We start from the raw sequence: 55,816 nt of genomic DNA, 5'->3' as shown, positions 1-55,816 counted from the left end.
TCCGAGTAGCACATGTGGGTGTGGATCTGCGTGGCGTCCGCAACGCCCGAGGAGGCGATGCGGAAGCACTCCACCGCCCAATCCAGGTAGCTCTTCCAGTCGCCGCGCCGCAGGGGCAGGCCCTCGCGCAGGGCGGCCTCGTCGATCTGGATGATCCTCGCGCCCGCCCTCTCCAGGTCCACCACCTCGTCGCGGATCGCCAGCGCGATCTGGCGGCAGGCCAGTTCCCGCGTCACGTCGTCCCGCACGAAGGACCAGTTGAGGATCGTCACCGGCCCCGTCAGCATCCCCTTCATCGGCCGGTCCGTCAGGCCTTGGGCATACCCCCACCAGGCCACCGTCATCGGCCTCGGGCGCGACACGTCGCCGAAGAGGATCGGCGGGCGCACGCAGCGGGAGCCATAGGATTGCACCCAGCCATGCTTCGTGAAGGCGAAGCCGGAGAGCTGCTCGCCGAAGTACTGCACCATGTCGTTGCGCTCGAACTCACCGTGCACCAGCACGTCGAGGCCGATCTCCTCCTGCCAGCGCACTGTGCGGGCCGTCTCCTCGCGCAGGAACCCCTCGTACTCGGCATCCGTCATCGCGCCCTTGCCGTGCGCGGCACGGGCCTTCCGCACCTCCTCGGTCTGCGGAAAGGAACCGATGGTGGTGGTCGGGAAGGCCGGGAGCCCCAGCTTCTCCGCCTGCAATGTCCTGCGCGCAGTAAAAGCCTTACTCCGGCGCGCCATGGCCGCGTCCGCGAAGGCCAGCCGCGCGGCGACGGCCTCGTCGTGGATCCTGGGCGAGGTCTTGCGGGAAGCGGCCGCGGCGGCGGAGGCGGCGAGCGCCTCGGCCACGCTTCCACGCCCCTCGTTCAACGCGCCTGCGAGGACGGACAGTTCCTCGAGCTTTTGCACGGCGAAGGCGAGCCAGCCTCGCACCTCCCCGTCCAGCTCCGTCTCCTGCGCCAGGTCGATCGGCGTGTGCAGCAGGGAGCAGGAAGGGGCGAGCACGATGTCGCGCTCCCTCGCCACCGGCTCCACCACGGCCAGGATCTTCTCCAGATCGGCGCGCCAGACGTTGCGACCGTCGATCACGCCGAGGGAGAGCACCAGTGTCCCTGGTGCCTTCGCCAGCACCTCCTCCAGTTGCTCCGGGGCGCGGACCAGGTCGATGTGCAGCCCGGCCACGGGCAGGGCCACTGCTTCGTCCAGATTGTCGCCGAGGCCGCCGAAATAGGTGGTCAGCATCAGCTTCACGGCCGGCACGGCCTTCGCCAGCGCCTCGTAGGCCATGGCGAGCAGGGCGCGGTCCTCGTGCGTGAGGTCCAGCACCAGGCAGGGCTCGTCGATCTGCACCCAGTCGGCGCCGGCGGCGGAGAGGCGCTTCAGCACCTCCTCGTAGACGGGCAGCAGGGCACGCAGCAGCTCCTCGCGGTTCACCTCGCCCGTGTGGCTCTTGCCCAGGCGGATGAAGGTCACGGGCCCGAGCAGCACGGGGCGCGTGTGGATGCCCTGCGCCTTCGCTTCCAGAAACTCGTCCACGATCTTGGTGGAGGACAGGGCGAAGGCTTGCCCCGTGGAGAACTCAGGCACGAGGTAATGGTAGTTCGTGTCGAACCACTTCGTCATCTCGGCGGCGGGCACGTCCACCGCCCCGTGCGTGCAGCCATGGCCGCAATCCGCATGCGCCTCGCCGCCATCCGTCCCCTGGGCGCCGCGCGCTATGGCGAAGTAGGTGTCCAGGTCCACCGGTCCGCCCTTCCAGCCGTAGATGCCCGGGACCGCGCCGACCATGGCGCTGGTGTCGAGCACGTGGTCGTAGAAGGAGAAGTCGTTGCTCGGCACGTGATCCACGCCCAGCGCCTTCTGCCGCGCCCAGGCCTTCGCGCGCAGATCGGCCGCGGCCGCGAGCAATACCCCCCCGTCCGACTTGCCGGACCAGTAGCGTTCCAGGGCAGTCTTAAGCTCCCGGCGCGGGCCGATGCGGGGGAAGCCGAGCGACGCAACAGTGACGGACATAGATCTCGCCTTTTCTGTTCGGACGAGGCGGACAGGCGCGAGCCGTCACCCGCCCGTGCGCCACCGCTAAGCGGAGCCCGGCCGTGCAGGACCTGCGACCTGACCGGGCACCCCGCCGGAGGACTTCAAATGCCGAGGCAGGTCTCCTGGCTCACGGGTCAACGCTTCGGCCCGGCCTTCCCGGCGCCTGGGCGTGAACCCCGGGCGCCAGTGACGCGTGATGGACCTCGGCTCGCCGCTCACAGTTGCGGGGGCAGCTCCGGCCTTGGCGCCTGGGCGCCTGCACCGGATTCCCTCTTAGCCCCGGCACATGTCGCGCGCCGGGGAACCTCGACGTCACCATGTGGCCGAAGCCCGGCGCAGGTGTCAAGCGATATAAAGATATCCTTATGAAGCGCATGAGTTGTGGCGCAAGCGGTGCAGGCCCCGTCGATCCGGCATCCCCGTTCCGCCTGTTCGGGGCTGCTTCGTTCGAAGGCATCTCGTCTCATCCTGCCGGAACCGGCTGCCTGATAGCTGTGGATGGTTGGTCCGACTTCGCCGCGGTCAGTTCAGATTCCGGGCGGTCCGACCTTTCAGCAGAAGGGCCGGTTTGTTGAGGTCAGGGATGGGTGGGGCTGTGCGGGCACCAACGGCTTGTGTTGGGCCTCGGAGCGGGGCGTCTCAGGCATCCTGATCGGTCGATGAAGATCACCCCCGCGCTGGGTAGCGTAGGGTTTGGCCGGCGGACCCTCGTCGAAGGCGTGGCCGACGCGGCTGCCGCAATAGGCGCAATGCACCTCTGCCCGCACCAAGCCATAGGAGCGGTCCTCCGGGTCTCGACGGCGGAGCCGACCGGCGTGTCGAAGCTTAGCCGGCCCGTGGCGCTATCAGACTTGCCGCAGGTCGCGGGAATGACTGCTCCGGTCCATTCACCTAGCGTCAGATCCCCCTGCCCCGGGCTACTCGGCGGCGAGCGCTACGACCTCCTCGGCCCGCATCCACACCGCCGTGTCGTGGAACACGGCACCCCCGGCCGGGAGCGCGGGCTCGTCGCTGGTCAGCACGTTGATGCCGTGCCCGGCGCCGCCGAAGGAAGCGGCGGGCCAGATGCTCTCCACCACCACCGTGCCCGGCGTCTGGCCGGGCACGTGGCGGGCGTGCAGCACCACCTCGCCCCGGGCATTGCCCATGCGCATCAAGGCGCCGTCCGCGATGCCGTACCGCACCGCGTCCTCCGGCGCGATCAGTGCCTGCGGGCGCCCTTCCCGCTTCCGGGCATTCGGCGTCTCGGTGAAGGTGGAGTTGAGGAACTGGCGCGCGGGCGCCGCCACCAGCCGCATGGGCCGCTCCGCCGTCGCCATATCCACCAGCGGCACCCAGTCCGGCAGAGACGGCAGCCGCCCTTCCGTGTCGCCCAGGGCGCGCCAGTCCGCGCGAAAGCGGAACCGCCCGTCCGGGTGCCCGAAGCCGCCGAGGAAGTGAGCCCGCTCGAAGGGCGGCTGCACGTCCAGCCACCGGCGCTCCGTCATCTCCTCCGCGCCCGGGTAACCGGAAGCGCGCAGCGTCGCATCGGCTAGTTCCAGGCCTGACATCCGGAAGGTGGGATCGTTCAAGCCGAGCCGCTGCGCGAGGGCGCAGACGAGGTCGTGGTTGGAGCGCGCCTCGCCCGGCGGCTCGATCACCCGCCGCCCGATCTGGATGTGGCTGTGGCCGCCCGCCTGATAGATGTCGTCGTGCTCCAGGAACATCGTGGCGGGCAGCAGGATGTCGGCGTAGCGCGCCGTCTCCGTCATGAACTGCTCGTGGACCACGGTGAACAGGTCCTCGCGCAGCAGCCCCTCGCGGACGCGATTGCTGTCCGGGCAGACGGAAGCCGGGTTGCCGCTCTGCACCAGCAGGGCGTGCACGGGCGGGCCGCCCAGGAGAGCGACGGGATCGTTCGTCAGGATGCTGGCGATCCGGCTCATGTCCAGTTCGCGCACGGACGGGTCGCGCCAGGCCGTGCCCTCGATCAGCGACTTGTCCCAGGCGTAGATGCCGCGGTTGTTCCACAGCGCCCCGCCGCCCTCGTGCTGCCACTTGCCCGTGACGGTGGGCAGGCAGGTGACGGCGTGCATGGAGGCGGCGCCGTTGCGCCCGCGCGTGAAGCCGAAGCCCGCGCGGATGTAGGCGCGCGGCGTGGTGTTGTAGAGCCGGGCGAAAGCCTCGATCTCCTCCACCGTCAGCCCCGTGATGGGGGCGGCCCACTCCGGCCCGCGCGTGGCCAGGTGTGCCTCCAGCGCCGCCGGGTCGTCGGCGTAGCGCGCCATGTAGTCGCGGTCGGCGAGGCCGTCGCGGAAGGCGAGGTGCATCACGGCGCAGGCCAGCGCCGCGTCCGTCCCTGGGCGCAAGGCAAGGTGCATGTCGGCAGCGGCGGCCGAACCTGTGCGGTAGGGATCGATCACCACCAGCTTCGCCCCCCGCTCCTTCCTGGCGCGGGTGACGTGGCTCATCACGTTGACCTGGGTGGAGACGGGATTGGTGCCCCAGAGCACGTTCAGGTCGGCCCGCGCCATCTCGCGCGGATCCACACCCGAGACTCGCCCGCACCCCGCAGACCAGCCCGCGGCGGCAATTGTGGAGCAAATCGTGCCCTTGCGGCCGGACCACCGCATGGCGTGGCGCAGCCGGAAGATGCCGTCCCGGTTCACCAACCCCATCGTCCCGGCGGAGGAGTAGGGCCAGACCGCCTCGCTGCCATGGCGGGCCGCCACGGCCGTGAGGGCGGCGACCACGCGGTCCAGCGCCTCGTCCCAGGTGATGCGCCGGAACAACCCGCTGCCCTTGGGCCCGTCCCGCAGCATGGGGTGCAGCACGCGGTCGGGATGGTGAACCCGCTCGGCGTAGCGCATCACCTTGTTGCAGATGACACCCGCCGTGTACGGGTTGTCCGCGCCGCGCACCGTGCCGATGGTGCGCTCGTCCAGCACCTCCACATCCAGCGCACAGGTGCTGGGGCAGTCATGCGGGCATACGGAGGAACGGGTCTCGGGCATGGCAGGATTGTTTCGCTCAGTCCGTGGGTCCGGCGCAACAGCTATGAGAGGCGCGTGCCGCTCACCTAGCAGGAAGTGTGCCGTCCAGCGCGATCACCCAAAGGCGGCTGCAGCCCGGCCTGGACCGTGGCGGCCCGGCGTTGCGCTCAGGGCATGAGAACCAGTCACGCCCCTTCCAATCGCTTGTTCGCTGGCGTGCCCGATACCGGTTTCCGAATTGGGCCATTCACCTCCCGCGCCGCTGCCCCGGTGCCGCCACGGTGGTAGAAGCGGCTGTTCGGCGGTGCTGACCCGCGCGCCGGCAGGACAGGACCGGTAGAGCAGGAAGCGCCAGGCGATGGATTTCAACCTGACCGAAGACCAGCGCATCTTCGCGGACAGCGTGCGCCGCTTCGCGGAGGAGAACCTGGCGGCCGGTGCGCTGCGGCGCGCGCACGCGCCCGGCTTTCCCTACGACGTGGCGCAGCTCATGGCGCGGCAGGGCCTGCTGGGCATCACTCTTCCGGAAAGGGATGGTGGCCAGGGCGGCACCCTCATGGACGCCGTCCTGGCGATCGAGCAGGTGGCGCTGGTCTGCCCGCGCAGCGCGGACGTGGTCCAGGCCGGTAACTTCGGCCCCATCCGGACCTTCGCGGAGTACGCGACGCCGGAGCAGAAGGCGAGATGGCTGCCGGACCTCCTGGCGGGCAGGAACTCCATCTCTCTCGGCATGAGTGAGCCGGAAGCGGGATCCGCGGCAACGGAGCTGAAGACCACGGCGCGGCTGGACGGGGACCACTACGTCGTCAACGGCTCCAAGGTCTTCGGCACGCACAGCGCCGAGGCCTCGCTCTACCTCATCTATCTCCGCTTCGGACCGGGGATCGATGGCATCGGCTCCATCCTCATCGAGCGCGGCACCCCGGGCTTCACCGTGGGCCAGCCCTCCCGCTTCATGAACGGGGAGGAGTGGAGCGCCCTCTACTTCGAGGAGTGCCGCGTGCCGAAGGAGAACCTCCTGCTCGGCCCTGGCGGATTCAAGAAGCAGATCGCTGCCTTCAATGCGGAGCGGATCGGGAACACGGCGCGCTCCCTCGCCGTTGGGCGCTTCGCCTTCGAGCGCGCGAAGGAGCACGCCGCGGCGCGCCGGCAGTTCGGGCGCACGCTGAACGAGTTCCAGGGAATCCAGTGGAAGTTCGCGGACATGGCGCTGAAGCTGGAGGCGGCACAGCTCCTGCTCTACCGCGCCGCGGTGAACGCGGATCGCGGCCTTCCCTCCGCATACGAGACGACGCTCGCCAAGCTCGCCTGCAATCAGGCCGGCTTCGACGCGGCGAACGAGGCGATGCAGATCATGGGCGGCACCGGCTTCTCGGAAGAAGCCCTGGTCGAGTACTGCATGCGGCGCTGCCGGGGGTGGATGATCGCGGGCGGCTCCATCGAGATGATGAAGAACCGGCTGGCGGAGGAGGTCTTCGGCCGCCGCTTCTCCCAGCGCTCGCCGAAGCCGGCCGCCCCGGCGCCGGGCCAGAGCGCCGGCTGACGCGACCTTGGGGTTCCTCGCCGGCCAGAGGCGAGCCTCCCCCTTCCCAAACTGCACCGACCCTGCGATTCGGGTGCTCATGACGAAGTCCAATGGTGACGCGCCGTCCGCCCAAGTTGCCGCGACCGAGGCCCGGTCGGGAATGCAGTTGATCACCCGGGCGGCGTCTGTCCTGAGAGCCCTGGAAGGGCAGTCCGGCGGCCTCAGCCTCGGCCAGATCGCGAGGGCCAGCGGCCTGCCGCGCCCCACGGTGCAGCGCATCGTGGACGCGCTCTGCGTCGAGGGCCTGGCGAAGGTGGATCCGAGGGGTGGCGGCGTGTTCCTGGGGCCGATGATCACCCGGCTCGCCACCTCCGTGCGGATCGACCTCGTGGCCCTCGCGCGGCCGCATCTGGAGCGCTTGGCGGCAACCACGCAGGGCTCCACCGCCATGACGGTGCTGCAGGACGGGCAGGTGGTGGTGATCGCGATCGTCACGCCGCCCACGCAGATGATCCGGCTGACCGCCAGCATCGGCTCCACCTGGCCGCTGCACAGCAGTGCGGAGGGCAAGGCGCTCCTCTCCGGCCTACCCGAGGCCGCGATCCGCAAGCTGCTTCCACAATCGCTGGAGGCGCGCACGCCGAACACCGTCACGGAGCTGCCGCGCCTGCTGGAGGAGCTCTCGGCGGGCGCCCAGTCCGGCATCCTGCTCGATCGCGAGGGAACAGGGATCGGCATCTCCGCCCTCGCTGCCCGGATCGTGGACGCGTCCGGCGGGCGCTACGCCATCTCGGTCCTGCTGCCCACCTCGCGCTTCGACGCGGACCTGCCCCGCCTGAAGGCGGAGCTCACCGCCTCCCGCGACCTCATCCTGCGGGAAGCCGGGCTGACCGCCTGAAGGTTGCCAGTCCCGGATCGCAGCGATCAGGCCGCCCGGCTCACGGCGGGGGCACTGCGGCCGAGGATCGCCAGCATGGCCTCTGCCAGCCCCGCGGTCCCCGTGCTGTCCTGGGCCCGCCAGGCAACGTGCATGTCTGGGCGCACCAGCACGCAACCGCCCTCCCCCACCTCGCGCAGCTGCGCCCAGTCACCGAACAGGTCCTCATGGGCCTGGCCGGGGCCGATGATGAAAACCTCGATCGGCACGCCCGTCTCCGCGGAAGCCCGAGCCGCTGCCTCTGCCCAGGCGGCCCCGGTCGGCCCGGTGAAGAGGCTGAAGCGCCCCTTCCCCGCCAGGTCCAGGGTGGACACCTGGTGCCCCCCGCGGCCAAGCCAGGCGTGCGGCAGCCGCGCCCCGGGCCAGGTCGTCGGGTGGTAGAACAGTTCCCGGTCGCGCCGGAACTCCGGCTCCGGCGTGCCGTCCGGCACCACGGCGGAGGAGTGGTAGCGCTGGTTCATCTCCACGCCGTGGGCGTTGAACTCGTAGTCCTTGAAGGCGATGGCCCGGCGCAGCGCCTCCCGCTGCTCCGCCGCCTCGGGGGTGTCCGCTTTTCTCGCCTCCATGTTCGCGCGCATCTGCGCGAAGCCGCGGTCGTCCAGCAGGCCCAGCGCGCCAAAGATGGGGCCGAACTCCTCGATGCTCTGGTTGGCGCGGGTCACGATCTGCCGGCCCACCGGCGCCCGCTCGGCGTCGTAGCTTTCCAGGAGCGACGGGGCGGCCTGCCCCTTCAGCACCAGGGCGAGCTTCCAGGCCAGGTTGTAGGCATCCTGGATCGAGGTGTTGGAACCCAGCCCGTTCGAGGGCGGGTGGCGGTGCACGGCGTCGCCCATGCAGAAGACCCGGCCCTCCGCGTAGCGCGTGGCGAACATGTGGTTGACCGTCCAGACGGAGGTGGAGGTGACCTCGATCGGGATCGTGTCGTCGCCGATCAGCTTGTGCGCCACCTCGGTCGCCACCCGCGCGTCAACCTCGGGCGGCGGCTGGTTGATGTCGTAGCCCCAGACGATCAGCCATTCGTTCCAGGGCCTGACCATCCGCACGAGCCCCATGCCGATGCCGCCGATGTTGGAGCCGGGCTGCAGCACCCAGTAGAGCACGCTGGGGCGATGGGCGACGTAGCGTGACAGGTCCGCCTTGAACACGATGTTCATGCTGCCCGCCACGCCCATGCGGCCCTCCATCGGCAGGCCGATATCCTCCGCCACCTTGGACCGGCCGCCATCGGCGCCGATCAGGTACTTCGCGCGGATCTGGTACTCGCGCCCGTCCAGCCGGTCGCGCACCGTGGCGGTCACGCCCTCCGCGTCCTGCACGAGGGACAGGTACTCGGTGTCCATGCGCGCGCGGGTGCCGCGGGCGCAGGCGTTGCCGAACAGGATCGGCTCCATCAGGTTCTGCGGCATGTCGCACATGGCCGAGGGGCTGGCCTGGTCGTAATCCGCCTTCCGCTGCGGGTGGGTTCCCCAGGTGCGGATGCGGCCCAGTTCCTCGCCGGCGAGGCTGGTGCAGAACACCGTGTTCCCCATCCACTCCTGCGGCGTGGCCTTGGCCAGCACTTCGTCCTCCACGCCCAGGTCGCGCAGGATCTCCATGGTGCGCTGGTTGGTGATGTGGGCGCGGGGCGTGTCCGCCAGCCAACGGTACTTCGTCACCAGCACGTTGCGGATGCCGTAGGTGCTCAGCGCCAGCGCAGCGGCGGAGCCGGCAGGGCCGCTCCCGACGATGAGGACGTCCGTCTCGATCATTCCCGTGATCCCTCCTCCGACCTTAGCCGACGCTTACGAGATGACGCATAGGGTCCAGACCCACGATGGGCATGGCGCGCGGCCTGAAGACAATAGGACCAAGGCTGGTCGCGAGAAGAACCTGCCCTCCCGGCCGGCCGCCTTGCGCCGTGGAAGCGAAAGCTGTCCTGCCGGCCCGTGAGGAGGGGGTGGCGATGCCTTCAGAGTCCCCGGAACCCCGTGGGCCGCCCAAGGTGCGCGCGCGCGACATAGGTCGCGAAGGCCTGGTGCTGGGCCGACATGTGCGTGCGGTACATCTGCACATCGCGGAAGTAGCGCTGCAGCCGGTTGCCCTTCTTCGTGGCGAAGGCGCCGACGTTGTGGAACAGGGATTCCACAACCTCCGCCGCGAGCTTCCCACCCTGTTGCAGCATGGTCCAGAGGCGCAGGTTGTCCTCGACCGTGAACGGGGTGCCGTCCTTCGCCCAGCGCGCGCAGAGGTCCATGTAGCGCTGCGCCGCACCCATCAGCACCGCCTCGGCCGCATCCGCCTTCGCCAGGGCTTCGCCGAGCGGGCGCTGAAAGTCGAAGTGATCGGCCCGCAGCACGTCCGGATCGATATAGGTCTTCATGATGCCGGAGACGCGCTCGTACTCGTCGATCGCGGCCCATGCGGCGCCCGTCACCACGGCGACGAGGGAGGCGTGGTACGGCCCCATGAGCCGGCCGAGATACATGGGGTTGCCGTGCAGGCGCGTACCCGCCGTTCCGTTCTCCATCCCGTCCGGGCGGGCGAACATGACGTCGAAGGGGATCACGAAGTGCGCGGGCACGAAGGTGTCGCGGATCTCCACGCTGTTGGAGCCGCTGGCACGCATCCCCAGGATCTCGTCCCCGCCCCAGTCCGGCAGGATCTCGTACCCACCCCGCGGCACGGCGACGAGCATCGCGCGCGGCGGCGCATCGCCATCCCGGAGCATGGCGGTTCCGATGAAGTGCGTGGCATGGGGAATGCCGGAGCAGTAGTTCCACTTCCCGTTCACGCGGTAGCCGCCCGCCACGGGCGTGACCGTGCCCATCGGCTGGGCCCGGTGCGGGGCGACGAACTCCCCGTCCTCTCCGTAAAGGTCGCGCTGCGCCTCCTCGGACCAGTGGGAAGCCACGATGAAGCCGTGCGAGGCCCCAAGCGTCAGGCACCAGCCGACGCCGGGATCGCCGCGGGAAACCTCCATCATCACCCGGTAGAAGTTTGGCAGCGGCATCTCGTAGCCACCGAACAGCCGAGGCTGGGTGATGCGATAGAAGCCCGCCTTGCGGAACGCCTGATGCAAGTCCTCGCCATAGGTGCCGCGCGCCTCGTTCTCCGCCTGCTGGTCCCGCAGGACAGGGCGCAGGGCCACGGCACGGGCGACAAGTTCTTCGACCGTGAGGCCGGGCTCCGGAACAGGCAGCGAGGCCGGGCGCAGGAGGGAACGGTCCGCGAAGGCGATGGACATGGCAGAACTCCCGGAAGTTTCGTGCGGCGTGGTGCCGGCTATTCCTCGGCCGTGTACCCGGTGGCCTGCACGATCGGCCCCCAGCGGTCGCGCCCCGTCCGGATCCGATCGTGCATGGCCTGGGACCCGAGCGGGACGGGAACCTGCTCCATCTTCGCCAGCGCAGCCTTCAATTCGGGATTCGCGGAGGCCGCGGCGATCGAGCGCTCCAGCCGCTCCACGACCGGGGCGGGCGCGCCGGCGGGGAGGAGGATGGTGTAGAGTTCCTCGGAGGTAAGATCGGGGTAGCCCAGTTCGGCGAAGGTCGGCACGTCCGGCAGGGAAGTGACGCGTGCCGGAGCGGACACGGCGAGGACGCGCACCTGACCGCCGCGGTGCTGTTCCGCCATGTCGCCGATCACGCCCATGATGGCGCCGAGACGGCCGGTCGAGAGATCGGGCAGCGCCGGTCCCGTGCCGCGATAGGCCACGTGCATCAGGCGGAGGTCGAGCTTGCGCGACATCTGCTCCGCCAGGAAATGCGGAACGGACCCCGCGGCGGGGCTGGCATAGGACACGTCGCGCTGGGTGCGTGCCCACTCCACGAAGCCCGCCAGGTCGCGCGCCGGATGGTTCGCCGCCACGACGAAGGCGAAGCCGAAGGAGGACGCCGCCCCGCCCGGCACGAAGTCCTTCAGCCCGTCGTAGCGCAGGGTGCGGGGGTAAATGTGCGGGTAGATCGTCAGCATGCTCTCGGGGGTGAAGACTAGCGTCGTGCCGTCGGGCGCAGCAGACTTCGTGGCATCCAGCGCGATGCGGGCCGCGGCGCCGGGGCGGTTCTCCACGACCACCTGCTGCGCGTAGCTGCCGCGAAGGCGCTCCGCGTAGATCCGTGCCACGATGTCCGCGGCGCCGCCCGGCGGGAAGCCCACCAGCATGCGGACGACCCGGTCCAGCGGCTGCGCCCGCGCAGTGCCCGCGATGGCGGCGGCTGAAAGGCCGAGCGCGGCGCGCCGTCCGATGTTGATCACCAGCTGCTTCCTCCGTGCGGTGGCCCGTTATCGGACCTTCCTATGATGCACTGTATCGTTACATGGACGTTATCGGGGCTGTGCTGTCCCGTCAAGCCGAAACGGCCGGCCCACGCCGCCTTCGGCCCGCGCCGCCGAACATCTTGCCCCCTTCCCTCATTCCCCGACCTCATAGCCGGAGTCTCGGACCACGGGCCCCCAGCGGTCGCGCTCCGCCCGCAGGCGCGCCGCGAACTGCTCCGGCGTCGTGCTGACGGGATACTGCTCGAGCTTCAGCAGAGCGGCCCGCATCTCCGGCGCGGCCGCCACGCCGGCGATCGCGCCGTGCAGCCCGGCCACGAGGTGCTGCGGCGTGCCGGCCGGCAGGAAGATCCCGTACCACTCGTCGGCCGTGAGCTGCGGAAAGCCGAGCTCGGCGAAGGTCGGCACATCCGGCAGCGTGGGCACGCGCTGAGGCATGGTGACAGCCAGCGCCCGCATCCGGCCGGACCGGTGCTGCTCCGCGGCGGTGCCGATCACCGACATATACGCCGCGATGCGGCCGCCGTTCAGGTCCGCGAAGGCCATGGCGATCTCGCGGTAGGGCACGTGGGAGAGGCGCAGCCCCAGCGTCTTCGCCATCATCACGGAGACGAAGTGCGGTGTGGAGCCCGCCGCGGGGGTGGCGTAGTCGATCTCCGGCTGCCGCCGCGCCCACTCCACGAACTCGGGGAAGCTGCGTGCGGGGTGGTTGGCGTCCACCAGCCAGGTGAAGCCGAAGGAGGACAGCCCGGTCACCGGCACGAAGTCCCGCTGCGGGTCGTAGCGGAGCGTGCGCGGGTAGATGAAGGGATAGAGCACCATCATCGTCTCGGGCGTCATCAGGAAGGTGCTGCCGTCCGGCGGGGCGCCCTTCGCGGCCTCGATCCCAATGCGCGCGGCGCCGCCAGGGCGATTATCCACGATCACCTGGGGGGCGTAGACGCCCCGCAGCCGCTCCGCGTAGAGCCGGGCAACCGTGTCCATGACGCCGCCGGCGGAGAAGTTCATGACCAGCCGCGCCGGGCGGTCCATCATCTGCGCCGCGGCCTCCCGCGGTCCCAGGACCCCGGCCAGCCCGGCGGCGCTGCCCGCCGCGAGCAGCGCACGGCGCTTCGTCCCACGCTCCATCACCCTTCCTCCCTGTCCTGCCCGGGGCGGTTGATCCGCCCCTGGGCCAAAATCACACGGCGGCGGTGCTGCGCTCGATCCAATCCGCGACCAGGGCGGCGACGTCGTCGCTGTTCCGCTCGATCATCATCATGTGGCCGTTGCCGTGCACGCCGTGCTCCGCCAGCCGGATGTGCTCGGCAGGCACGCCGGCCTGGCGCAGGAAATCGACGGTGCCGTGGTCCTGCTGCGCCTTCCACGAGGCCTCCGCCGTCACCACCGCCACGGGTACGTGCCGCAGGTTCGGGAGCTGCCGGGCAGGCTCGGATTGCACCCAGCAATCCTGCAGGTCGGGGCTCGGCGCCCTCAGCAGCTTCCGCCCCAGCTCCTCCGGGGCGCTGGCGGGCGGATCGAAGAGGAGCGGCACGGCGGTAAGGCCCCAGGAGAGTGCCCCCCCGGGTGTCTCGGCGAAGGCGGGGCCTTGCGGCTCCACCGCGACGATGCCGCGCACCAACGCAGGCCGCTCATCGGCCGCCAGCCAGCCGAAGGGCCCGCCCGCAGAGTGGGTGATGAGGACGGCGGGGCCGATCCGGTCCAGCAGGGCGGCGGCGCAGCGCCGCATGTCAGCATGGACCCTCGCCAGGTCGGCCATGGAAGGCCCCTGCCCCGCCATGAACTGATCGAGCACGGGATCGCCGATATCCGTCCCGCCCGGCCACTGCGTGTGCAGCCGCGCCTGCGGGTAGGATTCCGGAGAGAGCTCCGGCGCCACGAAGCGGTCGCGCATGAACTCGTAGCCCGGCGGCCGGCCGAGAGGACCGTTGATGTCGGGATGGTAGGGAGAGCGGCCGAGCGCCGTGCGGTCCACGACATAGACGGCGTATCCGCGCCGCAGGAAGAACGTGGCCCATCCCGGCCGCCCATCCGGCGTGCCGAGGTAGTCCAGCCCCTGGCCACCGCCGCCATGGACCATGACGACGGGCAGTGCGTGAGACCGCTTCGCGGGGATCTGGTACCCCACGAACATCTGCCCGCCGGCGAGGAGCCCGTAGGGCTGCTGCTGCCGCTCCACGCCGACCCAGAAGAAGCCCTGGTCCGCGAGGACCAGCGGCTCCGGCACGCGCCCCCCGTCCATCCGCTCGCCCCCTAAAGCCCGCGCATGCCGACGGGCTTGCCGAGATGGGCGCGCCCGACATAGGTCGCGAACTCCTCCCACTGGGCGGAGCTGTGGGTTCGGTACATCATGACGTCCCGGAAGTAGCGCTGCAGGCGGTTGCCCTTCTTCGTCGTGAAGGCGCCGGCGGAGCGCAGCAGCATCTCCACCGTCTGCACGCCCATGGCGCCGGCCTGCTGCAGCGTGGCACGCAGGCGAAGGTTGTCCTCCACGCTGATCGGGGTGCCGTCCGCCGCCCAGCGCTCGCACATCTCCATGTAGCGCTCCAGCGTGCGCACGAGGATCGCCTCCGCCGCGTCGGCACGCGCGAGCGCCAGGCCGAGCATGCGCTGGAAATCATGGTGGTCCGCCCGGAGCAGGCTGGGATCGGCTAGCGTCTTCATGCGACCGATCAGCGCCTCGTACTCGTCGATCGCCGCCCAGGTCGCGCCCACGACCACGGAGACGAGCGAGGCGTGGTACGGCCCCATGATGCGGCCGAGATACATCGGGTTGCCATGCAGCCGCGTGCCCGGCGTGCCCTCCGCCAGCTCCTCGGGCCGGCAGAACTGGGCGTTGAAGGGCACGGCGTGGTGTGCGGGGATCACCGTGTCCTCGATCACCACGGTGTTGGAGCCGGAGGAGCGCATTCCCAGGATCTCGTCCCCGCCCCAGTCCTGCATCACCTCGTACCCGCCGCGCGGCACGACGACGAGCACCGGGGATGGGGGCGCCCCATCCCCGGCCTGCAGCAGGGCCGTGCCGATGAAGTGCGTCGCGTGCGGCACGCCGGAGGAATAGTTCCAGCGGCCCTGGATCCGCAGGCCGCCCGGCACGGGCGTGGCGGTGCCCAGCGGCTGGGCGCGGTGCGGGGCGATGAAGTGCCCGGTCTCCCCGAACAATTCGCGCTGCGCCCTCTCCGGCCAGTGGGAGGCGAGCAGGAAGGCGTGCGAGGCGGCGAGAGTCAGGCACCAGCCCACGCCGGGATCGCCGCGTGAGACCTCCATCATGGTGCGGAAGAAGACCGGCAGGCCGAACTCGTAGCCGCCGAACATGCGGGGCTGCGTGATGCGGTAGAAGCCCATCCGCTCGAACTGCTCGTGCACGTCGGCGGCGTAGGTCCCCAGTGCCTCGTGCTCCTCCTGCCTCGCGCGGAGCATCGGGCGGAGCGAGACGGCGCGGTCTATGAGGTCGCGCGGGGTCAGCCCAGGCTCGGGCACCGGGAGGTGAGGAGCGGATGACGGCGAGACACGCTCGACGACGGCCAGTTGCATGCCTGTTTCCTCCCGTGCTGCACCTTTTCTCCCGGCGGGGTTTGCCGTTTCGGGCCAAACTTGTCCGCACAACGATACAGTGCATTATTAAACGAACGGTAGGATCCTGAAACATCCGCTGTCAAGCATCTCGCGGGTGCCAAGCAACAGGACTGACCCTCTCATGGCCGACGTGGCGGACGTGGCGGACGTGGCGGACCGGCAGGGCCACGAGACAGTCCTCTGGTGGAACCGTGGGTTCGCGCAGAGCGACTTTGCCGCCCAGATGGCAGGAGTTGGGGGCGCTCGCCCAACCGCAACATCAAGCCTTCATCGCGAGGAGGGATGGCGATCTCCCTCCTCGGGGCTACAGCGGCCCCGCCGGATCCCCAGGCATTCTGCATCGGCGGCCAGGGCCGATGCGGCTCCGGTCGCCGCGCGGCAGCGCCCAAGCGGCAACGATCCCTGCACCCCAGGGATCGAGCCTTGTGATCAGCGGCGCAGGTACTCGCGGACAGTGCTGGCCGCGGCATCCTGCAGGATGCGGGCAACCGCGGGATCAAGCCCGGCGGTGTAGCTCGAACCGACGGGGGACTGGTTGAACAGCGCGGCATAGGTGACCGCCGCGGCGAGATAGGTGCCGGCAAGGCTCGGATGCCGCTTGTCCGCGACATAGAGGCCGATGTCGGGCCGCTCCGCGACGACGCGGGCAAAGGCAAGGCCGGCCGGGATCACCATCGCGCCATTCTCGTTTCCGATGCGCGTATAGGCCTCGGCGAGCTGGACGGTCATGTCGGGCTTATCCAAATAGGCCCAGGACATGAAGAACACCGGCTGCGCGCCATGCCGGCGCACCGTCTCCGCGTGGCGCCGCGCATACTCCGCGAAGGCGCCGTTCAGATCCGGATGCACAGGGCATTGGCTGCAGTCCATCATGACCGCGACATCGAACAACCTGGCGTCGTGATTGAGCGAGAGGACGTTGTTCCGGTCGATCGTGTACCGCGCGACCGCGTTCGGCCGGAAATAGGATTCAACGTCGTGCCAATCGAGGCCGGAGCCGCCGATCCCGATGAGCGTCGCGCGCAAGCGCTGCGAGGGCGCGTTGGCGCGCAGGAATTCGGAGACGTGGTTGGTGATGCCGTTGTTGTAGTAGAAGAAGCTGTTGCCGATGAAGACCATCGAGGCCGGCGAGGCGACGCCGGTCTCTGTCACCCGGGCCGCTGGCTGTGCGGCGAGCGGCGCCGCACCTCCGGCCAACATGGCGGCGACGAGCAGCGCACGGCCCATCCGGTTCAGCTTGACCATTGCTTCCTCCATCCCCGGGTCTTGTCCTGCTGATCAGCGCCGGTGATGCGCGGAAGGGCCGGGTTCCCCGATTTGGCTCTGCTCAGCTTCAGGAAGCAAGGTTGTCCGGGTTCCCGGGAATAGGACGCTCGCTGGGAGTTGGCATCACCACCGACAGCCGCTCTCACCGGCAGGCTGCCCGACTTCCGGCACTGGCACGGTAGGAACTTCGGGGAACCGGTGGCGCTCAGCCACCGCCGGGTTCCCTGCCCCGCTATCACCCGCGCGCTGCGGCCAGGGGCGGAGCGGACGGCTGCGGGAGGAGCCGGTCCGAGGAGACGAAGCCGCGCCCTACCGCCGGGCGATGAACCACTCCGGCTGGAAGCCACTGGCGTCCGATCGTTGTCATGATTTCTTCCGCACCCTCGCCGGGCTCGCACCGTGGACGGGATGTCGCGCGGCGGGCAGGGTGACGGACTTGCCCCATCTTGTGCCGCCGGAGGAAACTGTTTAGTTTCCGACATGGCTGGGAAGTCTGGTGACCATCGGCCCCCATACCAGCATCATCTCGCTGCAGACATCGTCCGCAGGGAACATGGAGCACGCGTGATGACCAGCGGGGCGGTTGTGCCTCTTGAATGTTTGGCGAGGTCAGGCGCGATCCCGGCCGGGATCATGGCTGCGCGGGAGATCCCCCTCGACCGCGGCTCACGCCGGGCCACGACGCCCACCAAGACCAACCCTCGCCGATCCAGGACAACCACGCCCTGCAAACTCGCAGTCCGGACGGGAAGGCTGCTCCAGGATCCACCGGCAGGATCATGCCGCGGCTTCGCGGACATGCCCGCGAACAAAATTCTTGCGGGAAGCCGGCTTTGTGGCTCGCGATAACACGGAAACCAGCGCCGCAACCGGCGCATCCACGCTTCACAACCCATCTTTGACTGGGCCAGACCATTGAAGGCTATCATCCTTTGCGCCGGACAGGGGAAGCGCCTGCTTCCCATGACCGAGCGCGTGCCGAAGTGCCTGCTGCGCGCGGGTGACCGGTCCATCCTGGAATGGCAGTTCCGGGGGCTGTTCGCGGCCGGCATCAAGGAAGCGACCCTCGTCACCGGCTTCGAGGCTGGCGCCGTGGAGGCGAGGCTGCCCGCGATCACCCCGCCGGGGCTGCAGGTCAGCACCGTGTTCAACCCGTTCTTCGCCGTGGCCGAGAATATCGGAAGCTGCTTCCTGGTGCGCGACCTGCTCCGCGCGGGGGACACGGTGCTGCTGAACGGCGACACTCTGTTCGAGCCGGCCGTGCTGCGCCACCTGCTTGCCGCGCCCGCCGCCCCGATCACGGTGACCATCGACCGCAAAGAAGGCTACGACGCGGACGACATGAAGGTGTCGCTGGACGGCACCCGCCTTCTCGACATCGGGAAGACCCTTCCGCCGGAGCGGACGAACGGCGAATCTATCGGCATGCTGCGGTTCCAGGGCGCGGGCGGTGCCCTCTTCGCCGACGGATTGGACGAGGCGTTGCGCCAGCCGGAAGGCCTGCGCCGGTGGTATCTCTCGGTCATCCAGTCCCTCGCCAGGGCGCACGAGGTGCGGGTAACGTCGATCGAGGGCCTGAGCTGGGGCGAGGTGGACTACCCTGACGACCTGAAGCAGGCGGACGCGCTCGTCCGCTCCTGGGACGCGGCGACTCCTGCCCTGACCGGAGCGGGCTGAGGTGGAGCGGCTTCCGACACGCAACAGCCTTCCCCAGCGCCTGGGTGACTTCGCCACCCTTGCGGAGGCGCTGGACTACGCCGCCCTGGGGGAGACGGGGTTCGGTTTCCACGACGGTCGCGGGGCGCTGACCGCTGCCCTGCCCTATTCCGCCCTGCGATCAGGCGCGCGGGCGCTTGCCGGGCGCCTGCTCGTCGCGGGCCTGGCGCGCGGAGACCGCGTGGCGATCGTCGCCGAGACGCACCCGGACGTGGTCACCGCCTTTCTGGCCTGCCAGTACGCCGGGCTGGTGCCGGCGCTGCTGCCCGTCCCGACCGCTTTCGGCGGGCGCGAGACCTACATCGAGCACATCTCCCGCCTCACCAGGGCAGCCCGCGCCTCGGCGCTGTTCGTCCCCGCCGCGCTGGAGCCCTGGCTGCAGCCCTTCGCCGCGGAAGCGGAGCTTGCGATCTTCGGGACACTGGCGGGCGCCTTCCCGGAGACGGCTGAGGAGAGGCCCGCGCCCGAGGCGCGCCCGCTTGGCGAAGACGAGATCGCCTATCTGCAATTCTCGTCCGGCAGCACGCGGTTCCCGGTCGGGGTCGCCGTCACCCAGCGCGCGCTGATGGAGAACCTCCGCTCCATCCTGCAGCATGGCCTGCGTCTGGGGCCGGAGGACCGGGCCGTGTCCTGGCTTCCGCTCTATCACGACATGGGGCTGGTGGGCTTCATGCTCGCACCGCTCGCGGGGCAGGTGACGGTGGACTACCTGTCGCCGCAGGAATTCGCGCGCCGGCCGCATCTCTGGCTGCGGCTGATCTCCCAGCACCGCGCCACCCTCTCCTACAGCCCGAGCTTCGGCTACGAGCTCTGCACCCGCCGCGGGCGGCCGGACCCCGCCCGCGAGGCCCCGCTCGACCTTTCCTCCTGGCGGGCGGCGGGGATCGGGGGCGACATGATCCGCCCGCAGGTGCTGGCGCGCTTCGCCGAGACCTTCGCACCGGACGGCTTCCGGAGGGAGGCCTTCGTCCCGAGCTACGGCATGGCCGAGGCGACGCTGGCCATCAGCTTCGCGCCGCTCGACAGGGGCCTGACGACCGATATCGTGGACCTGGACCGGCTGGAGCGCGAGGGCGTGGCCAGGCCAGCGGTGGACGACGCGGCGCGCCTGCGGGAATTCGCCCTCTGCGGCCCGCCGGTGCCGGGCACGGAGCTGGAGATTCGGGACGCCGCGGGCGCGGCACTGCCGGAGCGGCGCGTCGGGCACGTGGTGGTGCGCGGCCCCGGCCTGATGCAGGGCTATGACGAACGGCCCGAGGAGAGCGCGGCCGCCCTCTCGCCCGATGGATGGCTGAGCACGGGCGACCTCGGCTACCGGCTCGATGGCCAGGTGGTGATCACCGGGCGCGCCAAGGACCTGATCATCGTGAACGGCCGCAATGTCTGGCCGCAGGACCTGGAATGGGCGGTGGAGCAGTCGCTCGCCACCGCCCGCAGCGGCGACGCCGCGGCCTTCTCGGTGGAGGAGGACGGGGTGGAGCAGGTGGTGATGCTCGTCGAGGCGCGCGGTGCGCCGGACAGCGCGGCGCGGGAGCGGGTGACGACCGAGGTGGCCGGCCTGCTGCGGGCCCGCCACGGGGTGGAGGCGCGGGTCGTGCTCGTCTCGCCCGGCACCCTGCCGCGCACCTCCTCTGGCAAGCTGAGCCGTTCCCTGGCCCGCAGCCGGTACTTGGCGCGCCAGCCCACGGGCGGCGCCGATCCGCTGGCGGCGGCCTTCGAGCCGACGCCGCCGGCATGAGCCCCGGGATGGACCAGGCTCCGCTGGTCGCCGTGACAGGCGGAACCGGCTTCCTTGGCCAGCACGCGGTCGCCGCGTTCCTGGCCCAGGGCTGGCGGGTGCGGATGCTGGTCCGTGACGGGCGGCGGGTTCCCGCCGCGGGCGCAGAAACGGTGCCGGGCGACCTGTTCGACGCGGCCGCGCTGCGCCGGCTGGTGGAGGGCGCGCAGGCCGTGGTGCACCTCGCCGGCCTGACCAAGGCGCGGCGGGCCACCGACTTCATGGCCGTGAACCGGGATGGCAGCGCGCGGCTGGCGCAAGCCGTCGCGGCCGCGGCCCCCGAGGCGCGCTGCGTGATCCTTTCCTCCCTCGCGGCGCGGGAGCCGGGCCTCTCCCCCTACGCCGCCAGCAAGAGAGCGGGAGAGGAAGCGGCGATCGCCGGGCTGGGGCCGGCCGGGCGCTGGGTGGTGCTGCGGCCAACGGTGATCTACGGGCCGGGGGACCGTGAAGGCCTCGTGCTGCGGCAACTGGCAGGCTCCGCCCTCGTGCCGGCCCCGCGCGCGCCCGAGCCGCGGATCACCATGGTTCACGCGCGGGACGTGGCCGACGCCCTGGCCACCCTCTGCGTCTCCGGCCCCCTGGGCGAGGTCTTCGAGGTTACGGACGCCCGGTACGAGGGCCATGGCTGGCGCGAGCTGCTGGCGCGGATCGCCGGGGCCCTCGGGAATCGGCCCCGCTTCGTCGGCGTGCCGGACGTTGCGATGCTGGCCGCCGGCGCGGCGGCCGATGCCCTGGCGCGGGTCACGGGGCGGGGCGGCATCTTCGGGCTCGGCAAGGCGCGGGAGATCCTGCACCGGGACTGGTCCTCCAGCCCCGCGCGGCAGTTGCCCGGCCTCGTCTGGTCCCCGCGCATCACCTTCGAGGAAGGGCTGCAGGACACGCTGGCGTGGTGGGCCAGCCTCGGGCGGGGTGCCGCCCGTGGTTGAACCACCCTGGACTGTTCCCTGGGACTATTTGGTGTCGGCCGCCCGCTGCCGCTCGGCCTCGTAGCGATAGATGCAGGTGTTCCCGCTCGTCAGCGGCCCGATGGGGCCGGGAATCTCCGTCACCGCCAGGCGGTCGCCGTCGATGCGACCGGCGGCGAAGCGGTCCGATCCGTCGCGGTTCATCGCGACCTCGCCGTCCTCGCGCACGGTGCCGGCCATCATGGGGCGCTGCACGGCGGAGTGGCGGCGGTGGGAGCTCCGCAGTTCCACGGCGCCGCCGCGCACGCTGAACCAGACGGTGCGCGGCAGGGTCCGGCAGTTTCCCGTCGCGCCGGACGGGATCTGCTGGCCCTGGTACAGCCCGTCGAACCGTGCCAACGCCTGCCGCGCGGCGGGGTCCGGCGGGGCCGCCGCCCCGCCCGCGCACCCCGCCAGCAGGGACGAGACCAGCACCAGCGCCGCCCAGGGGCGGCCGCGGAGGAACGGATGAGCCAGTCCGCCACGCCCACCACCGGCCCGGCCGGCCAACCCGACCATCGGCCCGACGATCGGCCTGTCGTCTTCATCCACACCAACGCGAAGCAGCGGCTCGGAGCCCTCGTCTCCGCCCATTCCTTCCGCCGCAACGCGCGGGACCCGGATGGCTTCGAGGTCCGCCTTCTGGAGGCGGAGCAATCCGCGCCCCTCCGCGCGGCGGAGGGGCGGAGCTTCCTGCGCGCCGGGCACGCCCGCCGCTGGACGATGGACGACCTGCAATCCTTCACCCCTCTCCGTTTCGCGGTGCCCGACGCCATGAGGCACCGGGGCGTGGCCCTGGTGGTGGACCCCGATGTCTTCGCGGCCGGCGACGTGGGCGAGCTCTTCGCCCGCGACCGCGAGGGCAAGGCCATATGGTGCCGCGCCCGGCCCGGCCACAACGGCGCGGCGGATTACCTTGCCTCCAGCGTCATGCTGCTGGACTGCGCGAGACTGTCGCACTGGCGCTTCGAGCCGATGCTGGAGGACCTGTTCGCCCACCGGCTGGACTACGTGGATCTGATCGAGCTGCGGCGGGAGCCGCGCGAGACGGTCGGGCTGCTGGAGACGGTCTGGAACGATTTCGACCGGCTGGCCCCCGACACGCGCCTGCTGCACACCACCAAGCGCCGCACCCAGCCCTGGAAAACCGGCCTGCCCGTGGACTTCACCCTGCGGGACCGCGGCTTCGGGCCGATCCCGGCGGCGGTGGTGCGGCCCTTCCTGCGGCTCTGGACGGCCCGGGCCCGGTACAAGCCCCATCCCGACCCCCGGCAGGAGACGTTCTTCTTCGCCTTGCTGGCGGAATGCCTGGACGAGGGCTCCGTCACGAGGGCGGAGGTGGAGCACGGGATCACGGAGAGGCATATCCGCCCGGACGCGCTGGAATTGGCGGATCGCTGCCGGGGGAAGCTTCCCCGGCCCCACGCGCCCGCAGCAGCGGCATGACGCGCGCCACCGCCCCGGCGGCCGCGTCCGGCGGGGCGGACCGGCCCTCGGTGAGCCGGTGATGCTCCAGGCCCTGCCAGAAGAACCAGAGGTCGCGCGGCCAGCCCGCCAGGCCGCGGCGCACCAGCCCACCCCAGGCCCGGCCGAGGCCGCGGAGCAGGGGCCAGGCTTCCGTCCCCTGGTCGCCATCCGCCAGCCGCAGCGCGCGCATCCCGCGGAGCCAGGCACCGCCGGGACCACCGGCGCGCACGGCGACGAGGGTGACGGGGCGCCCGGTCGCCACCGCGTCCGAGACCATGGCCACGCTGTCGGCGGTCACGGCGATCGTGTCCGCCAGGGCGAGCAGGCCCGGATAGGGATTCCGCTCCCCCGAGCCCTCCAGCAGAGCGGCTGGCATGCGGGCCGTGGCGAGAAGGTCACGGACGCGCCCTGCCAGATCCGCCGGAGTGCGCCGGCTGGCGATGGCGAGGACGCTGCCCCCTTCCCTCTCCGCCAGCGCCAGCAGGGCGTGGCAGGCACGCTCCACCTCCCGCGCATCCAGCCGCCAGGGCCAGGAAGGCCCGCCGAGAAGAAGCGCGTGGCGAGGCCCGGGGAACTGCGCGAAGTCCTCGCGCCATCTTGCCGCCGCCTCGGCCAGCCGGGCGGCGGTCTGGCGAGTCAGGGAGATAGGCTGCTCCAGCACGGTGCGGCCGGGCGGCACCCCGTATTGGGGCGTGGTCACCACCAGGTCGAGCAGGGCGGGATCGCAGCGCGGCCGGCCGATCCCCACGATGCGGGTGCTTCCCCCCGACCGGCTACGGACCCAGCGCGCGGCCGGCACGCCGCGACGCCCGACCGCGATCACGAGGTCGGGCCAGGGCGGGACCAGCTGCGCGCGGGAGGCCCGGCGAAGGCTCGCCAGGCCGGCGCCCAGCAAGGCCGTGGGCAGCAGGCGAAGAGGGTTGTGTTGGAGGCGAACCACATCCACCGCGCCGCCGGACGCGGCCGCCACTGCCTCCGCCAGCGCCAGCACCTGGTTGTTGTCGCCGGTGCGCGGACCGAGCAGCGCCAGGATGCGCGGCCCTGCGGCCGTGGTTCCGTCCTTCCTGTCCATGCGGCCTTCCCGGGGGCGCGGAGGTTGGTCCCGGGCCGGACGGCCGGCAAGGGTTCCTGATGCGCATCGCCTATGTCGCGGGCACCGCCCTGCCCTCCCGCGTGGCGAGCGCGGTCAATGTTATGGGCATGTGCCGCGCCTTCGCGGCGGCAGGGCACGAGGTCACGCTCTATGCCCGGGGGCGGCAGCAGGACGCGCCGGCCGTCTTCGAGGCCTTCGGCATGCCGCCCCTCTTCGAGCTGGTGCTGCGGGCGCCGCCGGGCCTGCCGCTGGCAAAGAACCTGCTCTACGCGCTGCTCGCGGCACGGGCCATGTCGGAGCGCCCAAGGCCGGACCTCCTCTACGGGCGTCACGCCTATGCCCTTGCGGCCGCGGTCGCGCGCATCCCCGCCCCGTTCATCTACGAGGCCCATGCGCTGCCGCGGCGGCGGGCACGGCGACTCGCGGAGTCCTGGCTTTTCCGCCACCCGCGCCTGGCGCTGGCGGTCGCCATCTCCCGAAGCCTGGCCGAGGACTACGCCGCCGCCGTGCCGGCCCTCGCCGGGCGGCCGATGATGGTGGCCCATGACGGTGCGGACCCGGTCTCCGATCCCGGCCCGCCGCCGGAGCCCTGGCCCGGGCGCCCCGGCGCGGCCCAGTTCGGCTATGTCGGCCACCTCTATCCCGGCAAGGGGATGGAGACCGTGGCCGCCCTGGCGGAGGCCCTCCCCGAATGCGACCTGCACGTGGTGGGCGGGATGGAGGGGGATATCGCGGCCTGGCGGGGGCGCTGCGCTGGGCGGGCCAATCTCCACTTCCACGGCCATGTGCCGCACGCGCGCGTGCCCGCCTACCTCGCGCAATTCGACCTGCTGCTGGCGCCGCCCGCGCCGAGCGTGGCCTCGTCCGCCGGGCGGGAGATCGGGCGCTGGATGTCGCCGCTGAAGCTGTTTGAGTACATGGCGGCGGGCCGGCCGATCCTCGCCTCCGACATCCCGGCGCTGCGCGAGATCCTGGCCGGAACCGGCGCGGCGATCCTGCTGCCGCCCGGGGATGCGGCGGCCTGGGCAGCGGCGGCGCGGGCGCTCCTCGCCGACCCCGCGCGGGCCGAGGCCCTGGGTGCGCGGGCCCGGGCGGTTCTGCTGGAGACCTATAGCTGGGATGCCCGGGCGGCCCGGATCCTCGCGCGGCTGGAGGATGGGCGGGCATGAGCGGCGGGGTGGGAACCGCGGGCGCCGACGCGCTGTTCCGGCGCATCCTGCGGAATGCCGGGCTGCTGCTGGGCGGCAAGGCGGCGACGGCGTTGCTGAACCTGGCGGCCTTCGGCCTGGGCATGCACACCCTCGGCGCGGCCGGGATGGGCGTGCTGGTGCTGATTCACGGCTTCGCCCAGACCACCGCCTCCTTCGTCAAGTTCCAGTCCTGGCAGGCGGTGCTGCGCTACGGCGCGGGCAGCCTGGAACCGGAACGGCGGCCTGCCTTCCAGGCCCTGCTCCGCTTCACCCTCGCGCTGGACATCGGCTCCGGCGTGCTGGGCAGCCTTGGCTGTGCCCTGGCGGCTTGGTTCCTGGGCCCGGCCTTCGGCTGGCCGCCAGAGGTGGTGCCGCTGGGTGCCCTCTATGCCACCTGCACGGCCTTCCTCGTGCTGGCGACGCCAATCGGCCTGCTTCGCCTGTTCGATCGCTTCGACCTGCTGGCGCGGCGGGACGCCATGGGGGCGGCGATCCGGCTGGCCGGGGCGGGGCTGGCCGCGGCGCTGGGCGCAGGGCTGCCGGGCTTCCTGGCGGCCTGGTACGCGGGGACGGTCCTCGGCGGCTTCGTCCTCATCGCCGCGGCTTTGGGGGAGATCTCTCGGCGGGGTCTGCTCCGGCGGGAGGCAGGCGTGCCGCGCCAGCGGGCAACGGAGGCGCATCCCGGGATCTGGGGCTTCGCTTGGTCCACCAACCTGATGACGACACTGTCCCTCGGCTCGACCCACCTGGCCACGCTCTGCGTCGGCGGGATGCTCGGCCCGGCGGAGGCCGCGCTCTTCGCCCTCGCCCGTCAGCTCGGGGAGGCGGCGCTGAAGCCGAGCCGCTTCCTCACCCCCGCCCTCTACCCGGAACTGGCGCGGCTGGCGGCGGCGGGGGACCGGGCGGGGCTGCGGCGGCTGCTTCGGCGGGGCCTCGCCCTCTCGGCCGTCATCGCGCTCGGTTTCCTCGCCGTCCTGGCCGCGCTGGGGGAATGGCTGCTACGCCTGATCGGCGGGGCGGAAGGCGGCGCGGCCTATCCCGTGATGCTGCTGCTGGGCCTGGCATCATCCATCGGCTTCGCCGGCTTCGCCCTGGAACCTTTGCTGGTCTCGATGGGCCGGCACGGGCTCGCGCTGCGGCTCAGGGCCGTGACAACCGCGGTTTACATCCCGCTCGCCCTTGGTGGGCTGGCGCTCTTCGGGCTGGCCGGCGCAGGGGCGGCCTCGGTCCTCTCGGCCCTCCTCTTGCTAGCGGGTCAGGCTGTGCCTTCCGCGCAATGGCTTTTGGCAGATGACAGTTCGGCAACACGATGAACCTTGCATCGAGCTTACAGGAAGCCTTAGTCCGGAAGAGCCCGGGGGGGCTTTGGGGTCGTGAACAGGGGAAGTGAGATGCTGGACGAGCAGGCCGCCCTGCGGGAGATAACCGCGGCCCTGGAAGAATCGGGGAAGCTGACCGGCCCCGTGACGATGGAGACGCATATCCTTCAGGATCTGAACTTCGATTCCGTGGGCGCCATCGACTTCATCATGCTGCTGGAAACCCGCCTGGACACCATCATCTCGATGGACCGGATGGCGGAGATCGAGACCGTCGGCGACCTTGTCCGCGTCCTCGTCAGTGACCCGAGCCTGGCTGCCTGACCGTGCTATCCAAATTCCGCGCTCTGCGCGACGAGCACGCGGCCGTTGCGGCGGCCGGGCGCGACCCCTTCGGCGTCTCCTTCGATGCCGTCCTCTCCGCGACCGAGGCCGTGCTGGGCGGGCGCCGCATCCTGCTGCTCGGCACCAACAACTACCTCGGCCTGACCTTCGACCCGGACTGCATCGAGGCCGCCGCGGCTGCCGTGCAGGACCAGGGCACGGGCACCACGGGATCGCGGATCGCCAACGGCACCTATGACGGGCACGCGGCGCTTGAAGGGCGGCTCGCCGCCTTCCTGAAGCGGCGCTCGGCCATGGTCTATACCACCGGCTATCAGGCGAACCTCGGCGCGCTCTCGACGATCGCGGGTAAGGGCGACCACCTGCTGCTGGATGCGGACAGCCACGCCAGCATCTACGACGGCGCGCGGCTGGGCCACGCGCAGGTCACGCGCTTCCGGCACAACGATCCCGACGACCTGCGGCGCCGCCTGCGCATCCTCTCCTCCCAGCCCGGCGAGAAGCTCATCGTGGCCGAGGGCATCTACAGCATGCTCGGCGACACCGCCCCGCTGCGCGAGATGGTGGAGGTGAAGCGCGAGGCCGGGGCCTGGCTGCTGGTGGACGAGGCGCACTCGCTCGGCGTGCTGGGCGAGAGCGGGCGCGGGCTGGCCGAGGCCGAGGGCGTGGAGGGGGACGTCGACTTCGTCGTCGGCACCTTCAGCAAGAGCCTTGGCGCGATCGGCGGCTTCCTTGCCTCGGACCTGGACGGGTTCGACGCGCTGCGGCTCTCCGCGCGCCCCTACATGTTCACGGCTTCCCTGCCGCCCGCGGTGATCGCCTCCGTGATGCAGGCGATCGAGGTGCTGGAGGCACGGCCGGAGCTTCGCGACAGGTTGCGGCGGAACGGGCAGCACCTGCATGAGGGGCTGGCAGCGGCCGGCTTCGCGCTGGGCGCGATGCCTGGCCCGATCATCTCCCTGGCGATGCCGGACCGCGAGACGGCGGTGATGTTCTGGAACGGGCTGCTGGCGGAAGGAGTCTACTCCAACCTCGCCCTCGGGCCGGCCACGCCGGGCGGCAAGCCGCTGCTGCGGATGAGCGTGAGCGCGGCGCTGACGCCGGCGCAGATCGACACCGCCGTGAACGCGATCACCCGCACGGGCTACGCGATGGGGCTGCTCAGCGTTCCTTTGGCGGCGGAGTAGGCGCTGCCGGCACCGTCCTCTCCGGCCCCGATGCCCGGGGCATGGGCGGGCGGCGCGTGGCGCGACCCCCTGGCGGCGCTGGCATTGCTGGTGCTGGCGTTCCTGGCGCGCGGCTTCTTCCTAGGTAATCCAGTCATCGAGGGCGACGAGCAGTTCTACCTGCTCGTCGGCGACCGGATGCTCGGGGGCGCCCTGCCCTACCGAGACATCTGGGACCGCAAGCCGGTCGGCCTCTTCCTGATCTACGCGGCGATCCGCTCCCTCGGGGGTGAAGGGGTGCTGCAGTACCAGCTGGTCGCCACCGTATTCGCCGCGGCCACGGCCTTCCTGATCTTCCGCATCGGCGCCGAGGTCGCTTCCCGCCGGGGCGGCTTCCTGGCCGGCGCGGCCTACCTCCTCTGGCTCGGCGCCTTCGGCGGAGAGGGCGGGCAGGCGCCGGTCTTCTACAACCCCCTCGTCGCCGCGGCCGCCTGGCTGGTCCTGCGCGCGGTGGCGCATCCCGGCACCCGGTTGCGGCTGGCGGCACTCGGCGCGGCCGCGATGCTCGCCGCCGGGCTGGCGATGCAGGTGAAGTACACGGCCGTCTTCGAGGGGGCGTTCCTCGGCCTCGCCCTCCTCTGGGCCGCGTGGCGGGCGCGGGCCGGGCTGGCCTTCCTGTCCGTCGCCGCGCTCGCCTGGGTGGCTTGCGCGCTCCTCCCGACCGCCGCCGCCCTCGCCGCCTACGCGGCCATGGGGGAAGCGCAGGCCTTCGTGTTCGCGAACTTCCTGTCGATCCTCCGGCGCAATACGGCGGCGCTTGGATCCCCCCTGCCCCGGCTGGCGACCATGGCCGGGCTGCTGCTGCCGCTCGTCCTCTGCGCCGTGCTGGGGCTGCGCCAGGGGTGGAGGGCGGCAGAAGAACCGGAGCGACGGGCGGTCCGCATCATCGCCGGCTGGGCCGCCGCGGCGCTGCTCGGCGTGCTCCTCTTCGGCACCTTCTACATACACTACGCCCTGCCGCTGCTCCCGGCGCTGCTGGTCGCGGCGGCGCCGCTGCTGGGCCGTCCGGGCGCGCGGGTCTGGAAGGTGCCGGCAGCGCAAGCCCTCCTCGCCCTCGGCGTGGCCGCGACATCCGTGCAGGCAGCCCTCCATCTCCGGGCCCGCGGCGACGGCAGCCAGGTGCGGGAACTCGCCTCGGCGGTGCGTCCCGGCGCCGCGCTTTACGTTTTCGACGGGGAGCCTGTCCTCTACCTGCTCACCCGCAGCCCCCTACCGACGCGCTACGTCTTCCCGACCCACCTGAACGACCTGCGCGAGGCAGGCGGGATCGGCGTGGACCCGGTGGCGGAGCTGCGGCGCGTCCTGGCCGACCGGCCCGACTACATCGTGACGACGGACGGCACGCGCGGGCGGATGAACCCGGTGTCCCAGGACGTGCTGAGGCAAGCCCTGGCCGCCGACTACCGCGAGGTGCGGAGCGTGCGGATCGGCAGCCGCCAGCGGGTGCTGTACGAACGTATTTCCTGAGCCGGACGAGAGAGCGCAGCGCCCTCAGCGCACCGCGCCCTGCCGCCGCAGCCGCCAGAGCAGGAGCGGCGCCGCGAGGATAGGGTGGCGGCGCTGCCAAGGGGTCAGCTCGAAGGCCACGCCCGAGTGGCGGGCGACCTTGTCGGCCAGGTAGTCGGGGCCGCCGTTGAAGGTGAAGGCGGCCTTGACCAGGCGGGCGACGTTCAGCGCCTTCCCAGCGGCGCGCCGCCGGGCCCAGCGTCGGGCCCAGGCCCTGCCCCCATCCGCCGCCGGCCGCGCCGGGAGGCGGGCGAGCGCCGCGGGCAGGATCGCGTCGAACCAGGCCGGGGCCGTGGCGACGATGCTCTCCGGGCGGTTCCCGCGTTCGGCCCGCAGCTCGGCCCCGTAGGTCTTGGCGAAGAGGTGGCGCCAGAGGGCGGCGGGCGGCTCCGTGGGGGCGCCCAGGCGCAAGGCCCAGGTCACGGCGATCTCCACCGCGCGCGCGACGGCCGCCTCCACGCGCCGCCGCGCCTCCGTGTCCCGTGCGTGGACGAGGGTGGCGGGCTGGCAGAACCGCGCCCAGAGGGTGGTGTCGGTCGCGTCGGGCCGCATCCGCCCCTCGAAGGCGTGCAGGGTCATCACCGCGACCTTGGCGCGCAGCGGCCCGTCGGGCCCGTCCAGGCGCCAGTGCAGGACGTTCGGCGGCAGCGCGGCGTTGAAGAAGGCCGCGGCGCCGGGGCCGTTGAAGGCCCGGTCGGAGGTGGTGAGGACGTAGAGGTCCAGCAGCCCCGTGGCGTCCCCGCTGCGGCGGCAGGATCCGTAGAAGATTACCGCCTCCACCGCCTCGCCGTGCCCGGCGAGGATATCGTCCGCGATGCAGCGCGCGGCGCGCATCGCGGGGTTCGGCTCCCCGGGGAAGGCCAGTTCGGCGGCGACGAGGGAGAGGAGCGCCTCGGTCACGGCGTGGCGAAGGTCACGGAAGAGGGCGCCGAGAGGATCAGCCCATCCGGACCGGGCTCGTACACCTCGCCATCCAGCACGAAGGCGGTGCCGAGCCGAAGCGAGAGGCGGTCGGCACGCCCGCTGGCATAGCCGGCCTCCGGCATCCAGGGACGCGGCCGGCCGCCATCGGTGTTCCAGCGGGCCGCCCAGATGGCAGCTGCGAGGCGCCTCGGCGGTGCCGCGACGTCCAGCCAGCGCAGCGGGCCGCTCCCCTCTCCCCAGAAGGGCCAGAAGCCCAGCATCAGGCGCTCCAGTGGGGTGGCGAGAAGGAGGAAGCGGCGCCCCCCCGGGGCGGGCTGCCCGTCCACGGACATGGCCATGTCGAAGCCGGTGCGCAGGGGGTGGCTGCGCCGGGCGATGGCACGGGCCGCCGTGCCGGCCAGGGCCAGGGCGACCGCGAGCCCCTCATGGATGCCCCATCGGTGCAGGCCCTCGTCAGCGACCTGCTTCGCGGCCGTGAAGGCGCCGGCGCCGAAGAAGAAGCCCCGCATGGGCACCTCGTCCAAACCGGGGCGCCCGATTTCCAGCACGGGGGCGGCGCGGCGACGAAGGGTTCCGCCCTCCGCCGCGCGCCGCAGGGCGGCGAGGCCCTTCTCCCCCGGCCCGGCGGTGCCGAGGACGCGCGCGGCGAGGTTCGTGTTTCCGGTGGCGAGCAGCGCGATGGCCGGGGGATGCTCGAAGCTCCCGGGTATGGCGGTCAGCACCTCGCGCAGCGTGCCGTCACCACCCTGCACGACGAGCAGGTCCACGCCCCTCGCCGCGAAATCCCCCAGCACGAACCGGAGCTCCTCCGGCGTGGCGGGGGCAGCGCGGAGCAGCCCGGCGGTGGCCCCGCCGCCGAGCGCGTGACGTCCCTCCCGCAGGGCACGGCTGAGCGGGTTGGTGATGAGGCCGATGCGCGGCGCGCCGCTCATCCCTCGAGCCAGGAACGTAGCGGCGCCCGGCGGCGCGCCAGCCCGGCCTGGACCGTAACCACCACCTGCTCCAGGCAGCCGAAGACGGTCCAGACGGCTAGGGCGAGCATGCCCAGGTCCGGCCGGCCGATCAGGGTGAAGGCACTGAGGATCAGCAGGTTCGGGTTCCGGCGGGCGATCCACAGGCGGAAGAAGCTGTCGAAGCGCCGCCAGACGTGGATTTCCATCTTGTAGAGGCCGAGGAACAACCCTTCCTGCAGGCGCTGCGCCACGTAGCCGCCGAAGACGATGACCCCGATCGCCACCGGACGCTCCAGCGGCATCCCGGCAGCGGAAAGGCCGTAGATCCAGGCCAGCCACCAGAAGGGCGGGTGGATCAGGTCGATCGCGTGGTCGAAGACGTTGCCCATTGGGGTCGCGGTCAGCGTCACCCGCGCCAGCTTGCCGTCCACCGTGTCCAGGAAGGTCATCACCCAGGCCGCGAGCAGGCCGGGCCACCAGGACCCAATGGCGAAAAGCCAGAGCGCGACGAAGACGAGGATCAGGCTGGCGAAGGTCACCATGTTCGGCGTGATGCCGAGGGCGGCGCAGGCGCGCACGACATGGAAGGCCGGGCGGGGCCAGACATGCTTGGTGATGACGTCCGTGACGCCCTTGTAGGAGCCGCCGAACATCTCCCACTCCACCGCGCGGCGCGTGCCGGCATCCAGGCGGAGGAGGTAGGGGTTCCCGCGCTTGCGCAGGGCCTTGTTGTAGAGGTCCACGAGGTCCGTCGGGCGGGCAGCGACGAGGCCTGCGAAGGCCGGGTCCGCGGCGGGGCGGCTGGCCGCCAGCGCGGCGGCGACCGGGGCGGCCCTCTCCCCGTCGGGCAGGTGGGCGCCGACGGGTAGGCCGTCCTCCGGGCGGAGGAGGAGCGTGCCGGGGCGGCCGGCGAGGCCCTTCACGAGCGAGGCGTCGTAAACCTGGTCGGCGCGAAGAAGTAGCGACGGTCCGGCCGGGGCATCGCCGCCCCAGGGCGCCGCGTCCGCCACGCCGGCCCGGGCCAGGGCGCGCCGCAGCAGCTCGGAACCCGGCATGCTCCAGACCGGCACCGCGGATTCGCCGATCCAGCGCGCCGCCAAGGGGGCCGCCCCAGGTTCAGCCCCGGCGGGGGCCAAAGTGGCGGCTGGCGCCGGCGCGGGGGACGGGCGAGATTGCGCCGCCCCATGCTCTTCACCCTCGCGCACCTGTCCGACCTGCACCTGCCTGTACCCTCCGGCGCGATCCGCCCGCTCGGGCAGCTCGCTGGGAAGCGCTTGCTCGCCTATCTCGCCTGGCGGCGCAAGCGGCGCCGCGCGGTGCCGGCCGGCGCTCTCCTGGCCGACGTGGCGGCGGCGGCGCCGGATCACGTGGCGGTCACGGGGGACCTGACCAACCTCGCGCTACCCGGCGAGTTCGCCGCGGCGCGGGACCTACTGGCGGCGCTCGGCCCGCCGGATGGGGTGACGGTGGTGCCGGGGAACCATGACGCCACAGCGGCCGTGCCCTGGGCGCGCGGGATCGGGCTCTGGGAGCCCTGGATGGCGGAGGCGGCGGGCGACGGCCCCTTCCCCTTCCTGCGGCGGCGCGGGCCGGTGGCGCTGATCGGCCTGTCCTCGGCGGTGCCCACCTTGCCCGGCTCGGCGGCGGGGCGGCTGGGCCCGGCGCAACTGGCCGCGCTGCCGGCGCTGCTGGACGCGGCGCGGCAGGACGGGCTGTTCCGCATCGTTCTGATCCACCACCCGCCCCTGCGCGGCCCCGGCGGGCGGCGGAAGGCCCTGTCGGACGCGCCGGCGCTGCGCGGCGTGCTGGCGCGGCACGGGGCCGAACTGGTGCTGCACGGCCACCACCACCGGCCGATGCGGGGGGAAATCCCCGGGCCCGCCGGGCCCATCCCGGTGCTGGGGCCGCCCCAGGCGCTCGCGGCCGGGAATGGCGGGCCGCCCGGCTGGCAGCTCCTGCGGATCGGGCAGGAGGGGCAGGACTGGCGGGTGGAGGTGGAACTGCGCGTTCAGGAGGCGGGCGGTGGCTTCCGGGCCGGCCCCCCGGCCATTCTGCGGGTCAGTAGCGCAGGCGGATCGTCATCCTCGACTCGCCGGGTGGTACCGTGAAGCGGACCGCGTCGAAGGAGGGCAGGCCGGTGACGGTCGGGGCATCGTTGGAGAAGCCGTAGCCCTCCGCCGGCATGCCGATCAGGGTGCGGTTGAAGTCGTGGTCGTCATTCTCATCGTGATACACGGCTATGGCGTAGGTGCCGGGGGCGGCCAGGGCGAAGCAGGCCTCGGCGGAGGTCGTCCGGAGGGGGATCCGCTGCCGCACCAGGTAGGCGCGGCTGGCCAGGAAGCGCTCCGGCCGCGGCCCGTAGATCGTGATCGTGGCGTTGCCCGCGGCGCGGCGGGCGCCGGTGACGGTGACATGGAGCCGCTGCCCCTGCGGAGCATCGGGCGCCGTGCAGGCGGTCACGCGCGGGCCGTCTTCCGGCGCCGCGGCGGCGGGCGGCGCAAGGACCAGCGCGGCGAGCGCCAGGACAGCCGATTGGCACCACGGCGCGCGTGAACCTATAGTCCGCCGCGCCACGAGACGCCCCCTTCCAGGCCGCGCGAGTTTCCCCATGCCCAGTGCTTCACCGACTGCCGCACCGAATGCCACGATGACCAAGTTCGGCTACCCCGCCACGCTGATCGGTGAGACCGGCCACTGGAGCGTGCTGCTGCGGCCGCAGCAGGTCACGCTCGGCGCCCTCGTCCTCGTCCTTCGGGAGGAGGTGGGTGCCTTCGGCGCGGCCAGCCCCGCCGCCTTCGCCGACCTGCACGCCGCCGTGTCCCGCATCGAGCCGATCCTGCGGGACTTCGTTGGCTATGAGAAGATCAACTATCTCATGCTGATGATGGTGGACCCGGACGTCCACTTCCACGTCATTCCCCGCTACGAGGGGAAGCGGACGCATCTCGGCCAGGACTTCCCGGACGCGGGCTGGCCCGGGCCGCCGGCACTCGGGCAGGCGGTCGAGCCGGAGGAGCCGGTGCGGCAGGACCTGCTGCGCCGCCTTCGGGATGCTTGGGCCGCAACGCCGGCTTGATCGGCTGACGCTGGGGCAGCGGGAGATGAGCCCTCGGGCCGGGGCCAGGGCCGGGGAGAGGCCGCCGGCGGGAAGCGGGCTGGTCAGCCGCTACATGCTGCGGCTGCTCGCGCGGCCGCTGGCGGGCACGCTGCTGCTCGTGCTGCCGGCCCTCTTGCTGGAGCGGCTGCTGCGGCTCTTCGACCTGCTGGCGGGATCGGGCAGCCCGGCCAGCTCCATCGCGCAGCTGCTACTCTACCTCATTCCCCATTACCTCGGGCTGGCCTTGCCGGCGGCGCTGTTCCTCGCGGTCTACGCTGTGATCTCCCGGCTCAGCCAGGACCACGAGCTGGACGCGCTGCAGGCCTCCGGCATCTCGCTCGCGCGGCTGGCGCGGCCCTTCCTGGCCGTGGGCCTGGCCTGCGCTGTTCTCGGGATCGGGCTCTACGGCTACGTGCAGCCGATCAGCCGCTATGCCTACCGGGCGGCGCTGCACGCGCTGACCGAGGCGGGGTGGAATGCCACCGTGGTGCCAGGCGAGTTCGCCCAGATCGGCCGCCGCCTCACCGTCTATGTCGAGCGGCGCGATCCGGAGACGGGGCTGCTGCACGGCATCCTCCTGCACCAGCGGCAGGACGACGGGACGGAGGTGCTGACCACGGCCGCGACCGGGATGATGGTGCTGGACACCGCAGCGAGCGAGCTGCTGCTGGAGCTGCAGGACGGGCGGCAGGTGACGCTGGACCCGAAGGGCCATGCCTCCACGCTGAACTTCGCCTCCTCCGGCCAGTCTCGGCCCTTCGTGCGGCGCCTGCCGATCTTCCGCCTGCGCGGCGCCGACGAGCGGGAGATGACGATAGACGAGCTCTGGACAGGGCTGGGCCGGCCGGACTTCCCGGTGCAGGCGCGCCGCATGACCGGGGAGCTGCACGGACGGCTGGCCCGCGCGGCATCCCTTGTCCTGCTGCCGCTGCTGGCGGTGCCGATGGGGCTGGCCGCCAAGCGGTCGCGCCGCTCCGTCGCGATCCTGCTGGGGGCGGTGATCCTGGTGGTCTATCAGCAAGCGCTTCAGCTCGTGGAATCCCTTGGCGACGTGGGAAGGATCGACCCGCGGCCGGCGACGTGGCTGCTCTTCCTCCTCTTCGCCGCCTTCGTCCTCGCGGTCTTCCGGCACAGCAACCTGCACCCGGAGGAAGGCGCCTTCGACGGCGCGCTGGAGTGGCTGGACAGGGCCGCGGGCCGGATCGGGGCCCTGCTGGTCCGGCTGGCGCCCCGCCGGGCGGGAACAGCCCAGTGAGGCCCCGAGTGAGCAGCCCAGTGAGGAGCCGATCGAGCGGCCGAGCGAGGAAGCCGGCGAGAGATCCGTCGAGGTTATCCCGCTGATGCCGCTGGTGCTCGCGCGCTATCTGACGGGGATCTTCCTCGGCCGGGCAGCGATGGTGTTGCTGGGCCTTGCCGCCCTGCTGCAGCTGCTGGACCTGCTGGACAAGGCGGGGGACGTGCTCGCCCGCGGGGGAGTGTGGGACATCGGGCGCTACGCCCTGCTGCGCCTCCCCTCCACCCTCGGGCAGCTCGTGCCGCTTGCGGTGCTGGTCGGGGCCATCCTGACCTTCCGGCGCCTCGCGGCTTCGCTGGAGATCACGGCCATGCGGGCCTCCGGCATCGGCATGGGGCGGGTCATGGTGGCGCTGGCGCCTGCCTGCTTGCTCGCCGGCCTCCTCCAGCTCGGCCTCCAATCGGGGCTCGCGCCGCGGACGGAGCGCGCCCTCTCCGACTGGTGGAACCACCGCGAGGTGCAGGACCAGCCGCTAGCACTGCGGCGCCGGATGTGGCTGCGCAGCGGGCCGGACATCCTAGCGGCGGACGCGGTCTCGCCGGATGGCACGGCACTTTCCGGCGTGCTGCTGGTGCGGCGGGACACGATCGGGCGGGTCGCCCTCCGCATTGCGGCCGAGGAAGCGCGGCACGGGGCGGAGGGCTGGCGACTGACGGGCGCGCGGGTGCTGCACCTGGGCGCGGCGCGGGAGGTGGCGTCCCCGGACGTCACCTGGCCAGAGGGTCCCTCGCCCGATGCCATGCGAAGCCTGGCGCGCCCCTCCGAGGCGCAGGGCCTGCAGGACCTGCTGCGCGGCGAGCGCGGCGAGGGGCCGGTCACGCGCGGCCCCGCCTACTTCGCCACGCGACTCCACGCGGTAGCGGCTGCGGCGCTGGCGCCCTTCCTCATGCTGCTGCTGGCAGCACCCTCGGCCTTCGGCCTTCCCCGCCAGCGGGGCGGCGGCTGGCGGGCGGCGGTTGGCTTGGCGCTGGGGCTCGGCTATCTCGTCGCCCAGGGCCTTTTCCTCGCGATCGGCGAGGCAGGCGGGTTCGGCCCCTTGCCGGCGGCCTGGTCCATGCTGCCCTGCTTCGCCATAGCCGGCCTGCTGCGCCTCTGGCGCGAGGAAGCCTGAAAGGACCATCCCGGTTCCGGCCGGGCGAGGAGTGGATCGGATGGATGGTGCCTGGAGAGCTGGTCGGAGCTTCGACTCCCGGCCGATCCCCGTGCGGCGGCAGGGCGCCGCCGATGCGGCGCAGGCGGCGGTCCGTCTCTTCCTCTCCGGCGTGGCCGCATGAGCGCGCTCTCCCCCGTCGAGCTCGTCCCTGTTGCGGACCGCAGGGGGATTGAGCGGTTCATCCGCCTGCCGAACGCGCTGATGCGCGGCGATCCGGCCTGGGTGCCCCCCCTGCTGCTGGAACGGCGGGAGGCGCTCTCCCCCGCCAAGAACCCCTGGTTCCGCCACGCGGAGGCGGCGTTCTGGATCGCGCAGCGCGACGGCCGCGACGTCGGCCGCATCAGCGCGCAGGACGATCGGCTGGTGCCAGAGGTGGAGGGCGGGCGCCCCGCGCATTTCGGCCTGCTGGCGGCGGAGGACGACCCGGAGGTCTTCGCGGCGCTGCTGGGCACGGCAGAGGGATGGGCGCGCGGGCGCGGGCGGAAGCAGCTGCTCGGCCCTTTCAGCCTCTCCATCAATGACCAGACGGGGCTGCTCGTCTCGGGCTTCGACACGCCGCCCATGATGATGATGCCTCACGACCCGCCCTATGCGGGCGCGCAGCTGGAAGCATTGGGCTACGCCAAGGCGCGGGACGTCCTCGCCTACATCAGCGACGTGACGGAGGCACTTCCGCCCGCCGCCGCGCGGGTGGTGTCGCGCGGGCTCCCCGCCGGGGTCTCGCTGCGCCCCATGCGCCGCGCGGCGCTGGCGCAGGAAGTCGAGGCGCTGATCGGCATCTTCAACGAGGCCTGGGCAGGCAACTGGGGCTTCACCCCCTTCACGGCGGAGGAGGTGGCGCACCTGGCCTCCGAGCTGAAGCCGCTGCTGGACGAGAGGCTGGTCTGGTTCGCCGAGATGGGCGGGCGCCCCGTGGCCTTCGCCGTGTGCCTCCCCAACCTGAACGAGGCGATCCGCGACCTGGGCGGCCGGCTGCTTCCCTTCGGCTGGGCAAAGCTGCTGTGGCGGCTGAAAGTCTCTGGCGTCACCACCGCGCGCGTGCCGCTGATGGGGGTGAGGCCGGGGCTGCAGGCCGGGCTGCTCGGGCGCGTGCTGCCGCTGTTCCTCGTGGAGGCGCTGCGGCGCGAGGCGCGGGCCATGGGGATCCGGCAGGTGGAGATGTCCTGGGTGCTGGAGGACAACCGGCCCATGCGGAACCTTGCCGAGGCGCTGGGCGCGCGGGCCTACAAGACCTATCGCGTGTACGGGAAGTCGCTGTGACTGACGTGACGGCACTGGTGCTGGCGGGGCAGCGGCGCGGCACGGACCCGATGGCCGCGGCGGCCGGCGTCTCGCACAAGGCGCTGCTGCCCGTTGCCGGCGTGCCCATGCTGCTGCGGGTCCTGGCGGCGCTGCGGGGCGCGCCGGGCATCGGGCGGGTGGTCGTCTCCATCGAGGAGCCCGGGCGCGCGCTGGCGGGGCTTGCTGGGCTGGACGGCGTGATCCTGCGCCCCTCCGCATCGAGCCCTGCCCGCAGCGCGGCGGCGGTGTTCGAGGAGTTCGGGGCGCCGCTGCTCGTCACCACGGCCGACCACGCGCTGCTGACGCCCGACATGGTGGAGCACGTTCTGCGGGCGGCGCCGCCCGGCGCCTCCGCCGTCGCGGCCCTCGCGCGGCGTGAGAGGATCCTGGCCGAGTTTCCGGACACGCGGCGCACCTGGCTGCGCTTCCGCGACGGCGCCTTCAGCGGGTGCAACCTGTTCCTTCTCGCGCGGCCGGAAGCGGCGCGCGTGCTGGAGTTCTGGCAGAGGCTGGAGGCGCAGCGGAAGCGGCCCCTGACGATGGCACGGATGCTTGGCCTGGGACCGCTGCTCTCCTATGCGCTGGGCCGGATGACGCTGCGGGGCGGGCTCGATGCGCTGGGCGCGCGCTGCCGCGCGCCGGTCGCGGTCGTCGAGATGCCGTTCGGTGCGGCCGCCGTGGACGTGGACAAGCCGGACGACCTGGTCCTGGTTGAGGCACGGCTGAGCGCTGGTCGTGACCCGCGGGATGAAAGAGGGTAGCTTCGGGCTGAAGGCTCCTGGGCCGGCCTGGCGTTCGGCCATCCTAACCGGCAATCGGAAATCCGGTGTCGCCCATCATCCCTGCAGCGGCGACCCAGCCAACCCGCAAGATCATCCACGTGGACATGGACGCCTTCTACGCGTCCGTCGAGCAGCGCGACGACCCGGCGCTGCGGGGCCGGCCGCTGGCCGTAGGCGGCTCGCGCGAGCGCGGCGTGGTGGCGGCTGCCAGCTACGAGGCCCGGGCCTTCGGCGTGCGCTCGGCCATGCCGTCGCGCACGGCGGCCCGCCTCTGCCCGGGGCTCGTCTTCGTGCCGCCGCGCTTCGAGCGCTACCGCGAGGTCTCCGCCACCATCCGCGAGGTCTTCCTGGACCACACGCCGCTTGTGGAGCCGCTCTCGCTCGACGAGGCCTATCTCGACGTGACCGAGAACCGCCACGGCCTGCCCACGGCAACCGCCGTCGCCCGCGCGATCCGCGCCGAGATCCGCGCCCGCACGGGGCTCACCGCCTCGGCCGGGGTCTCCTACAACAAGTTCCTCGCCAAGATGGCGAGCGACATGCGCAAGCCAGATGGCCTCTTCGTCCTCACGCCCGATCAGGGCCCCGCCTTCGTTGAGGCGCTAGCGGTGTCCCGCTTCCACGGGGTCGGTCCCGCGACGGCGGCGCGGATGGAAGCCTTGGGCATCCGCACGGGGCGCGACCTGCGCGAGCGGAGCCTCGCCTTCCTCACGGAGCACTTCGGCAAGGCCGGCGCCCACTTCCACGCTATCGCGCGCGGGATAGACGAGCGGCCGGTCGTGCCCGACCGGCCGCGCAAGTCCTCCGGCTCCGAAACGACCTACGATCGCGACCTCGCCACGCCCGGGGAGGTGGAGGCGGGCCTCCTGGCACTCGCCGACGAGGTCTGGGAGTGGTGCGAGCGCACCGGCAGCTTCGGCCGCTCGGTGACGATCAAGGTCCGGTACAGCGACTTCCGCCAGATCACCCGGAGCCGCACCCTGCCCTCGCCCATTGTCGGCAACGCCGAGCTGCGACAGATGGCGCTTGCGCTCCTGCGCGGCACCTTCCCGCTGCCCAGGCCGGTGCGGCTGCTGGGAGTTACCGTCTCCGGCTTCGAGGCGGGAACGGAGCCTCCGGCGCAGCCAAGCCTGGACCTGGGCTGAGCATCGCGGGCCGTAGCGGCAGCCGGGACCTTCTCCTGGTCGAGCGACCGTTCGAGAACCTTCATTATTCCGGGCGGCGTGACAGCGATCATCAGCGCGCGCGGGACGCGCCCGGCTTCGCCCACGCAGATCCCAAGGGCATCAGGTGCGCGGGCAGGTCTGATCCTGCCCACACATGTGGAAGCGGCCGTTCCCGGGGATGCTAAGATTGACCGGCGTCAGTCTCTTCGCGACGATCCCCGCAACGCCCACGGGAGGGAACGGTGCAGGACGGCGGCCGGCTGGTGCGACCGGGATGAGCGAGGTAGCGGACGCAAGCACGTCGCCTGACGCCTCTTCGTTACGAATGTCGTCGGATCCACCCGGGCGCGAGCTGCGCAACGCGCTCTCCTGGCAGCACTGGAGATGATCCGGCAGCCAGGGCCGGCAGCGCGGCCGGAGACGGACACAACAGCCAGGAGAGGCGCTTGACCCCCCACCACTTCCGCGTCGGCTACCTGGAGCGGCCGATGAACGAGGCCTTCCTGACGAGAGCCGCCGAGTTCCCGGCCCTGGACATCCGGCGCATCGGACTGGACCAGCCGGAAGCGGCCATCGCCGCCGCACTGGCGGAGTGCCACGGCTACTACGCCTGGGCGGCCCGGCACGAGCTGCCCCTGCCCTGGCACGTGACCCCGGCGCTGCTGGCGCGGCTTCCGCGCCTGCTCGTCGTTGCCAGCTATGGTGCGGGCTATGACACGATCGACGTCGATGCCTGCACCGCCGCGGGCGTCGCGGTGGTGAACCAGGCCGGCGGCAACGCGGAGGGCGTGGCCGAGCACGCCCTGGGCATGATGCTCCTGCTGCTCAAGCGCGTGCCCGAGGCGCAGGCCGCGATGCGGGCGGGGACGGTGCGGGACCGGAACGCGTTGATGGGGCGGGAGCTGGCCGGCCGCACGGTCGGGCTGGTCGGGCTCGGCCATGTCGGGACGCGCATGGCGGCGCTGCTGAACGTCTTCGGCTGCCGCGTGCTGGCGGTGGACCCCGCGCTGGACGCAGCGACGATCGCGGCCCGGGGCGCGACGAAGGTGGAGATGCCGGTGCTGCTCGCCTCCTCCGACATCGTCTCCCTGCACTGCCCGTTGACGGCGCAGACGCGCGGGATGATCGGCGCGGAGGCAATCGGGCGCATGCGGCCCGGCGCGTTTCTCGTCACGACCGCCCGCGGCTTCATCCTGGACGAAGCGGCCCTTCTCGCGGCCCTGCGGGAGGGCCGCCTGGGCGGCGCGGGGCTGGATGTGTGGGAGGAGGAACCCCCTCCGGCCTCGCACCCGCTGCTGGCGCACCCGGCGGTGCTCGCCTCGCCCCACACGGCCGGGGTAACGGCGGAGAGCCGCGCGCGGGTGGCCAGCATGGCAGCCGAGGCGTTCGCCGCCGCCGTCCACGACCTTCCGCCGCGGCTGGTGAACCCCGAGGTCACGGACCGCTTCCTGGCGCGGCGCCGTGCCCTGCTGGACGTGGCGGCATGACCGGGAAGCGGGAGGAGGCGTGGTGATGCGTCGTGACGCGGCCCACCCCGCCACGCTCCTCCTGCCCACCTGAACCGCGGGTATCGGAGACGCCGCGCCACAGGATCGCCGGCACGACCGGTGACGATGGTGCTGCCCTACGCCATCGCCGGCACGCGCCACCGCACGTCACCGGACCAGGAGGAGGAACAGGCGATTGAGCAGCTGCAAGATATCCGGCTCCGCGTGCTCCATCACGGCGACGCCTTCCAGATCTCGGCGGCACCTGACCGGCTACCTTGCCGGATATGACCGGTATTGTGGCCGGCAGGGTCAACAAAATCCGGAACTTGCGTGAGATGGTTCTCCGTATGTGGACGGGCCAATGCCGCGGACCCTTGGACGTCGGCGGAGTGCTGCCGGCCTGGGGCCCGAACAGGTGCGCAGGCTGCAGGAGGACCGTGAATCCTGACCCTCGCGCCGCTAGCCGCCATCCTGCGAACGTCGTGCGAGGCGGCGTTGGATCGGGCGGTGCCGGTCAGCGCCCCTGCCACCGAGGCGCGCGACGCTCCGCGAAGGCAGCCGCTCCTTCCCGCGCATCCTCCGAGGCGAGGAGCGGGTCCGTGATCGCCGCCTGCCGCTCGAACATCCCGCCGGTCGGCCAGTCGGCCTGCTCCACGAGCACGCGCTTGCTGGCGGCGACCGAGAGCGGCCCGTTGTCGATGATCCGGCGCGCCAGGCGCAGCGCCTCCTCCAGGGCCGCGCCGGGCTCGGCCAGCACGTTCACCAGCCCGTAGCGCTCCAGACGCTCCGCGCCGATGGTGTCGCCGGTCAGCGCCAGCTCCATCGCGATACGGGGCGGGACCAGGCGCGGCAGGCGCAGCAGCCCGCCGCCAGCCGCGGCCAGGCCGCGCTTCGCCTCGGGCAGGCCGAAGCGCGCGTCCCGCGCCGCCACCAGCAGGTCGCAGGCCAGCACGGCCTCGAAGCCGCCGGCCAGCGCGTATCCCTCCACCGCCGCGATCAGCGGCTTGCGCGGTGGGGTCATGCAGATGCCCAGCAGGCCGCGCCCTTCGATCCGCGCCACTTCCCCGCGAAGGAAGGCCTTCAGGTCCATCCCCGCGCAGAAGGTGCCGCCGGCGCCGGTGAGGATGCCGACGCGCAGCTCGTCCCGCGCGTCCAGTTCGTCCACCGCGGCGCAGACGCCGAGTGAGACGGCGCGGTTGATCGCGTTGCGCTGGCCCGGGCGATTGATCGTGATGACGGCGATGCCGTCCTCGTGCTCGACCAGGACCTCGTCGCTCATCGCGCCTCTCCCGGTGGAACAGGGCCGCGCAAGCCGCTGCTACAGGCTGACACCGCCATCCACCGCGATCTCCGCGCCCGTGATGTAGGCGCCACGGCGGGAGAGGAGGAACACCACCATCTCCGCAACCTCCTCCGGGCCGCCCATGCGGCCCAGCGGCACCTTGGCGAGGCGCTGGCGCATCTGCTCCTCCGTCCGGAAGGCAATCATCGGCGTGTCGATCGGGCCGGGATGCAGAGAGTTCACTCGGATGCCGTGCGGGCCGAGATCCATCGCCGCCGACTTCGTCATGCCCCGCACCGCCCATTTCGTCGCGCTGTAGGCGAAGGAGCCGGGCGAGCCGCGCAGCCCGGCGGAGGAGGAGAGATTGACGATGGAGCCGCCGCCCCCCGCCTTCATCGCCGGCACCACCGCGCGCATCCCGAGAAAGCAGCCGAGCTGGTTCACGCGCAGGTGCCGCTCGAACATCTCAACCGGCGTGTCCATCAGCGGCTGCGGCACGTAGATGGCGGCGTTGTTGACGAGGCCGGAGACCTGGCCGAGCGAGGAGGCGAACTCCACTGCCGCCGCCCAGTCCGCCTCCACCGAGACATCGAGATGCCGGTAGCGGCAGCGCGGGCCGAGCTCGTCGGCGAGCGCCTCGCCCGCCTCGTCCAGGATGTCTCCGATCACCACGGTCGCGCCCTCTGCCACGGCCAGCCGCGCTTCGGCCGCACCCATGCCGCGCGCTCCGCCGGTGACGACGATCACCTCGCCGTCGAACAGCGGCGTGCCCCTGCCCCGCATATCGGTCTCGCGGTCAGTCTGCACGGCCCCCCTCCTCGCAACCTGCCCGCCCACCGCCTTCTCGCGGCTTGACTCTTTACCGATCGTTCGGTTGGGTGATCGCATGCGAGCCGGAACGGCGCAAGTGGCACTGTCCCTGCGCCGCCTCTCCGGTCCCCCCGCGGGAGGAACGACATGAACGGCGCAGCAAGCTCCGTCTCCGATGCCGCCAGGGCCGGGGCGCCAAGCCTTCCCGCCTTCCGCGAGGTCACGCGCGGCCTGCGCTTCCCGGAGGGACCTGTCGCGCTGCAGGACGGAAGCGTCCTCGTCGTGGAGCTCGCCTCCGGCAACCTCCTCCGCGTCGCGCCCGATGGCGGGAAGAGCGTCGTCGCCCATCTCGGCGGCGCGCCGAACGGTGCCGCCATCGGGCCGGACGGCCGCTGCTACATCTGCAACAACGGCGGCGCCGCCTGGATCGAGGACGAGCGGGGCCTGCACCCGAACGGCCCCGCCCCGGACTACGCGGGCGGCCGCATCCAGCGCGTGGACCTCGGCACCGGCGCGGCGGAGACGCTCTTCACCGAGTGCGACGGCATCATGCTGAAGGCGCCGAACGACCTCGTCTTTGACGCGGCCGGCGGCTTCTGGTTCACCGATTACGGCAAGGCCCGCGCGCGCGACATGGACCGCACCGGCGTCCTCTACGCCGATGCCGGCGGCGGGCTGACGGAGGTGCTCTTCCCCATGGAGAAGCCGAACGGCATCGGCCTCTCCCCCGACGACCGCACCCTCTACGTCGCCGAGACGGTCACGGCACGCCTCTGGGCCTTCGACCTCGATGGCCCCGGCCGCATCGCGCGGCGCGACACCCCGAATGGCGGGCGGCTGCTCGCCACCCTGCCCGGCGCCTGCGGCATCGACAGCCTCGCGGTGGATTCGGCGGGCAACATCTGCCTCGCCACCATTTTCGAGCCGTCCATCACCGTCGTCTCGCCCTCGGGCGAGATCCTGCGCCGCCTGCCCATGCCGGACCGCTTCACCACCAACATCGCCTTCGGCGGCCCGGATCTGCGCACGGCCTACGTCACGCAGAGCCTGACGGGGCGGCTCCTCGCGCTGGAATGGCCGGTTCCCGGCCTGGGGCTGCACTGGCTGAACCGCTGAGCCGCAACCGGTCGGCGCATTTCGGGGGAGGAAGCACGATGAGAGCCACAATCACCAGGCGCGCAGCCCTGGCGGCATCCCTGGCCCTGCCGGGCGCACTGGCCGCGCCGCGAATCGCCCGGGCGGAAACGGTGGTGCGCCTGGGCGTGCTGACCGACATCTCCGGCCCCTACTCCGCCAATACGGGCGAGGGCTCCGTCGTCTCCGCCCGCATCGCCGCGGAGGAGTTCCGGCGCGGCAATCCCGGCATCGCGGTCGAGGTCGTCCAGGGCGACTTCCAGAGCAAGCCCGACATCGGCTCCACCATCGCCCGGCAATGGTTCGACCGCGACGGCGTTCACGCCATCCTCGACGTGCCCTCCTCCGCCCTCGCGCTCGTCATCGCCGACCTGGCGCGGGAGAGGGACCGGATCGCCCTGCTGACCGGGCCGGGCCTCACCGACCTCACCGGCAAGGCCTGCGGCCCCAACCACGCGCACTGGACCTTCGACAACTGGTCCTTCGCCGCGGGCACCGGCAACGCGCTGCTGGCGGAAGGCCTGGATACCTGGTTTTTCGTCGCCGCCAACTACAGCTTCGGCCAGTCCCTCACGGCCGACGCGACGGAGGTGGTGAAAGCCGGCGGCGGGCGCGTGCTCGGCAGCACCTTCGTGCCCTTCCCCGGCACCACCGACTTCGCCTCCTTCCTCGTGCAGGCGCAGGCCAGCCGCGCCAAGGTGGTCGCGCTGGCGAATTCAGGGACCGACATGGTAAACTGCGTCAAGCAGGCCCGCGAATTCGGCCTTACGCGGCGGCAGCGCTTGGCCGGCATGGCCATGCAGCTCGGCGACGTGCGCGGCGCCGGCCTGGAGGTGGCGCAGGGCATGGTCCTCACCGAGCCGTACTACTGGGACCTGAACGATGGGACGCGCGACTTCGCCGCACGCTTCGGCGAGCGCATGGGCGGCGCCAAGCCCTCCATGATCCACGCCGGCACATACTCCGCGGCCCTCCATTACCTGCGCGCCGTCGCGGCGCTGGGCCCCGAAGCTGCCCTGGCCAGCGGCCGCGCCACCCTGCGCCGCATGAAGGAGATGCCGACGGACGACGCCGCCTTCGGGCGCGGAACCCTGCGCGCGGACGGCCGCAAGATGCACGACATGTACCTGTTCGAGGTGAAGTCGCCCGCGGAATCGAGCGGGCCCTGGGACTGCTACAAGCTGCGCCGCCGCATCCCGGCCGCGGACGCCTTCCGCAGCCCGGGCGCGGGCGGTTGCCGCTTGACCTGACGTCGGGTTGTCCTTGGGCTGTCCGGACTCGCCTCGGCTCCACGGGCCGAGGCGCACCGTCAGCGAAGTTCAGTCCAGCCGATAGAAGAAGACGATGGTGAGGGGGCCAGGGAGAGGAAGAATTCCTTCTTCCTCTCCCTGGCCACGGACCACCACCGCAGAACGCAGCTCAGCGCGTCTCCGCTCGCGGCAGGAACCCTTGCAGCAGCATGTCGCAATAGCGGTCGGCAAACTCCACGGCCGCCACGGGTCCGTCCGAGCGATACCAGCGCGCCATCCAGTTGAGGGTGGAGAGCACCATCAGCGTCGCCGTGCGCACGTCGGCCATGTGCAGGCTGCCATCCGAGAGCCCTTCCGACAGGATGCCGGAGAGAAGGCGCTCGTAGCCGTCTCGCAGCTCCAGGGCGCGGCTGCGGCCCTCGGTCTCGCGCAGGCCGCGGAAGCCGAGTTGCCCAGCGATGTAGGCGTGCTCGTTCTCCTGCAGGTAGCCGGCATGGGCGCGCATGAAGCGGCGCAGGCGCTCCGGCGCGGGCGCCACACCCTCGATCGCGGCCCGAGCCCGTTCCGTCATGCTCGTCAGGACGGAGGTGGCGATCTCGACGTAGATCTCCTCCTTGTCCGCGAAGTGGTGGTAGAGCGTGGGCTTGGAGACGCCGACGGCCGCGGCGATGTCGCTGATGGAAGCGCCGGCATACCCCCAGAGGGCAAATTGCTCCGCCGCGTGCTCGACGATCAGCTGCCGCGTGTCGCGCTGCTCACGCTTCTGCCTGGCCATCCGGGGGCCTCCAAGTGACGGGTACCCTATAGCATTCCCAGTGGAATCGCGGGCATCAGGCCGCCAGCGCCGCGTGGACGGCGCCGTCGCCGTAATCGAATTCCACGCACAGCAGGCGCTTGGTCAGGCGCGAGGCGGGCAGCTCGTCGGTCAGGCCCATGCCGCCGTGCAGCTGGATCGCGCCCTCTGCCACTTCGCGGGCGGCGCGGCCGACATGCAGCTTGGCCAGGTGCAGCGTGCGCGCGTCCAACTCCGCCACCGAGGTCTCGGCGGCGGCCGTGACGAGGGAGACGACCAGGGCGCGCGCGGCCTCGTGCCGGGTGTAGAGGTCCACCGTGCCGTGCCGCAGCACCTGGAAGCGGGAGAGGGTCTCGCCGAACTGCACGCGGGTGGAGAGGTACTCGATCGTCTGCCCGACGAGCGCGCCCATGGCGGCGACCGCTTCCACCATCACGAGCAGTGTGCCGAGCGCCCTGGCCGATGCCGCGGCCCGTGCCACCGCTTCGCCGCGCGCGAGCAGGGCCGTGCCGGGCAGGGTCACGCCGTCGAGGAGGACATCCAGGCTCGGCCGCCCGTCCAGCCGCTCGAAGCGGCGCAGGCCCGGCCCGCCTTCGTCCAACGGAAGCAGGATCAGGCCGGAAGCCCCGTCCACGGGGGCGTGCAGCAGCGTGTGAGTGGCGCCCGGCGGGGCCTCCATGCCGATGACGGAGCCCGAGAGGCGCAGCACACCCCCCTCCGTCGCCGCGGCGGCGGCCGGCGAGCGGGGGTCGCGCATCAGCTCCGCAAAAGCCGGCGCCACCCGCCACTCGCCGCTGGCCACGAAGGGCAGCACGACCCCGCCCGCCTCCGCGGGCAGCATCGCCGGCACCACGCCGCAAGCGGCCGCCAGCGGCAATGGCAGCGCGGCGCGCCCGGCGCCGTCGAGGATGGCAACGAGGTCCTCCAGCGTGCCGCCGGCGCCCTCCTGCGCCTCCGGCACCATCACGGCGGGCCAGCCCAGCGCGGCGGCCTCTTCCCATAGCGCGTCCAGCACGGCGGCGCGGGCGGGCGCTTCTGACACGGCAGAGAGGCGGCCCTCGGCGGACGCGGCCAGGCGCGCGGCGCCCTCGAAAAGATCGCCGGGGAAGAGGGGCGGTGCGGTGAAGGGCATCGCGGTCAGTGTCCGAACAGGGTGCGGGCGAGCAGGTTCTTCTGCACCTCGTCGCTGCCGCCGTAGATCGTGCGCACGCGGCCGTAGAGGTAGTTCTGCAGCCACTCCATCCCCTCCGGCGGCGCATTGCCGTCCACGGGGCGGAAGCGGGAGACGAGGCGGTGGCCGGTGGCGTCCAGCGCGATCTCGTCCAGCCGCTGCATCAGGTTCGCGGAGGTGAGCTTGATGACGGCGGCGGTGTTGCCCAGCGGCTCGCGCCGCAGCGTCGCCTCCAGCGCGGCGTGGCCTAAGGCGCGCACGCCCGTGATCTCGGCCTCGGCCAGCAGCAGCCGGTGCTCCAGGGCGCGCCGCCGGCCCTCCTCGCCCTCCGTCGCGCCCTCCTCGATCAGCCGGCGCGTGCGGGCGAGCTGGCGCAGCAGCGGCGCGACATTGGCCCCCGCCAACCGCTCGTGGTGCAGCAGGAACTTGCCGTAGGACCAGCCCTGCCCTTCCTCCCCCACCCGGTTCTCTGCCGGCACGCGCACGCCGTCGAGGAAGACCTCGTTCACGTGCTGCCAGTTGTCGATGGTGCGGATGGGCCGGATGCTGATGCCCGGGCTGTCCAGCGGGATCAGCAGCAGCGTGATGCCCTGCTGCTTCTTCGCCTCCTGCGAGGTGCGCACGAGGGTGTACATCATGTCGGCCTCCTGCGCGTGGGAGGTCCAGGTCTTCTGGCCATCGACGACGTACTTGTCGCCCTCCCGCACGGCCCGCGTCTTCAGCGAGGCAAGGTCCGATCCCGCGCCGGGCTCCGAGTAGCCCTGGCACCACCACACGCTGCCGTCGAGGATACCGGGCAGGAAGCGGCGCTTCTGCTCCTCCGTCCCGTACTCGATCAGCACGGGGCCAAGGTGGCGCAGGCCGTGATGGTACTGCGGCGGGCAGTCGGACTCGGCCAGTGTCTCGTCGAAGATATGGCGCTGTCGCAGATCCCAGCCGGTGCCGCCGTACTCGCGCGGCCAGTTCGGCGCGCCCCAGCCATGGTCGAACAGGATACGCTGCCAGCGGCTCCAGGCATCGCGCCCCAGCTTGCCGCCGCGCGCCACCAGCGCCCGGATGTCGGCCGGGCAGCGGGTGAGGCAGAACTCCCGCACCTCCGCCCGGAAGGCGGCGTAGTCCGTACCGGCCGCGTCCACCGGTTCAGGCCCTCGGCTGCGGGCAGAGCGGCCCGGTTCGCGGGAGGTGACGGGGCATCCGGTATTCCCTGATCCTTCGCGCCGCCGGCCGTGCCGGGGCGCCTTCTATCCTTCCCGGCGACACGTCTTGCGCAACGCCGCCCGGCCGGTGCAGATTTCTTACCGAACGGTCGGTAGGAAGGTCAAGCGACCCGATCGATCCCAGAACACCGCGCGCGGGAACAGCACCCGGGAGGAAAGCCAGCCATGTCACAACCCACGAAGATCGCGCGCCGCCTGTTCCTCGCCGGCGCCGCCGCCCCGCTCCTCGCGCGCGCCGCCCGCGCGCAGCCCGGCGCGCCGCTCCGCATCGTCGTGCCTTTCACCGCCGGCGGGCTGACGGACCTCCTCGCGCGCCGTGTCGCGGACGGGATGTCGCGCAACCTTGGCGTCCCCGTGATCGTGGACAACCGCCCGGGCGCGGCCGGCATCCCCGCCATCCTCTCGCTCCGCGGCGTGCCCGCCGACGGCAACACGCTCTACATGACCTATCTCGGCCCGCACGCGGCCAATGCCAGCCTCTATGCCAGCCTGCCCTACGACCCCGTGAAGGACTTCACCCCCGTCGGCGCGGTGGCGGATTCCCCCCTCACCCTCTGCGTCACCCCGGGGATGGCGGCGCGAAACCTCGCCGAGTTGATCGCCTACGCAAAGGCGAATCCCGGCCGGCTGAACTTCGCCTCGGTTGGCAACGGCAGCCCCTCCCACCTGGCGCTGGAACTCTTCAAGCTGCAGGCTGGGGTGAACATCGTCCACGTCCCCTATCGCGGCACCGCCCAGGTGGCGCCGGACCTGCTGACGGGCGTGGTGGACGGCTACTTCGACCCCGCCGCTACCGCCACGCCCAACCTGCAATCCGGGCAGATCCGCGCTTTCGGCGTGGCCAGCGACAAGCGCCTGCCACAGTTTCCGAGCGTCCCCACCATGGCCGAGGCAGGGCTCGACTTCCGTTTCTCCACCTGGTTCGGCCTTGTCGCCGCGGGCCAGGTGCCAGCCGCGCGGCGGGACGAGTTGAACGCCGGGCTCAACCGCATCGTCGGCGCCCCGGACTTCGCGGCCTGGTGCGAAGGATTGTCCCTGCGGCCCCTTCCCGGATCGGCAGAGGATTTCCGGCGCTTCATGGCGGAGGAAACGGACCGGCTCGGCCGCGTGGTGCGGAGCGCGAATATCCGGTTGGAGTAGCGGGCGTCTCCAAATGGGGAAGAAGGAATTCTTCCCCTCTTCGGAAACCCCCATCATCTATTTCTTCGAGCTGGAATCACTTTGCTGACGTGCGCCTCGGGTCGATGAGCCGAGACGGCGGCGTCACGCCATTCCCAATTCCCGAAGCACCTCCTCCGTGTGCTGCCCCAGCGTCGGCGGCGCCCGCTCGTACTCCAGCGCCGCGCGGCGGAAGCGCAGCGGGCTGACGATCTGCGGCACGGTGCCGGAGAGGGGGTGCGGCAGGTGGCGCAGCATGCCGCGGTGCTGCACCTGCGGGTCGGCCAGCACCTGGGGCACGGTGTTGATCGGCCGGCAGGGCACGCCGGCGCGGGCCAGCGCGTCCGCCAGTTCCTGCGCGCCGCGCTCCAGGAACAGGGCGCGGAGGGTGATCAGCAGCTCCTCCAGATGGGCCAGGCGGTCGCTGTTGCGGAGGAAGCGCGGGTCGGTGCCCAGCTCCGGCCGGCCCAGCACGTCGCAGAGCTTCGCGAATTGCCCGTCATTGCCTACGGCGAGGGCCACGTGGCCGTCGGCGCAGCGGAACACGTCCTGCGGCTGGATGTTGGGGTGCTTGTTGCCGGCGCGCTGCGGCGTGCGGCCGGTCAGCAGATGGTTCATGCCCTGGTTGGCCAGCAGCGCGGTGGCGACGTCGAGCATGGAGAGGTCGATGTAGTCGCCCTCCCCCGTCCTCTCACGGTCGGCGAGGCCGGCCAGCACGGCAACGGCGGCGTAGAGACCGGTGACGAGATCGATGATCGGCACGCCCACCTTCTGCGGCCCGCCGCCCGGCAGATCGTCCCGCTCCCCGGTGACGGACATCAGGCCGCCCATGGCCTGGATGGCGAAGTCGTAGGCGGCGTCCTGCGCCCGCGGCCCGTCCTGCCCGAAGCCGGTGACGGAGCAGTAGACGAGTTGCGGCGCGAGCGGCTTCAGGTCCTCGTAGCTCAGCCCGAAGCGGGCGAGGTTGCCGACCTTGTAGTTCTCCAGCAGCACGTCCGATCGCGCCGCCAGAGCGCGGATGACCGCCTGCCCCTCCGGCTGCGTCAGGTCCACGGTGCAGGAGCGCTTGCCGCGGTTGACGGTGAGGAAGTAGCCGCTCTCGCCCGTCCTCCGGCCCTCCCGGTCCTCCAGGAAGGGCGGGCCCCAGGAACGGGAATCGTCGCCCACCTCCGGGCGCTCGATCTTGATGACGTCCGCGCCGAGATCGGCCAGGAGCTGGCCCGCCCAGGGGCCGGCGAGGATGCGGCTGAGGTCGAGCACGCGGATGTGCGAGAGGGGACCGGGCATGGCGTTCCTGCGCTGGCTTCGGTTGCGGTGCGGCCTCAGCGGCCCTGGAAGACGGGAGGGCGCTTCTCGGCGAAGGCACGCTGTGCCTCGCGCGCGTCCTCCGTCAGGGAGATCGCGGCCGTCATGTCCTGCTCGTAGCGGTAGCCGTCGCGCAGGCTCATCCCCTCGATCGTGTTCAGCGCGTGCTTTGCCATGCGGGAGGCGAGCGGGCTCTTCGCGGCGATGCTCCGCGCCACCTCCATCACCGCGGGCAGCAGCTCTTCCGTCGGCAGGCAGGCCTCGACGACGCCGAGGCGGTACAGCTCCGCCGCCGGCACGCGCCAGCCCGTCAGCATCATGCGCCGCGTGCGCGAATGGCCGAAGAGCTGCATGGCGTGCCGCCCGCCGCCGAGCAGGCCCACATCGATCTCCGGCAGCCCCACCACGGCCGCCTCCCCGGCGTAGAGGATATCGCAGGAGGCCATGAGGGCGAGCCCTGCGCCGAGCGCCGGCCCCTGCACCGCGGCGATCACGGGCTTGGCGCATTCCCGCGCGGCATGGAAGCACTCCCGCGTGCGGCGGGAATGGGCCGGCAGGTCGCCCGGCCCCATCGGCTTCTCCGCCCGCGCCTTCAGGTCCGCGCCCGCGCAGAAGACACGGCCTTCCGCGGCCAGCACGGCCACGCGCACCTCCGGCGTGTCGCTGATCCAGTCGAAGGCCGCGGTCAGCTCGTCGCTCATCGCGCGGCTCATCGCATTCACGGGCGGGTTGGCCATGGTGATGCGGGCGATGCCGTCCTGCACGTCCAGCTTGATGGTGCGGAGATCCTGCATAGGCTCCTGGTCCGTTTCCGCGGGCACGGCGGCCCTTGTTGACCGAACGATCGGTAGGCCCAATACTGCCTGGGGATGCCGCCTTGCGAAAGGCCCGGGGCCGGGAAATCCGGCGGCACCCCGAAACGTCGCGGTAACGCCCGCACAAGGGCCCGCATCAAGGGAGGGGACGCGCATGGTCCTCCGCATCGGCGCCTTGAGGCGCCGAATCCTGCTCGGCGCCGTGCTCGGCCCCTTGGCGGCGCCGGAGGCCATCCGCGCGGCGCGCGCGCAGGCCTGGCCGGCGCGGCCCCTGCGCCTCATCGTTCCCTTCGCCGCCGGCGGCACCTCCGACCTGCTGGGGCGGCTGATCGGCAGCGCGCTCGGCCCCGCCCTCGGGCAGACGGTGGTGGTGGAGAACCGGCCGGGCGGCGGCAGCACGGTCGGTGCCGCCGCCGTCGCGCAGGCGGCGCCGGATGGCTACACGCTGCTGCTGGGCACGCCCGGCGTGCAGACGACCAATCCCTTCATGATGCCCTCCCTGCCCTACGACCCCGATCAGGCCTTCACGCCGATCGTCAACGTGATGCGCACGCCGAACCTGCTGGTGGTGCACCCTTCCGTGCCCGCGAAGACGGTGGCCGAACTGATCGATCTCGCGCGCAAGCGGCCGGGTACCCTGTTCTTCGGCAGCTCCGGCGCCGGCTCCACCTCGCATCTGGCGGGAGAGCTGCTGCGCTACATGGCGAAGGTGGAGGTCGTGCATGTCCCCTTCCGCGGCACGGGCCCGGGCGTGCAGGCGCTGCTCTCGGGCGACGTGCAGATGGCGCTCGACGGGCTTCCCGCCCTGCTGCCGCATATCCGCGAGGGGCGCCTGCGTCTGCTCGCGGTGACGACGCCGCGGCGCTACGCCGGGCTGCCCGATACGCCTGCCGTGGCGGAGACCCTGCCCGGCTTCGACGCCGCGCCATTCAACTACATTTCCGGCCCCGCGAACCTGCCGCGCCCGATAGTGGACCGTGTCAACGCCGCGATGAACACGATCCTCAGGGAGGAAGGCTTCCGACGGAAGTTCGAGGAGCTGGGCTTCGAGCCGATGGGCGGCACGCCGGAGGAGCTGGCCGGCGTGATCCGCGGCGAGGCGGCCCGTTGGAAGAGCGTCATCCAGGCCGCGGGGATCCGGATCGAATGAGCACGACTGCACGACATCAGCGAATGAGCGGCCTCGACGCCGAGATCGAGGCGCTGCGGGCAGACCCCGCCTTCGCGCAGGCCTTCGAGGGCCTCGCCGACGCCTCGGCGGACGGCGTCCTGCCGCGCCGGCTGCAGGCCCTTCTTCTCGTCGCCGTCAACGGGGCGGTGACGCATCTGAACGAGGCGGCGCTCCGGGCCGCGATCCGGGATGCCCGCACCCACGGCGCCGCCGCGGCCGAGCTACGCGAGGTTCTGCAGCTTACCTCCGTCCTCGGCATCCACGCACTCTCCATCGGCGTCCCCGCGCTGCTGGACGAACTGGCGGCCGCAGGCCAGGCCTTCGACCGCGCCGCCCCGCTCACCGAGGAGCAGGCGCGGATCAAGGCGGACTTTACCGCCGGCCGGGGCCGATGGAGCGACCGATGGGAGGCGCTGCTTCGCCTGGATACGCGCTACTTCGAGGCCTATACGCGCTTCTCCTCGCACCCCTGGACGAGCGGAACGCTGGCGCCGAAGGAGCGCGAATTCGTCTACATCGCCATCGACTGCGCCACGACCCATCTGTTCGAGCCGGGCCTGCGCGTGCACATCCGCAGCGCCCTGAGTTACGGTGCCTCGGCGGCGGAGATCGTCGCGGTACTTAAATTGACGACCCTGATGGGAATCCAGACCGCAACGCTCGGCGAGCGGCTGCTTGCGGAGGAGTATGGGACGAAGCAGCCATCCTCCTGACCGATGATGTTGACCGCCGACACCTGCACCGCTGTCTGCCCGCATCGGCCTTGAGAACTGTCGTCTGATCTCAGGTGTGCCTTGCTTGCAGGGCCCGCCCGAGAAGCGATGCGGCAACAGCCGCCAGCAACAATGCCGCGCCGGGGAACAACGCCAGCCAAGGTGCGGCGGTCAGGTAATTCCGGCTCTCCTGCAGGCTCGCGCCCCAGTCCGGCGTCGGAGGGGGCACCCCTAGGCCGAGGAACCCGAGCGCGGCCTGGATCTGCAGGGCCAGCGGGAAGAGGATCACGCACTGTAGCGCCACGACCGGCGCCACATTGCGGAGCACGTGGCGCAGGAGGATGGCCGCCTCCCCGTAGCCGAGGGCGCGCGCGGCCTCGACATAGGCCCGGTTGCTCTCCATCAGGGCTGCCGCGCGCGCAACACGGTAGAAGACCGGCACGTAGATGATAGCTAGCGCCAGCACGAGATTACCGGCCCCGCTGCCCAGCGTGCTCGCGAGAATGACGCCGAGAATGATCGGCGGAAAGGCTAGCAGCGCGTCGGCCATGCGGGAGAGCGCCAGGTCGGCCCATCTGCCGGCGAAGCCAGCCAACACGCCCAGGCCTCCGCCAATGAGCCCTGCGAGCCCGATCGCGACGCCGACGATGCCGAGCGTGGTACCCGCGCCGTGGATGACGCGCGCATAGACGTCGCGCCCCGTTTCGTCCGTCCCGAACCAGAACTCCGCCGAGGGCGCCTCCAGGCGCCGCGCGACGGAGACGGCGTCGGACGGGCCGGCGAAGAGGGCCGGCGCGAGGCTGATCAGGAGGAAGAGCGCGCAGAGGGCCAGCCCGATGGCCAGCTCGATCCGGACGCGCCGCATCACGCGCCCCTCACCCGGGGATCGATGAGGGCGTAGGTCAGGTCGATCACCAGATTGACCAGGAGCGCGACGACGACCGTGAGCAGGAGCGCGCCCTGCAGGACCGGGTAGTCGCGGCCCTGGATCGCGGCCAGCAGGGTGCGCCCGAGCCCGGGAATGCCGAACAGCGTCTCCACCACCACCACGCCGCCGAGGATCTGAACGAGAATGAGCCCGGCATAGGTGACGAGAGGAATGGCGATGTTGCGCAGCAGGTGCCGGCCGTAAACCACCCGCGCCGGCAGCCCCCGCGCCCGCGCGGCCCGGACGAAGTCCTGGCGCATCAGCGCCGCGCTCTGCTGCCGCGTGAACTGCGCGTAGGCGGCCGCCTGCAAGAACCCGAGCGCCAGGACCGGCAACGCGATCCCCTCGAGGTTATCCGCAAGCGAGACGCTGGGCGGCGTGTAGATGAGCGGCGGAGACCAGCCGAGCCAGGAATCCGCGAGGATCAGGAGGACCATGCCGGTCCAGAAGACCGGCGCGGAGAGGCCGAGGAGCGTGAAGCCCTCCACCATCATGTCGGCCACCCCACCCGGCCGCACCCCGGCGGCGAGCCCGAGCGGCACGCCGACGAGGATCGAGACGAGCAGCGTTGCCAGCCCGATCTCCAGCGTCACCAGGAAGGCGTCCAGCACGATGCCGAGCACGGGCAGGCCCTGCCGCATGGAGGTGCCGAGATCGCCCCGCAGCACGTCTCCCGCCCAGGTCAGGTACTGCGTGACCAGCGGGCGATCCAGGCCGAAGAAAGCGCGCAACGCCGCCTCCGAGGCCGGGTCGCCGGCGCTCTGCCCCAGCATCTCGCCGATGATGTCG

51 protein-coding genes and 1 riboswitch (2 of these 52 running past the window's edge) are annotated in these 55,816 nt (G+C 71.8%); of the genes, 26 read left to right on the top strand and 25 right to left on the bottom strand.

Going from position 1 to position 55,816, the window contains the following annotated elements:
* The 3 genes from metE to NRP21_RS03515 form a co-directional block, all read right to left on the bottom strand.
* Positions 1-2,003: the 5' portion of a 5-methyltetrahydropteroyltriglutamate--homocysteine S-methyltransferase gene (metE, locus tag NRP21_RS03520; protein ID WP_257714794.1), read on the bottom strand. 328 nt of this gene lie to the left of the window's left edge; the window shows 2,003 of its 2,331 coding nt (coding positions 1-2,003); the start codon lies at positions 2,001-2,003; its stop codon lies beyond the left edge, outside the window.
* Between the two features lie 119 nt (positions 2,004-2,122).
* Positions 2,123-2,351, bottom strand: a riboswitch (cobalamin riboswitch).
* A 227-nt stretch (positions 2,352-2,578) separates the two neighbouring features.
* Positions 2,579-2,782, bottom strand: coding sequence for a hypothetical protein (locus NRP21_RS27990; protein WP_408639597.1), 204 nt, complete (start codon positions 2,780-2,782; stop codon positions 2,579-2,581).
* A gap of 162 nt (positions 2,783-2,944) precedes the next feature.
* Entirely contained in the window at positions 2,945-5,020 is a 2,076-nt protein-coding gene (locus NRP21_RS03515; protein ID WP_257714793.1) for a molybdopterin oxidoreductase family protein, read from the bottom strand.
* A 337-nt stretch (positions 5,021-5,357) separates the two neighbouring features.
* On the opposite strand from NRP21_RS03515, the gene NRP21_RS03510 reads away from it, so the two are divergent.
* Complete coding sequence (locus NRP21_RS03510) at positions 5,358-6,542, top strand: acyl-CoA dehydrogenase family protein (protein WP_257714792.1); 1,185 nt, start codon at positions 5,358-5,360, stop codon at positions 6,540-6,542.
* A 142-nt stretch (positions 6,543-6,684) separates the two neighbouring features.
* Positions 6,685-7,422 (top strand): IclR family transcriptional regulator, encoded by a 738-nt coding sequence (locus NRP21_RS03505; RefSeq protein ID WP_257714791.1) that lies wholly within the window; start codon positions 6,685-6,687, stop codon positions 7,420-7,422.
* Positions 7,423-7,448: 26 nt separating this feature from the next.
* Here the strand turns inward: NRP21_RS03505 and NRP21_RS03500 are convergent, their stop codons facing one another.
* The 7 genes from NRP21_RS03500 to NRP21_RS03470 all read right to left on the bottom strand — a co-directional run bounded on the left by NRP21_RS03500 (position 7,449) and on the right by NRP21_RS03470 (position 16,536).
* Positions 7,449-9,209, bottom strand: coding sequence for an FAD-dependent oxidoreductase (locus NRP21_RS03500; protein WP_257714790.1), 1,761 nt, complete (start codon positions 9,207-9,209; stop codon positions 7,449-7,451).
* A gap of 200 nt (positions 9,210-9,409) precedes the next feature.
* The gene (locus NRP21_RS03495) at positions 9,410-10,684 is read right to left on the bottom strand and encodes an acyl-CoA dehydrogenase family protein (protein ID WP_257714789.1); all 1,275 of its coding nucleotides are present in this window, start codon (positions 10,682-10,684) and stop codon (positions 9,410-9,412) included.
* A gap of 38 nt (positions 10,685-10,722) precedes the next feature.
* Positions 10,723-11,694 carry a tripartite tricarboxylate transporter substrate-binding protein gene (locus NRP21_RS03490; RefSeq protein ID WP_257714788.1) on the bottom strand — a complete coding sequence of 324 codons (972 nt, stop codon included), beginning with the start codon at positions 11,692-11,694 and terminating at the stop codon, positions 10,723-10,725.
* A gap of 156 nt (positions 11,695-11,850) precedes the next feature.
* Positions 11,851-12,843 (bottom strand): Bug family tripartite tricarboxylate transporter substrate binding protein, encoded by a 993-nt coding sequence (locus tag NRP21_RS03485; protein ID WP_257714787.1) that lies wholly within the window; start codon positions 12,841-12,843, stop codon positions 11,851-11,853.
* 52 nt (positions 12,844-12,895) lie between these two features.
* On the bottom strand, positions 12,896-13,957 hold the full coding sequence (locus NRP21_RS03480; protein WP_257714786.1) for an alpha/beta hydrolase: 1,062 nt from the start codon (positions 13,955-13,957) through the stop codon (positions 12,896-12,898).
* Positions 13,958-13,968: 11 nt separating this feature from the next.
* Positions 13,969-15,249 carry an acyl-CoA dehydrogenase family protein gene (locus NRP21_RS03475; protein WP_257714785.1) on the bottom strand — a complete coding sequence of 427 codons (1,281 nt, stop codon included), beginning with the start codon at positions 15,247-15,249 and terminating at the stop codon, positions 13,969-13,971.
* Between the two features lie 471 nt (positions 15,250-15,720).
* The gene (locus tag NRP21_RS03470) at positions 15,721-16,536 is read right to left on the bottom strand and encodes a hypothetical protein (protein ID WP_257714784.1); all 816 of its coding nucleotides are present in this window, start codon (positions 16,534-16,536) and stop codon (positions 15,721-15,723) included.
* A 936-nt stretch (positions 16,537-17,472) separates the two neighbouring features.
* On the opposite strand from NRP21_RS03470, the gene NRP21_RS03465 reads away from it, so the two are divergent.
* From NRP21_RS03465 to NRP21_RS03455, 3 genes are read left to right on the top strand one after another with little or no spacing between them, the layout of a single operon-like run.
* Positions 17,473-18,234 (top strand): phosphocholine cytidylyltransferase family protein, encoded by a 762-nt coding sequence (locus NRP21_RS03465; RefSeq protein ID WP_257714783.1) that lies wholly within the window; start codon positions 17,473-17,475, stop codon positions 18,232-18,234.
* Between the two features lies 1 nt (position 18,235).
* Positions 18,236-20,011: a fatty acyl-AMP ligase gene (locus tag NRP21_RS03460; protein WP_257714782.1), complete on the top strand. Its 1,776-nt coding sequence runs from the start codon at positions 18,236-18,238 to the stop codon at positions 20,009-20,011.
* Positions 20,012-20,019: 8 nt separating this feature from the next.
* Positions 20,020-20,976: an NAD-dependent epimerase/dehydratase family protein gene (locus NRP21_RS03455; protein WP_257714781.1), complete on the top strand. Its 957-nt coding sequence runs from the start codon at positions 20,020-20,022 to the stop codon at positions 20,974-20,976.
* Between the two features lie 24 nt (positions 20,977-21,000).
* On the opposite strand, the gene NRP21_RS03450 is transcribed toward NRP21_RS03455, so the two are convergent.
* A complete protein-coding gene (locus NRP21_RS03450) occupies positions 21,001-21,429 on the bottom strand; it encodes a hypothetical protein (protein ID WP_257714780.1) in 429 nt (142 codons plus the stop codon).
* Positions 21,430-21,462: 33 nt separating this feature from the next.
* Here NRP21_RS03450 and NRP21_RS03445 point away from each other — a divergent pair, with 33 nt between their 5' ends.
* The gene (locus NRP21_RS03445; RefSeq protein ID WP_257714779.1) at positions 21,463-22,440 is read left to right on the top strand and encodes a hypothetical protein; all 978 of its coding nucleotides are present in this window, start codon (positions 21,463-21,465) and stop codon (positions 22,438-22,440) included.
* Here the strand turns inward: NRP21_RS03445 and NRP21_RS03440 are convergent.
* The gene (locus tag NRP21_RS03440) at positions 22,346-23,533 is read right to left on the bottom strand and encodes a mitochondrial fission ELM1 family protein (protein WP_257714778.1); all 1,188 of its coding nucleotides are present in this window, start codon (positions 23,531-23,533) and stop codon (positions 22,346-22,348) included. The genes NRP21_RS03445 and NRP21_RS03440 overlap by 95 nt on opposite strands.
* Positions 23,534-23,592: 59 nt before the next feature.
* Here NRP21_RS03440 and NRP21_RS03435 point away from each other — a divergent pair, with 59 nt between their 5' ends.
* The 5 genes from NRP21_RS03435 (at position 23,593) to NRP21_RS03415 (ending at position 29,101) form a co-directional block, all read left to right on the top strand.
* Entirely contained in the window at positions 23,593-24,723 is a 1,131-nt protein-coding gene (locus NRP21_RS03435) for a glycosyltransferase family 4 protein (protein ID WP_257714777.1), read from the top strand.
* The gene (locus NRP21_RS03430; RefSeq protein ID WP_257714776.1) at positions 24,720-26,057 is read left to right on the top strand and encodes a lipopolysaccharide biosynthesis protein; all 1,338 of its coding nucleotides are present in this window, start codon (positions 24,720-24,722) and stop codon (positions 26,055-26,057) included. Before NRP21_RS03435 ends, NRP21_RS03430 begins: the two co-directional genes overlap by 4 nt.
* 78 nt (positions 26,058-26,135) lie before the next feature.
* Positions 26,136-26,387 carry an acyl carrier protein gene (locus NRP21_RS03425; RefSeq protein WP_257714775.1) on the top strand — a complete coding sequence of 84 codons (252 nt, stop codon included), beginning with the start codon at positions 26,136-26,138 and terminating at the stop codon, positions 26,385-26,387.
* Complete coding sequence (spt, locus tag NRP21_RS03420; protein WP_257715096.1) at positions 26,384-27,595, top strand: serine palmitoyltransferase; 1,212 nt, start codon at positions 26,384-26,386, stop codon at positions 27,593-27,595. The genes NRP21_RS03425 and spt overlap by 4 nt, the downstream gene beginning before the upstream one ends.
* A 30-nt stretch (positions 27,596-27,625) precedes the next feature.
* Complete coding sequence (locus NRP21_RS03415; RefSeq protein WP_257714774.1) at positions 27,626-29,101, top strand: glycosyltransferase family 39 protein; 1,476 nt, start codon at positions 27,626-27,628, stop codon at positions 29,099-29,101.
* A gap of 24 nt (positions 29,102-29,125) precedes the next feature.
* Here NRP21_RS03415 and NRP21_RS03410 read toward each other — a convergent pair whose 3' ends face one another.
* The 3 genes from NRP21_RS03410 to NRP21_RS03400 are packed head-to-tail and all read right to left on the bottom strand — an operon-like array spanning position 29,126 to position 32,117.
* Positions 29,126-30,040 carry a hypothetical protein gene (locus NRP21_RS03410; protein ID WP_257714773.1) on the bottom strand — a complete coding sequence of 305 codons (915 nt, stop codon included), beginning with the start codon at positions 30,038-30,040 and terminating at the stop codon, positions 29,126-29,128.
* Positions 30,037-30,996 carry a diacylglycerol kinase family protein gene (locus NRP21_RS03405; RefSeq protein ID WP_257714772.1) on the bottom strand — a complete coding sequence of 320 codons (960 nt, stop codon included), beginning with the start codon at positions 30,994-30,996 and terminating at the stop codon, positions 30,037-30,039. Before NRP21_RS03405 ends, NRP21_RS03410 begins: the two co-directional genes overlap by 4 nt.
* On the bottom strand, positions 30,993-32,117 hold the full coding sequence (locus tag NRP21_RS03400; RefSeq protein WP_257714771.1) for a CDP-alcohol phosphatidyltransferase family protein: 1,125 nt from the start codon (positions 32,115-32,117) through the stop codon (positions 30,993-30,995). Before NRP21_RS03400 ends, NRP21_RS03405 begins: the two co-directional genes overlap by 4 nt.
* Before the next feature lie 72 nt (positions 32,118-32,189).
* Here NRP21_RS03400 and NRP21_RS03395 point away from each other — a divergent pair, with 72 nt between their 5' ends.
* Complete coding sequence (locus tag NRP21_RS03395; protein ID WP_257714770.1) at positions 32,190-33,125, top strand: metallophosphoesterase family protein; 936 nt, start codon at positions 32,190-32,192, stop codon at positions 33,123-33,125.
* Here the strand turns inward: NRP21_RS03395 and NRP21_RS03390 are convergent.
* Positions 33,076-33,477 carry a DUF2141 domain-containing protein gene (locus NRP21_RS03390; RefSeq protein WP_257714769.1) on the bottom strand — a complete coding sequence of 134 codons (402 nt, stop codon included), beginning with the start codon at positions 33,475-33,477 and terminating at the stop codon, positions 33,076-33,078. The genes NRP21_RS03395 and NRP21_RS03390 overlap by 50 nt on opposite strands.
* 187 nt (positions 33,478-33,664) lie before the next feature.
* Here NRP21_RS03390 and NRP21_RS03385 point away from each other — a divergent pair, with 187 nt between their 5' ends.
* The 9 genes from NRP21_RS03385 to NRP21_RS03345 all read left to right on the top strand — a co-directional run bounded on the left by NRP21_RS03385 (position 33,665) and on the right by NRP21_RS03345 (position 41,568).
* Positions 33,665-34,093, top strand: coding sequence for an HIT family protein (locus NRP21_RS03385; protein ID WP_257714768.1), 429 nt, complete (start codon positions 33,665-33,667; stop codon positions 34,091-34,093).
* A 25-nt stretch (positions 34,094-34,118) separates the two neighbouring features.
* Complete coding sequence (locus NRP21_RS03380; protein ID WP_257714767.1) at positions 34,119-35,369, top strand: LptF/LptG family permease; 1,251 nt, start codon at positions 34,119-34,121, stop codon at positions 35,367-35,369.
* 85 nt (positions 35,370-35,454) lie between these two features.
* Positions 35,455-36,519, top strand: coding sequence for an LptF/LptG family permease (locus NRP21_RS03375; RefSeq protein WP_257714766.1), 1,065 nt, complete (start codon positions 35,455-35,457; stop codon positions 36,517-36,519).
* A gap of 40 nt (positions 36,520-36,559) precedes the next feature.
* Positions 36,560-36,682, top strand: coding sequence for a hypothetical protein (locus NRP21_RS03370; RefSeq protein WP_257714765.1), 123 nt, complete (start codon positions 36,560-36,562; stop codon positions 36,680-36,682).
* Positions 36,679-37,821 carry a GNAT family N-acetyltransferase gene (locus NRP21_RS03365; RefSeq protein ID WP_257714764.1) on the top strand — a complete coding sequence of 381 codons (1,143 nt, stop codon included), beginning with the start codon at positions 36,679-36,681 and terminating at the stop codon, positions 37,819-37,821. The genes NRP21_RS03370 and NRP21_RS03365 overlap by 4 nt, the downstream gene beginning before the upstream one ends.
* Complete coding sequence (locus tag NRP21_RS03360; RefSeq protein WP_257714763.1) at positions 37,818-38,603, top strand: NTP transferase domain-containing protein; 786 nt, start codon at positions 37,818-37,820, stop codon at positions 38,601-38,603. Before NRP21_RS03365 ends, NRP21_RS03360 begins: the two co-directional genes overlap by 4 nt.
* A gap of 125 nt (positions 38,604-38,728) precedes the next feature.
* Positions 38,729-39,769 carry a DNA polymerase IV gene (gene dinB, locus NRP21_RS03355; RefSeq protein WP_408639596.1) on the top strand — a complete coding sequence of 347 codons (1,041 nt, stop codon included), beginning with the start codon at positions 38,729-38,731 and terminating at the stop codon, positions 39,767-39,769.
* Positions 39,770-40,236: 467 nt separating this feature from the next.
* Positions 40,237-41,277, top strand: coding sequence for an NAD(P)-dependent oxidoreductase (locus NRP21_RS03350; RefSeq protein ID WP_257714761.1), 1,041 nt, complete (start codon positions 40,237-40,239; stop codon positions 41,275-41,277).
* A gap of 126 nt (positions 41,278-41,403) precedes the next feature.
* Positions 41,404-41,568, top strand: coding sequence for a hypothetical protein (locus NRP21_RS03345; protein WP_257714760.1), 165 nt, complete (start codon positions 41,404-41,406; stop codon positions 41,566-41,568).
* Between the two features lie 226 nt (positions 41,569-41,794).
* On the opposite strand, the gene NRP21_RS03340 is transcribed toward NRP21_RS03345, so the two are convergent.
* Together NRP21_RS03340 and NRP21_RS03335 are read right to left on the bottom strand one after the other, a co-directional pair.
* Positions 41,795-42,559, bottom strand: a complete 765-nt coding sequence (locus NRP21_RS03340) for a crotonase/enoyl-CoA hydratase family protein (RefSeq protein WP_257714759.1) — start codon at positions 42,557-42,559, stop codon at positions 41,795-41,797.
* Between the two features lie 39 nt (positions 42,560-42,598).
* The gene (locus NRP21_RS03335) at positions 42,599-43,369 is read right to left on the bottom strand and encodes an SDR family NAD(P)-dependent oxidoreductase (protein ID WP_257714758.1); all 771 of its coding nucleotides are present in this window, start codon (positions 43,367-43,369) and stop codon (positions 42,599-42,601) included.
* Between the two features lie 150 nt (positions 43,370-43,519).
* On the opposite strand from NRP21_RS03335, the gene NRP21_RS03330 reads away from it, so the two are divergent.
* Complete coding sequence (locus NRP21_RS03330) at positions 43,520-44,488, top strand: SMP-30/gluconolactonase/LRE family protein (protein ID WP_257714757.1); 969 nt, start codon at positions 43,520-43,522, stop codon at positions 44,486-44,488.
* A gap of 38 nt (positions 44,489-44,526) precedes the next feature.
* Positions 44,527-45,756, top strand: a complete 1,230-nt coding sequence (locus NRP21_RS03325) for an ABC transporter substrate-binding protein (RefSeq protein ID WP_257714756.1) — start codon at positions 44,527-44,529, stop codon at positions 45,754-45,756.
* A 169-nt stretch (positions 45,757-45,925) separates the two neighbouring features.
* Here NRP21_RS03325 and NRP21_RS03320 read toward each other — a convergent pair whose 3' ends face one another.
* From NRP21_RS03320 to NRP21_RS03310, 3 genes are read right to left on the bottom strand one after another with little or no spacing between them, the layout of a single operon-like run.
* Positions 45,926-46,531, bottom strand: a complete 606-nt coding sequence (locus tag NRP21_RS03320) for a TetR/AcrR family transcriptional regulator (RefSeq protein ID WP_257714755.1) — start codon at positions 46,529-46,531, stop codon at positions 45,926-45,928.
* 55 nt (positions 46,532-46,586) lie between these two features.
* Positions 46,587-47,681 carry an acyl-CoA dehydrogenase family protein gene (locus tag NRP21_RS03315; RefSeq protein ID WP_257714754.1) on the bottom strand — a complete coding sequence of 365 codons (1,095 nt, stop codon included), beginning with the start codon at positions 47,679-47,681 and terminating at the stop codon, positions 46,587-46,589.
* Between the two features lie 5 nt (positions 47,682-47,686).
* The gene (locus NRP21_RS03310; RefSeq protein ID WP_257714753.1) at positions 47,687-48,856 is read right to left on the bottom strand and encodes an acyl-CoA dehydrogenase family protein; all 1,170 of its coding nucleotides are present in this window, start codon (positions 48,854-48,856) and stop codon (positions 47,687-47,689) included.
* A gap of 246 nt (positions 48,857-49,102) precedes the next feature.
* Between NRP21_RS03310 and NRP21_RS03305 the strand changes: the two genes are divergently transcribed.
* On the top strand, positions 49,103-50,077 hold the full coding sequence (locus NRP21_RS03305; RefSeq protein WP_257714752.1) for a Bug family tripartite tricarboxylate transporter substrate binding protein: 975 nt from the start codon (positions 49,103-49,105) through the stop codon (positions 50,075-50,077).
* A 123-nt stretch (positions 50,078-50,200) separates the two neighbouring features.
* On the opposite strand, the gene NRP21_RS03300 is transcribed toward NRP21_RS03305, so the two are convergent.
* Together NRP21_RS03300 and NRP21_RS03295 are read right to left on the bottom strand one after the other, a co-directional pair.
* On the bottom strand, positions 50,201-51,382 hold the full coding sequence (locus NRP21_RS03300) for a CaiB/BaiF CoA transferase family protein (protein ID WP_257714751.1): 1,182 nt from the start codon (positions 51,380-51,382) through the stop codon (positions 50,201-50,203).
* A gap of 35 nt (positions 51,383-51,417) precedes the next feature.
* Positions 51,418-52,194 carry an enoyl-CoA hydratase/isomerase family protein gene (locus tag NRP21_RS03295; RefSeq protein WP_257714750.1) on the bottom strand — a complete coding sequence of 259 codons (777 nt, stop codon included), beginning with the start codon at positions 52,192-52,194 and terminating at the stop codon, positions 51,418-51,420.
* Positions 52,195-52,369: 175 nt separating this feature from the next.
* On the opposite strand from NRP21_RS03295, the gene NRP21_RS03290 reads away from it, so the two are divergent.
* Positions 52,370-53,365: a Bug family tripartite tricarboxylate transporter substrate binding protein gene (locus NRP21_RS03290; RefSeq protein WP_257714749.1), complete on the top strand. Its 996-nt coding sequence runs from the start codon at positions 52,370-52,372 to the stop codon at positions 53,363-53,365.
* Between the two features lie 23 nt (positions 53,366-53,388).
* Complete coding sequence (locus NRP21_RS03285; protein WP_257714748.1) at positions 53,389-54,099, top strand: carboxymuconolactone decarboxylase family protein; 711 nt, start codon at positions 53,389-53,391, stop codon at positions 54,097-54,099.
* A 70-nt stretch (positions 54,100-54,169) separates the two neighbouring features.
* Here the strand turns inward: NRP21_RS03285 and NRP21_RS03280 are convergent, their stop codons facing one another.
* Both NRP21_RS03280 and NRP21_RS03275 read right to left on the bottom strand, forming a co-directional pair.
* The gene (locus tag NRP21_RS03280) at positions 54,170-54,964 is read right to left on the bottom strand and encodes an ABC transporter permease (RefSeq protein ID WP_257715095.1); all 795 of its coding nucleotides are present in this window, start codon (positions 54,962-54,964) and stop codon (positions 54,170-54,172) included.
* On the bottom strand, positions 54,964-55,816 hold the 3' portion of the coding sequence (locus tag NRP21_RS03275; protein WP_257714747.1) for an ABC transporter permease. The gene runs 95 nt beyond the window's last position; the window shows 853 of its 948 coding nt (coding positions 96-948); the start codon falls outside the window, past its right edge — the gene reads right to left on this strand; the stop codon is at positions 54,964-54,966. Before NRP21_RS03275 ends, NRP21_RS03280 begins: the two co-directional genes overlap by 1 nt.

Origin of the sequence: Roseomonas populi, assembly GCF_024594815.1 — a bacterium.
GTDB lineage: Bacteria > Pseudomonadota > Alphaproteobacteria > Acetobacterales > Acetobacteraceae > Roseomonas > Roseomonas populi.
The sequence above is the reverse complement of the archived record's forward strand: the minus strand, read 5'-3'. Positions and strand labels throughout refer to the sequence as shown.

Excerpts from the sequence above, each read along its gene's own strand:
- NRP21_RS03515 (WP_257714793.1), bottom strand. The coding sequence starts at position 5,020 with ATGCCCGAGACCCGTTCCTCCGTATGCCCGCATGACTGCCCCAGCACC.
- NRP21_RS03510 (WP_257714792.1), top strand. The coding sequence starts at position 5,358 with ATGGATTTCAACCTGACCGAAGACCAGCGCATCTTCGCGGACAGCGTG.
- NRP21_RS03505 (WP_257714791.1), top strand. The coding sequence starts at position 6,685 with ATGCAGTTGATCACCCGGGCGGCGTCTGTCCTGAGAGCCCTGGAAGGG.
- NRP21_RS03500 (WP_257714790.1), bottom strand. The coding sequence starts at position 9,209 with ATGATCGAGACGGACGTCCTCATCGTCGGGAGCGGCCCTGCCGGCTCC.
- NRP21_RS03495 (WP_257714789.1), bottom strand. The coding sequence starts at position 10,684 with ATGTCCATCGCCTTCGCGGACCGTTCCCTCCTGCGCCCGGCCTCGCTG.
- NRP21_RS03485 (WP_257714787.1), bottom strand. The coding sequence starts at position 12,843 with ATGGAGCGTGGGACGAAGCGCCGTGCGCTGCTCGCGGCGGGCAGCGCC.
- NRP21_RS03480 (WP_257714786.1), bottom strand. The coding sequence starts at position 13,957 with ATGGACGGGGGGCGCGTGCCGGAGCCGCTGGTCCTCGCGGACCAGGGC.
- NRP21_RS03475 (WP_257714785.1), bottom strand. The coding sequence starts at position 15,249 with ATGCAACTGGCCGTCGTCGAGCGTGTCTCGCCGTCATCCGCTCCTCAC.
- NRP21_RS03470 (WP_257714784.1), bottom strand. The coding sequence starts at position 16,536 with ATGGTCAAGCTGAACCGGATGGGCCGTGCGCTGCTCGTCGCCGCCATG.
- NRP21_RS03455 (WP_257714781.1), top strand. The coding sequence starts at position 20,020 with ATGGACCAGGCTCCGCTGGTCGCCGTGACAGGCGGAACCGGCTTCCTT.
- NRP21_RS03445 (WP_257714779.1), top strand. The coding sequence starts at position 21,463 with ATGAGCCAGTCCGCCACGCCCACCACCGGCCCGGCCGGCCAACCCGAC.
- NRP21_RS03440 (WP_257714778.1), bottom strand. The coding sequence starts at position 23,533 with ATGGACAGGAAGGACGGAACCACGGCCGCAGGGCCGCGCATCCTGGCG.
- NRP21_RS03435 (WP_257714777.1), top strand. The coding sequence starts at position 23,593 with ATGCGCATCGCCTATGTCGCGGGCACCGCCCTGCCCTCCCGCGTGGCG.
- NRP21_RS03430 (WP_257714776.1), top strand. The coding sequence starts at position 24,720 with ATGAGCGGCGGGGTGGGAACCGCGGGCGCCGACGCGCTGTTCCGGCGC.
- NRP21_RS03425 (WP_257714775.1), top strand. The coding sequence starts at position 26,136 with ATGCTGGACGAGCAGGCCGCCCTGCGGGAGATAACCGCGGCCCTGGAA.
- NRP21_RS03415 (WP_257714774.1), top strand. The coding sequence starts at position 27,626 with ATGCCCGGGGCATGGGCGGGCGGCGCGTGGCGCGACCCCCTGGCGGCG.
- NRP21_RS03405 (WP_257714772.1), bottom strand. The coding sequence starts at position 30,996 with ATGAGCGGCGCGCCGCGCATCGGCCTCATCACCAACCCGCTCAGCCGT.
- NRP21_RS03385 (WP_257714768.1), top strand. The coding sequence starts at position 33,665 with ATGACCAAGTTCGGCTACCCCGCCACGCTGATCGGTGAGACCGGCCAC.
- NRP21_RS03380 (WP_257714767.1), top strand. The coding sequence starts at position 34,119 with ATGAGCCCTCGGGCCGGGGCCAGGGCCGGGGAGAGGCCGCCGGCGGGA.
- NRP21_RS03375 (WP_257714766.1), top strand. The coding sequence starts at position 35,455 with ATGCCGCTGGTGCTCGCGCGCTATCTGACGGGGATCTTCCTCGGCCGG.
- NRP21_RS03370 (WP_257714765.1), top strand. The coding sequence starts at position 36,560 with ATGGATGGTGCCTGGAGAGCTGGTCGGAGCTTCGACTCCCGGCCGATC.
- NRP21_RS03365 (WP_257714764.1), top strand. The coding sequence starts at position 36,679 with ATGAGCGCGCTCTCCCCCGTCGAGCTCGTCCCTGTTGCGGACCGCAGG.
- dinB (WP_408639596.1), top strand. The coding sequence starts at position 38,729 with ATGGACGCCTTCTACGCGTCCGTCGAGCAGCGCGACGACCCGGCGCTG.
- NRP21_RS03345 (WP_257714760.1), top strand. The coding sequence starts at position 41,404 with ATGGTGCTGCCCTACGCCATCGCCGGCACGCGCCACCGCACGTCACCG.
- NRP21_RS03340 (WP_257714759.1), bottom strand. The coding sequence starts at position 42,559 with ATGAGCGACGAGGTCCTGGTCGAGCACGAGGACGGCATCGCCGTCATC.
- NRP21_RS03330 (WP_257714757.1), top strand. The coding sequence starts at position 43,520 with ATGAACGGCGCAGCAAGCTCCGTCTCCGATGCCGCCAGGGCCGGGGCG.
- NRP21_RS03325 (WP_257714756.1), top strand. The coding sequence starts at position 44,527 with ATGAGAGCCACAATCACCAGGCGCGCAGCCCTGGCGGCATCCCTGGCC.
- NRP21_RS03320 (WP_257714755.1), bottom strand. The coding sequence starts at position 46,531 with ATGGCCAGGCAGAAGCGTGAGCAGCGCGACACGCGGCAGCTGATCGTC.
- NRP21_RS03315 (WP_257714754.1), bottom strand. The coding sequence starts at position 47,681 with ATGCCCTTCACCGCACCGCCCCTCTTCCCCGGCGATCTTTTCGAGGGC.
- NRP21_RS03305 (WP_257714752.1), top strand. The coding sequence starts at position 49,103 with ATGTCACAACCCACGAAGATCGCGCGCCGCCTGTTCCTCGCCGGCGCC.
- NRP21_RS03300 (WP_257714751.1), bottom strand. The coding sequence starts at position 51,382 with ATGCCCGGTCCCCTCTCGCACATCCGCGTGCTCGACCTCAGCCGCATC.
- NRP21_RS03295 (WP_257714750.1), bottom strand. The coding sequence starts at position 52,194 with ATGCAGGATCTCCGCACCATCAAGCTGGACGTGCAGGACGGCATCGCC.
- NRP21_RS03290 (WP_257714749.1), top strand. The coding sequence starts at position 52,370 with ATGGTCCTCCGCATCGGCGCCTTGAGGCGCCGAATCCTGCTCGGCGCC.
- NRP21_RS03285 (WP_257714748.1), top strand. The coding sequence starts at position 53,389 with ATGAGCGGCCTCGACGCCGAGATCGAGGCGCTGCGGGCAGACCCCGCC.
- NRP21_RS03280 (WP_257715095.1), bottom strand. The coding sequence starts at position 54,964 with ATGCGGCGCGTCCGGATCGAGCTGGCCATCGGGCTGGCCCTCTGCGCG.